The organism is Peribacillus butanolivorans, assembly GCF_001273755.1.
GTDB classification, from domain to species: Bacteria; Bacillota; Bacilli; order Bacillales; family DSM-1321; genus Peribacillus; species Peribacillus butanolivorans.
Window position 1 is genome coordinate 2,388,214 of sequence record NZ_LGYA01000001.1, and the last position, 57,671, is coordinate 2,445,884.

The window sequence follows — 57,671 nt, forward strand, 5'->3', positions numbered from 1 at the left end:
AAGGCCAATAACCTCTGCGGTGCCACCTTTTTAGCAAAAATCATCACTCCAGCACCGCCTAAAATCATACCAATACCATTCACCATAAATAACCATTGTAGATTTTCCTTAGGCAGACCTAATTGTTCGGTAACTAGGAAAATCGAGAGCGGCTGAATGAATCCAAGTCCGAGCCCGGCTGCCAGAAAACATAATCCTAATAGACTTAGTTCTTTTTTTCGCAACACGTAGCTCACTCCGCTTTTCATTTCCTGCCATAATGTCGTTTTTGCGGTTCCTTCATCCAGTTTGCGATCTTTTGGAAGGAAAGCGAGAGCACCCGCTGATAGTAAAAAAGCTAGGCCAGTAATCGCAATCGAGATGTTGATCCCGAATGATTGGAAGGCAAATGTACCCAGGATCGGGCCTAAAACCATAAATACGGCGAACACGGTCTGATATACAGACATCCCTGTTTGAATTTGACTCTCTGGCAAATGCATCTTAAATAGCTTCATGCCCGATGGCTGAGAGAATTGAGAAAGTATTGCAGAAATTAATGTTGCAAAAAATACCACTTTCCAACTTCCGAAGATAAGGGCGATAAGCACAGCAAATACCGATATTGCACTTAAAATATCACACCAAACCATCGTTTTTTTCGGGCTCCATCGGTCTGCAAACGTCCCACCAATAAATGAAAAAATAAAAATAGGTGCGAATTCAGCCACTGAAATCATTGAAATGGCAAAGGCATCACCGTTTGTTTGTTCCATGACGAATAACAAAACTGCAAAATTCCGTACCCATATCCCTATTTGTAGAAATAATCCTGAAAAGATAATGGCCCGAAATACACGATTTGTAAATAAGTTAGGTTCCTTATTATTTAATGTTACAGTTGCGTTTTTTCCCAATATAAAAACCTCCTGTCAAATATCTGGACAGGAGGCAGTACAATACAAATTAAAAAGGCAAAATATCCCTGATGATGGAAGGAACACAATGATCTTTGTTTGTATTTTAATGTACAGACTAATCCTATCCAGAAAAAAGATCGTATTTAACACGCATTTTTTCTTAAAGAATAGGATTATATTTCATTGTTTAAAGGTCACCCTTCCATTTAATGTTAATTATATAATAATCGAATCATTCTGATTAATCAAGTGCAAATTTCAAAAAATAATACTATTATAGAATAATTACCAAGTATTAAGTCATGAAAATAAAAAAACAGACTTTCTTTAAGAAAGCCCCAGTTTGTAGACAAAAGGGGTCCAGAATGTTTTAATTCCGGACCCCTTTTGATATTCCCTTTGAATTTTGCTCAAGATTAAGAGATTGGGCCTCTACGAGCCCACTTTATTAAGCCATTGGACCTTGCCATGTCCTATTGGTTATCTACTTTAAATTCATGGCAGCGAATGTAAGCATCGCCTGCATCGACAATTTTTTATGTCCCCTTAAAGTAGTCCTACGCATACCATGCTTTTCTTTTGCATCTGCGGCAACAGCTTCAGGTTTTCCAACTTTCTCAATCACTTGTTCAACAAGAGGCTCTAAGATATTACTATCATGCGTATTTCCTGGTGTTACAATCGTCCCTAGCACAAAACCGTTGCGGTCTGCAGCCGCATGAAATGAATAGGCACACTGTTTTGTTCGTTCATCCTTTACATAGTAGCCACTCCAGGGTCAGTTTTACTTTCTTTAATTTCTTTGGTTTCTTCTTTATCAAATTTATCCGGTGGAAAAGGCTTTTTTCCATTGTTTCACGATCTTGATTTATTTCTTCTTGAAGGCGTCCTTGATATGCTCGTGTTTCCTTACGAACGATTTTCTTTTCGAATTTTCGCTTATTCGCACTGGCTTTCACATGTGTTGAATCAACGAATACGTGCTCTGCACTTATTAACTTTCTTTCTGAAGCTGTCATTAAGATACGATAAAAAATCTGTTCAAACAGGTCTGTATCTTTAAAGCGACGCTCATAATTTTTCCCGAACGTTGAGAAGTGAGGTACTTTATCATGGAAACCGTAACCTAAAAACCAACGGTAAGCCATATTCGTTTCAACTTCTTCAATCGTTTTACGCATCGAACGAATACCGAAGGTATATTGAATGAATGTCAATTTAACTAAAATAACTGGATCAATACTTGGGCGGCCTATCTCTGAATACATCTCTTTCACCAAGTCATAAATGAAAGTGAAGTCAATGGCCCCCTCGATTTTACGAACCAAATGGTTCGCTGGCACCATTTGATCCAAAGTAATCATTTCAAGTTGATCTCGCTGAATAGAATTATGTTTCGAAAGCATCGTCATCCCCTCAAGTTTTAATACTCCTATATTAAAACAAAAAAGACTGTAGGCAAAAGTGTTTATTTCTTTCTAATTGTTAAAACAAAGTTGAGTGGAACGGAAGGTGCGAGACTCCTGCGGGAAAAGCGTGTCCAAGGGAGACCCCACAGGCGCAAAGGCGCCGAGGAGGCTCCCTGACCGCCCGCGGAAAGCGAGTGCCCTACGTTCCAATCAACGTTCGAATTTTTACAACCCTTCAAAAAAACTGTAGACAAACTCGATTTTCATCGAGTTTGTCTACAGTCTGAGACTTTCTTTAAAAAAGCCCGTTTATATTCTTCAACCTCATGAATAGTTGCTGAGTCTATTTTCCTACCTCAACAGTCCTAGTTAATAATGACTTCCCCACAATCCGTCATTTCATAAGAATCCAATATTATTTATAACCACTTTCGAAATAGCCCCAACAAAAATCCAAAAAGATGCTTCTTTTTTAGCTTTCCATCAAACTTCCATGATTCGGATTTGTCTGAACAAGTAAATTGGAAGATGGCATTTGAATTTGTTGCTCATGTAAAGCAGCCATCATCTCAAACCTCACATTTCTTGATGTTTCAAAATAATCTTCAGGTTTTACTAGTCCAACTATGCATAGCTCATATCCAACATATTTAAAATTCGGATTTAAATCCGTAATACCAAGATATCTAAAATCTTCTTCAGGTGTACCGTCCTCGAGCCTTAGAAGGCTTTCAGCAAACTTCTCATTACAGGTGAGGCATAATTCTTCCAACATCCGCTTCACCCTATCTGGTTTTTCTTGGTAACTCACCGTGATGCGTTCAATGATTCGCATTCTCCCTTTATTAAAATTTTGAATCGTCTTGATTTCACTGTGTGGGATAGTAAGCAGTTTTCCTGACCATTCCCGAATCTGCATGAACCGGATGCCAATTTCCTCAACCGTCCCGGAACTTGTCCCATTAAATGTAACAAAGTTCCCCACTCGAAATTCATTATCTGAAAATCTAACAAATCCCAATAAGATATCCTTAAGCATTTGTTGAGCGGCAAATCCGATAACGACCCCTACAATCCCAGCTCCAGCCAGTATTCCCTTTATGTCTATAAACTGTCCAATCAGATAAATGAGGAAAAGCCCGGAAATACCGTACCTTAGAGCAGAACGAGTAACACCCTGTATCGTTCTTTCGACTTCTTCCTCAAAAAAATTAGACCTTCTAAAGAACCATTCAACCATTTTATTCAATATATAATAACCGGCCAATAACAGTAGAGCTATTATAAAAAGCCTCAATAATAAGAATTCTTTCAAATAATCAAAAGCACGCTCTGTAAAATTCAAAATATCCATGTTCCCACCTCCGTTTCCACTCTTATTCAGAATCGATTAAAATCCAATCATCATCCTTGCCTATTATCCCTTTATCAAGAATAAGTCTCGTTTTTAGGCGATAGGAAACCCCGCGCTTATACGGTTCCTTTAATGTAGGCAGACGAAATTTAAAAGGAATTTCATTACTTTCCCCTGAATCAATCTCACTTGAAGATAAAATGGTGCTCGTTTTAAGGATATCTTCCATTCCCGTAGAATGAGTATCCATAATTAAATCACATTCAATCCTCCTTATTCTTTGCTCCTGGGTACCACCCTTAATCAAGAAATACCCATTTATTAATTCACCCGATTTATACGTACTTTTGGGAAGGATTAAATCTATCTGTGCAGACCCTATTCCTAAAAGTAACAAAGATTTTCTCAGTATCAAAGAATACACTCCATTTATATTTATTTGTTTTTCATTTATCATCCCACAAGCTTAGCTTAAACAATTCTCGAAGGGCTACATTATCCGGACTACAAAAAACCTTTACCATTTCGGTAAAGGCTTACTAACAGAAAATAGACCTTTACCACTAGGTAAGGTCTGGCTAACAACAAAATGTTGCCAACAAAGCCGAGAGCGAAGAACTCCGTATTGACGACATTGTTGTAAAAGCTACTCCCCTTAGGAGAATATATTCAAGTATATTATTTATCATACGGTAAGATTAGAAAGTTTGTCAAACCTTTTTAGTTTTATGGAATTCCGGGAATAACCCCAGGAAATCAATTAGCTTACCAATGTTTACTAAAATAGGAGTTTTCTTTTTAGATAAGCATGGTGTGATTAGTGGTACGTTATCCGTGGCTAAGAAGGGGTAAAAGAATTTAAAAGCAGAAAGTTCTCGGGAGCTAATGAAAGTAGGTATTCTTTATCAAATCTTATGGTGTAAACATATTTCCTTGAATTTAGGGGAATGTCAAGTACCAATCGGAAATACAATAAAACAAGGCAGCAGTATAAGATTTTAATCCAAACAGGCCAAATTTGTAGCATCTTGTCAACCATGTATTACTTGAATCAATGCGTTTACATGATTTAGGTATTGGAAGATGGATTTAATGCAAAAAATGGGTGAACGGTTATAAAAATAGCGACCAATATTCTTTGGAAAAGTGATAGTTAGGAGTGTTAGGATGGTTGGAAAGGATGATTTTGTTCAGGGATTTGTGCCAAACCATAATCATGGGTCCGTTGACTATACATCTGTTAATAATGGCCATGTTCATCTGTGTTTAGATGTAACTTCACCTCCAGTTATGATTAAGGATGATAACCATGTGCATTACACTGAGGGTTATGTTGTCTTTGAAGATGGTCATACTCATTATTACCAGGCATATTCGGGTCCTGCTATTCCTGTAGGAAATGGAATGCACGTTCATTATTACGATTTTTATACGACTGAAGCAAACGGACATCGCCATCTGGTAAAGGGTGTTGACCAGCCAGCGCCTGGAAATAAGTAAAGTCATTCAAGCTGTTCCAATAATTATACTTTTTTATTAAGATTACCTGTACAATAACGTGCAAAAGCAGTTAGAATATGCGAATCTTACTGCTTTTATTTTTATTTATATGTTTTAATTCCTACGGCTACCTATTAAGTCTATTCCGAATATTGTTAAATAACCAAGAATTCACGTGAAGTCTTTCATATCATTTATTGTGTTTTAAAATAGAGGAAGAATAATGTTGAATGCATAATTACAATAACAAGGTCTTTCAAATCATCCAAGAAGGCCAATAATTCCTTCATCAATGGATGTGAATACTCATATGGATATCTTTATAATTTGGATATGGGTATTGAGGAAGTTAGTTAATATAAAAATTAACGATTGTAACTTGATGATCCTGACTAAAAGAAAACTTTAGGGTAGCGTTTTTTCTTATAAAAATATTGTTTGTAGTCTAACTCATACATAAATAGCCCTTAAATGTTTATTTCCAAGGCTTTTCCCATTACTCCATATATATAAACTAGTTACAGATATGATTTACTCAAGGTATATCAAAAAAGAGAACTGATATCGATATATCAGTTCCCTAGTAAATATTCTTCTACATTTGTGAGGGATATGAGAGGAAATTTATACTGGAAACCAAAAAAGATCAGGCCCTATTGAACCTTCCCCTTATACTTGCTTCCATCATTATGCTCTTGGTTATTCTTTTCTGACATTTGTCTTTGATATGCTTTTGTCTCCGCATTCACATGGTTTGCATCATTTGGTTTATTCTTTTTAGAACGACCTGCACCATTACTCATATTTATTCACCTCCCGCAACAGCTTATCATACGTTTGTAGCTTACTCTTGTCCCCCAATTTTATACGCACGTCTGAATAGTACGAGTCACTGTTTTTTAAGGATACTGAACATGAAATTTCTAAAGAATCTATAGAAACGATGCAAATTCCTTCATTTGCAATTTAAATAGAGAAACAATCATAAAAAAACTTGCTTCTAAAGAAGAGCTGAGCATTTACCTCGACTCTTTTCTAAAATAATGTTACCGCTATCTATTTTGATACATTTATTAAGTAATGTGATTTCAGTAGATTAGAAGTAAGTTCCACTACATCCGCCTTTGATTTAATTTTTACCTTTTCGGTAATAAAGTATTTCGCATCAAATGTTTTATCACTGACAAAGTCCCTAATATCTCCTGCTTGTCCGCAATAAAGTAGCGTGCATCAAACGTTTTATCACTAACAAAATCCTTCGTATCTATCGCTTTGTCGACAATAAAGTTTTTGGTGTCACTCGCTTTATCCGTAACATAATATGCTGCATCCTCTACTAAGTCCTTCATATCACTTGCCTTATCAGCAATAATATATTTTGCATCGAGTACCTTATCCTTGACAAAGTCTTTCGCATCTTCGTCCTTGTCAACAACAAAATATTTTACATCATCTAATTTATAGCTTACTGAATCTTTCATATCGCGAAGTTTATTAAAAAATCCCATCGTCTCGCTCCTAACCGAAATGTAACGTTACAGATTTATCACGCATTATTGTCTTTAATCCGACGCGGTCTTCATAAGGAAGAGCAAGTTGCATTTCTTTAATGGCGCGCGTTACAACTGCATTTTTCTCGGCTGTTGTTGCCGCTTTAGTAAGACTAGACGACATGATGTGGACCATCATATGCTGTCATACTTCTTTATTTTTTGTTATAATATGTATTTTTTTAAAAAACATTACAAAAGTCTCATTGATAGCGCTTACATACTAGCCATATACTAAACTAGTATTCTATTTTTTGGGAGGCGAAGGAGTTTGAGAAAAGGGACGAAGATTTTAGGAGCTTCTTTATTGGCAGGGAGTTTACTATTTTCATCACATTCTGTTATGGCAATCCAGGGTGAAAACCCGCCCGAGCATGCATTTGACAATAAAGTGATCAAACGAATCGATGTTGAAAAAATCTACCAGAATCTTTCACATTTAGCTGTAAATATTGGACCACGGGTAGCCGGAACACAAAGTGAACAAACGACTGTAGATTACATAACTGGTAAATTTAAGGAGTATGGACTTAACGAAGTAGAGGTCCAGCCTTTTCAATTTATTAAGGACTATAAACACCCAAGCTCTGTTTCCTTAAAAGTAAATGGGCGTAATTATGAAACGGCCGCCTTCCGCTTTTCCAATAACACACCTTCCGGCGGAGTGTCAGCAGAGCTTGTGTACGCAGGTTTAGGAACGACGGCAGAGGTAGCTCATGCTTCGGTAGAAGGAAAAATCGCCTTAATTAAAAGAGGCACGATCCCATTTACAGAAAAAATGGATAATGCAAAAAAAGCCGGAGCGATCGGAGTCGTATTCATTAATACAGATAATTCCACGCCGCTATTTAGCTTGCCGGCAAATGAGAGTAATCTACCTGTACTATTTATGAAAAAGAGCGATGGTGATGAGTTAATTTCTTCTCTGCAAGGCAATAACCTGACAGCAAATATGTCTGTTGAAGGAGCAGAGTTTGTAAAAGCCACTTCTCACAATGTGATTGCCACGAAAAAACCGATGAAAAATAAGGATACGAATCAAATTATTATAGTTGGCGCGCATCATGACTCTGTTTCTGTTTCATCAGGAGCCAGTGATAATGCATCAGGTACATCCATTGTGCTGGAACTGGCAAGAGTCCTGGAAAATGCACCTTCTGATACAGAAATCAGGTTTATTACCTTTGGCGCAGAGGAGAACGGATTATTAGGCTCCAAGCATTATGCACAAAGCCTTACGAAAGATGAGATTAACAGAACGGTAGCGATGTTTAATATGGATATGGTGGGCAGCAAAAATGCCGGCGAATTTGCCATGTTTACGTACGATGGAAAACCAAATACAGTCACGACATTAGGAAATTCAGCAGGAACAAGGCTTTATGATGCCATTCCTTATAATCAAATTGGAAGAAGTGACCACCAGCCATTCACAGAAGTAGGTATTCCTGCCGCGGTGTTTACGTATGCTCCATTGGAGCCGGAATACCATACGGCAAAGGATACAATTGAGCTGATCAGTAAGGAAAAATTGTTAAAGACGGCTCAAGTGCTCGGTGCAGCAGTCTATCAAGCAGCCCGTCCGGACACACCGGCACTGGAAAGGTCCAATGTAGCACCTGTACCGGTTGAGGCAGAATATGATGAGGATTTACATTTATAATTCTTTTTTCTAATTTACTAGAACCACAGGATAGAATAGTTTTCCTAATAAAAAAGACAAGAGACATCCATATTAAACGATGTCTCTTGTCCTTCTATTTAGCTACTTTTTTAATTTACTGGACTCTCTCGTCAATCTCAAATCGCTTTAGCTATTTCGCATTAACAAGATAATATAAAAACCAAACGGCATGATTTTGTTCATCTGCTGCCGCTCGGCGAAAGGCCTCTTTAATACTTGGGTTCGTTACTTCATCTGCAATTCCCAAATAAAAAATCAACTGTTTCCTGTTCATCTTTTAAAAAGAATTCCCATCCGTCGATATACTATTCTCGACACTCTTCACTGACGACCTGTTAAATCGGCATAAATCTATAGCTGCTTTTATATAAGCGACTAATCCCTTCATTTAAGCGAAGAAGAATTGTTATATTTAGCGATAACACAAAATGATATAAGGTTTCCTCATCCTTTATTTAGGTAAAATAACAATCGCATCCCCAATCGGACGTTCACCGGCCGCATCGGATGTACGATTCACCAATTTGGAGCCTACTGTCATAGCCGTAGAACCTCCGCCATCCAAGTTTACTGCATCAACCGCCCCGAGAGCTTTCATGAGACGGGCACTCTCTTTAAAATTTGCTCCCACACTATAGAATGGCTGACGTCCATCAACCGTAACCAAGAGAATTTTCCCTTCTTCAGTGACCCCTGCAAGAGTTCGGGGATTTCTACGCTCTCCAAATTTATAGTAGAATTCTGGATTTTCGCTCCAATTGAACCCTTCTTTTAACGCATTAATCTTCTCTTTACCGTCATGCAGCAATTGCGGCCCACCATTGACAATACTAATTTTCGGTGCCGCCTTAAGTGGTTGTTTATCAGCAAGAATCCTGGTATTCACTTTCAGTTTTGCACCTAGCTTCGCATGGGCCAAAAGCCAATTAGCGGCATCGCCTGTACCTGCTAGGACGGAGCCTTTAAGCGGAATGAAGCTGCCTCTGCTTTTGCGTACTTCTGTAACTTCACCCTTTGAATTTAAATTAACTTCCACTCCATCCCCAGGCTCAGTTTTAGCACCAAAGGAGGATGTAAATTGAATAAGTTCCCCAGAATCCGTACAAGTGAAATCATGCTTTGCAAAGTTTAAATTATCACCAATGCCTCCACATCCACGGATCAGGCCAGGTTTGCGGTTAAGGCCATCCAATTCTCTCATTGCAGCATCAGATGCCGTAACTGAAAGTTTAGTTTCTACTGAAGCTATCTGTGCCCTATTTCCGGATAAAACCAGGCTTGTCCTGCCATTTACCGCTTCGCTAATGAGTTCGCCACTAATCATGGAAGCACCAGCAAGATCCCCTTCTGTACCATCACTCGGTCCCATTACAAAATATCCACCGTTTACAGTCGCTATCGCACCAGTACGGGCTGAAATGCTAGTTAATTTTTCCTTCCCGGGTACTATCTCAGTTCCCAGTTCAGGTAAAACTTTTCCTTTAAACTTCTTTGGATCGATTTCTAAAATATTCACAACCCAAGGGCCCGTAGATTTCCCTCCATCTTCAGCCGAAAAAACAACGCGTGAATTACCATATCCTTTTCCTTTTAACTCATCTCTTAATTTGTTGGCATCTCTCTCCGATTTAAATGATCCAACACGTACAAGGTATCCAAGCGGACCTTGTTCATGATCGTCAGCAGGCCGTTCTGAAATTTTCTTAACTTTGGACTCGTAACCTTTTGAATCCAGTTGAATTTTCACCTTATTAGCTTCTTCCTTGGTTTTGTAAAATCCCACATCAATGATAAAGACATCTTTTTCCGAACTGGCCCCACGGATGATATGCGTATAGGTTAAGCCATGCGTAATCTTTGTTTGATCCCGAGTTTCCGCAAGATTAGAATTCCCTAGAGGAAGAGCTTGTTCCTTCACAGACGCGGCTTGTACAACACTTGATGGCAAGTCAAGCGTTAAAACCGATCCAGCTGTTAATGCCATTGCTGAAAATAAACCTTTACTGACAAGCCTTTGAAAAGTTTTCATTGAATTTTTCTTCATTTTTACGACCCCTCCCCCTAATAAACACCTTGTGTTCCGTCGGGTTCATTATCCTAATCTAATGTGTAGAACCTGCTACAGACCAATGAATTTGTTGTAAAGAAATGGTATGAAATGATTAAATTTTTCAAGCTTTCAGGGTGTATTAGTAGTTATCAAATTGATTTAACAGAGTTTTTTTAGGTCGGTACTTTATTTTAGTGAATTTCAATGCATCCCTTGCACAAGGACTACAATGTTTTTTTGTGACTACGTGAAACTTTGCAGGCCCATTTCTTCTATAAATATAACAGGTTTTTTGAAACTTTAGAAATTGGAGAAGGATTACTGGGATTAGAATTGGGGAAAGACGTGTTATTGTCCTTCTTGCATTTTGTACAGTTTTAGTGACAGTATTATCACTAACCGTTGAAAGATGGGTATCGTATATTATTATGAGGCCAATCTCTAATATGATTAGCGAAATGAAATATACGAGATAGATACAAACATGGCCTATCGTTAGTTTTTAGGTTACGGCTTTCATGAAAAAGTACCTCACTTCTCTACCTTTTTGAAAAAACTATAGAGCATACTCATGTAAATTCCTCCCTAACCAGCTCAAGTTTTTCACCCTTGGTTATGTATTGTTATATAGAAAACATATATTTTAGGTACTTTACCTGAATTGAACCCGGTACTTCAGTTTCAATGATTTTCACATCGTAAATTCCTGCTTCCGGTCTTCTAAGTGACATACGACAGGCAATTTCATCTTCCAGCATATCAATTAAAAATTCATGCATCTTTTTTGTACTAATGGCCCAACATTCGTCTGTTCACGTCGTCTTTCAACCCAGCCACTAATTAAAAAATTGGCATATCCCAAATAGTCTAAATAAAAGGATAGAAAATCTCTTTAAAGTGAATAAGAAGTGGAATAATGAAAAATCAAGGTATGCTTCATTCTCTATTGAAGAAAATTCACAAAATTAGATACCCCTATTTTATTAAAACGCTTGTTTTTTCTGACTAGCCATAGATTTCTTGTTATATCTATTCTGGAAATACCCACTTCCCGCAAAAAACCTTGATCCAATTCCCTGGCCACTGTTAGCCTTGGCAGAATACTGATTCCAAGTCCAGATTCAACCGCACTTTTTATCGCTTGTGTACTCCCAATCTCCATGTAACTTTCTATTTTTTCTAAAACCCCGTGCTCTCTTAACATGTTTTCTACGATAAGTCGTGTCCCTGAAATGGATTCACGCCAGATCATCCTTTCATTTCCCAATTCCTCTACCTGGATTTCTTTTCTGTCTTTCCATGGGTGGTCTGATGGACAAACCAATATCAATTCGTCATCGGCGAACTTCTCCACAATAAAATCGGTATTTTCTACAAGTCCTTCCACCAAGGCCAAATCAATGACATCGTTTGATAAATCCTCTAGAACTCGGGGGGTATTTTTTATCGTTAATGTTACTTTTACTTCAGGCTGTTGTTTTTTAAATTTCCCAAGCAAGCTCGGCAACAAATACTCGCCGATAGTCAAGGATGCACCTACTATGAGGTTTGTATTGTACGCGCCCATTGATTGCTGAATCACTTCCCTTGATTGGTTGAAGTCATTCACAATGGCTTTTGCAAAAGGGTATAACAACTTTCCTGCTTCTGTCACTCTCAGCCTCCCTTCCTCACGGTCGAATAACAAAGTGCTATAAAAATTTTCCAATTGGTGAATCTCTCTTGTTACCGCGGGTTGTGATAAGAAGCTTAACCTCGCTGCCTGGCTTATACTTCCTTCATCCACTACTAAACAAAACATTCTTAGATTTTCTAGTTTCAAAAGAACCAACCTCCATGTCTTTAAATAGTTTAATAAAATGATAGCATCATATAGGTAAATGGTGAAATGGAAAAGCAGCGCTATATTCCCTGAACAGGTGAGCCTATACAATTATTGGTGAAATTCTATATAAAACGGATAAATCTTCTGGGTATAACGTTTTGTTATACCCAATGATTTAGTTGCAATTTACCCATTCCTTTTTCTTTGATATGTTAATTATAAGATTTATATAAAGCAGCAAAGGGGAGTGACTGATGACAATGACTGGACAATGGAAAACACTGTTCCAATTATTTTGGACCTTTTTTAAAATAGCACCTGTCACATTCGGAGGCGGGTTCGCGATGATCCCTTTAATCGAAAAAGAAGTAGTGGAGAAGAGAAAATGGCTGAAAAGCGAAGAAGTTACAGATGTTTTTGCGTTATCTCAGTCCGTACCGGGAGCTGTCGCTATTAACTCCGCCACCTTTATCGGCCATCGAATTGCCGGAATGAAGGGCGCAATGGCAGCCATGATTGGTGTATCATTTCCTACCTTTATTATTGTTCTACTCCTCGGCATTTTGTATTTTTTCATTCAGGATAATCCAAAGATAGAATCCGCATTTATATCAATTAGAGCTTCCATAGTAGCCATCATCGCCTATGCGGCTATCAAGATAGGAAAAACAGCTATTGTTGACAAATCAACATTCGGTATATTTATAGTAGGGATTCCAGTCCTTTTCTTCATTCACCCGGTTTTAGCTATATTATCAGGAGCGATAGTAGGGATTGTGACTATCTCTGTTAAGAGGAAATTAGGTTACAAAATCAACATGGACCGAAAAGAAAAGAAAGAAGAAGAAAATGATTTCGAATATTTCATGGGTGCAGGCATATAGGTCCATGAAAGGTGGACGATATTTTCCTGAAAGTTATCGGTATAAACTGTTAAACTAATTTTCAAGAAAGCGTGGGATATAGAATGATGGAATTATGGGAGTTGTTTAGCACCTTCTTTATTATCGGCTTTGTATCATTCGGAGGGGGATACGCCATGATTCCCGTAATAGGATCTGAAGTCTCACAGCATGGATGGATGACGACGCAACAATTTACCGATGTAATCGCTATTGCCGGCATGTCTCCAGGTCCTATCACCATCAATAGTACCATTCTCGTTGGCTATTCGACTGCTGGATTAGCAGGATCCATATCATCCGCTCTCGGAATCTTGCTTCCTGCTATTATACTCGTAATCGTTATAGCCACCTTCTTCAACAAATTGAATCATTATCAAGTTGTTCAAGCGATGTTTTATGGATTAAGACCCATTGTCACTAGTTTAATCCTCTTTGAGCAATCAGTTTTGCCATTTCCAATCATATGATTCCTCTAAACTTTTCGTGGCATTCGATAAGCTTATTACTCGTCTTTGGGTTATCGTTATTCTCCCTGTTGAAATTACGCTGGCATCCAGCCTATGTCATTATTCTTTCTGGTTTAGTTGGTGTTGTCCTCTATTCATAACTACTCATTCTATTTCTATAAGACTTGTACCAAAATCCAACCCTTTGTAAATCCGCATTTTCCTGACGCAACTCGGGTCCAATCAGGAAAATGGTTTATCTGTATTATAAGAATCGAGTGTATTAAAAGTAATCTAAGAAGAAAAATTGAGTACAAAGTTACTTTGAATACTTGATAAAACAATCTATTTAACCTATTAAATGTAGTGATGTCTTGACAATAAGAAGGCATCGAATAACCGTACCCCTCTATTCATCGTTCCGAAGTAGAATAAAAGCTTTTTCTACTTCTTGATCACGTCTTAAAGCGTATTAGTTTCCTACAAGGCAGCAACACACGGTTATTCCCAAGTATAGTTCACCGCATAATCATGGCGCTACCCCAAGTAGAACGAACAATGAGCTTGATTGTACGATTCGTACAAGGCAAAAGGGAGAAATAATAAAATATAAGCAGCCGAACGAGGCTGTTGACAAATTAACAGGAATTTTTGAAACCTATGTAGAATTTAATTCTATGTAGGTTTTTTATTGGGGGGAGTCTTATATGATGGGACGTAATGATAAGTACCAAAGTAAAATGGAATTAATTAATTTGGACGATAGATTGCAAAGATTTGTTTTATTGCACTAAACTGTTCTGATAGTTGAAGAAGGGTATTTTATTTTAATCTATGATAATAGTAAGGGTCGTATATTTAAATTTCTTAACCCTTTCCTAACCTCTTCGCACCCTTTTCATAAGGCTGTGCTTTTTTTTGTGAACTCTTTTTTATAGAAATTCAATATATTTTATCTAAACTTCTCCACATATTAATGATGTTGAGGAAAGATGATCTGTTCTTGAACGAACGTGTAAAAAATAGTTAAACAAATAATTAAAAAGAGCTAAAGTTAAAATTTTTATTCCAGTTAAGGATGTTTCCTGATAAACTAATGGCAATGATTAAATACGGAGTGATTTACTTGGAATTACAAATTGACTCAACAGACATTGACTTCCATCAATTGATCTCGTATTCCCTCAATTCAATTATGATTGTTGGAAAGGCAGGAAAAATCCTTTACTGTAATAGAGCTTGTTTGGAATTGCTAAAGTTAGCTTCTCCTGAGGACATATTGTATAAAAACTTGTACGTTTTTCTCCCTCCAGATAACCATGCTAGTTGTAATGACCGATTAAAAAGGGTGCTGGAAAAACAAGAGATATTAGAACTGGCGGAACAAAAAATGATTTGTAGTGATGGACAGGTTATTGATATTGAAGTAACAGCTGCCCCTTTTTATTTGAAAGACATGATCTTGGCTCAAGTCATTATTCGAGACATTACAGATCGTAAAAAAGCAGAAATTCTTTTGAAAGACAGAGAAAAATTAGCATCAATCGGCCAAATAGCTGCAGGGATTGTTCATGAAGTTAAAAATCCTCTTACTTCAGTAAAGGGATTTTTACAGCTATTAAAAGAATCCCAGCCTCATCCTTATCTCAATACGATGGAAGCAGAATTAGAAAAAGCATTAGAGACTCTGCAAAATCTATTACATGTTTCTAAACCTGATTTACACGAGGAGCCTTTTGTTCCCATTGATTTATGTAAGGAGTTAACTGCTCTTTTGTTTTTATTCCAAGAAAAACTTTATAACGTGGAAATAGAATGGGATTTAAGGGATTCAGAGAGAAAAGTAGTTGGAAAGAGAAATTTATTTCTAAAAGCCTTTTTTAATCTGGTGAAGAATGCAATTGAGGCAATTGAGGGGATTCAGGGTAAGGGAAAAATAAGAATTGAACATTATTATAAAAGTGGAAGGATTCATATAAAACTTAGTGATACAGGAGTAGGATTATCTAAAGATAAGTTAAAGATGCTAGGAACACCGTTCTTTTCCACCAAAAGCGAAGGAACAGGTTTAGGCCTAACTCAAGTATTTACAACGATACATAAACATGGAGGGGATATCTCAGTTAAAAGTGTAGTTGGTAAAGGAACTACCTTTCATGTTCAGCTTCCTGTTAAATAAAAAATGTCTTCTAAATCATTAATGGCGTTTGTCAGTGAAAGAAAGATCCCAAAGATAATCACCTTGATATGCCGTTTATCTTAGTATGAAATTGTAAATGATCGTACATACAAAAGGCTGTCAATTGGCAGCCCTCTTATTTTTTTAGCAATCACTAATAAGTAATCAATAAATACAGATTACCAAACCCAGCAATTATTGAAAAAACTTTATTATCGAACGAATTATCATTTTTTCCGCCCCCTTTATGTCGCAGTATTTGTCGACGGTGGAATAATAATGCCCTATAGATTCTAAAATAATCAAGGGCATCTGTCCTGTTACCCCCTCTAGTTCTAAAAAATCTATAAAATGACTTAATTCTCTCGTATGCTTTATCGCGTGGCTTATATAAAAAAAATACGATATTAAGATATTTAAGGTTAAAGGATTATTTATATATTCTATCGAGGTTAATGTTGCAATACGATATTTTGTTTAAATAATTTTAATTGCATCAGTTTTCACGTCTGACACTTCTTAAATAGATGTCCTGGTACCTTCTCAGAGTTTTCTAAACTCGTGTTTTTCTATTTCTTACTTTTCACTTTATAACTGGTCTTATTTCTTTTTAAAAGCCCTTCGTTTATTTCCTACTACTGTTGACCTACATCAAAACAGCATTCAAGATATCGTTGAGGAAGGAATCTGTGATGAAAAGACATGCCCCTGAAAAAGGGTGAGGAGAAGTCTCTCCGTTCCCTTCTGTACAGATGATAATAAAAATGTCATTGTCACCCCTAATAATGGCATGATACACAGTTTTTTGTTCCTATCTGAATAGTAGTTTCTAAAAAATACAGTCATTTCAAACAGGACCAATTGAACTACCCACCACTTATCGACCTTACGGTCTGATTGAAGTGGGGGATTCCTAAGAACATTAGCCTATCGGCCAATTTTTAATTAGGCTACTCCCGTAGTTCCTACGGTTAGAAGCCTTATGGCTTCATTCATTAGATTGAGTCCTGCGTTAATATCTCGATCGTGGTGAGTAGAACAAAAAGGACAATCCCATTCACGAAGATTCAGATGTTTAACGTCTTTATTTTGGTAACCGCAGCTAGAACACAATTGGCTAGAAGCAAACGTTTTAGATACGGTCACGATTTGTTTACCATACCATTTTGCTTTGTATTCCAACATTTTTTTGAATTGGTACCAAGATACTTCACTAATAGCCTTAGCTAGTTTGTGATTTTTCATCATATTCGACACTTGCAAGTCTTCCATTCCAATAACATCGTGGTTTTTGATGATTTCGGTAGAAACTTTATGTAAGTAATCCATTCGGGCATTTGAAATTTTTTCGTGTAGGATAGCCACTTTTCGTTTTTGTTTTTGATAGTTTTTGGCTTCAGCCAATGGTTTATTTTGATTCAAGGCTATTTCTTGTCGCCTTGAAAGAATCCGTTGTGCTTTGGCCAATTTCTTTTCGACCGTCCGGAAGAATTTTGGGTTTTGATAGACCGTACCATCTGAAAGAATAGCAAAGTTCTTCAAACCAACATCTACACCGCACGAACGATTCGTTTTAGGAAGTACTTGTACATTGGTTTCCGCTAAAACGGAAATGAAATATTTACCCGAAGGGTTCCGCCTGATTGTGGCATTGATGATTCGCCCTTCGACTTCACGGCTTTTAGCAAAACGAACTAGACCGAGTTTTGGCAATTTGATTTTGTTTCCAATCATTCCGATATTTCCATTCGTATGTTTAGTCGTGTAGGACTGGATAGGATTCTTTTTCGATTTGAAGCGTGGTGACTTGTTTTGTTTTTTATAATATCGACTATAGGAATCTGCTAAATTTTCCACCGATTTCTGTAAGGCAATACTATCTACTTCTTTCAGGAAAGAATACTCTTTCTTTAAAGCTGGAAGTTCTTTGATTGTTGCGTATTTATTCAGAAAAGAACCTTTCCATTTCTTAGAGGGTAATTGACCGTTCTGCTTCATTTCTTCACAAATATACCAGTAGGCATCATTCTTAATTTGTTTGTCTAAAAAGAAGTTATAGACAAAACGGGAGCAGCCGATCGTTTTATTGATTAGAACTAGTTGTTCTTTAGTTGGATAGATTCGAAATTTATAAGCTTTGTTTACGACCATTGGTTTCACCCCCTTATAGTTATTATTAACCATCGAACGTACGTTTATCAAAAGATTACTTTGGCTTATGCCAACCGCCATTCATCTCCCCCTTACCGTTGGGCTCTCGCCCTTCACTCGCTTGAAGAGGGAGTCTTCTGGCGGGAAATGATAAAAAAGAGACAGGAACGCATTCCTGTCTCTGATGTATCTTCATCAATCATGAAAATTTGTGCCGTCTGTCACTGCTTTGATGATGCCTGCGCGGACAGTGAAGTCACCGAAGTGCTCTTCTTCCTGCCGTTCTTTCGCGTAGCGGGAAAGAAGCACACGCAGCTCTCTCAAAATTTCTTCTTCACCGATGTTTTCACGATACATTTTGCTTAACCGGCTACCGTCAAAAGCTGCACCGAGATACATGTTGTATTTACCGGGAGCTTTGCCGATAAAGCCAATTTCTCCGAGTGCATGGCGGGCACATCCGTTCGGGCAACCAGTCATGCGAATCGTAATTTCTTCATTCCTTAGACCATTCTCATCGACAATGGTCTCGATCTTATCCAATAAAACCGGCAAATAACGTTCTGCTTCCGCCATCGCCAACCCGCATGTTGGAAGGGAAACGCACGCCATTGAGCTGCGGCGGAGTGCTGTATAATGACCGCCATCCGTCAAACCGTATTGTACGATCAGTTTGCTGATTTTTTCCTTTTCCTGGCTTGATACATTGGCAATGATCAGGTTTTGATTTGCAGTCAGACGGAAATCACCGGTATGGATTTTGGCTATCTCGCGTATACCAGTCATCAACTTGTAATCATCAATATCCGCAATACGGCCTCCTTCTACAAACAAAGTAAAATGCCATTTTCCTTGAATGCCTTTTACCCAACCATAGCGGTCACCGTTATTGTCAAAATGATACTTCTTCGCCTCCTCCAAGCTCCAGCCTAGACGGTTTTCCAGTTCAGCCTTGACCGTCTCTAACCCAAGTCGGTCAACTGTGTACTTGAATCGTGCATTTTTGCGGAGGGAACGGTTTCCGTAATCACGCTGTATCGTAATGACTTTTTCTGCTACATCAAGAATTTGGTCCGGCATACAGAAGCCAATTACTTTGGCAAGCTGTGGATAGGTTTTTTTGTCGCCGTGCGACATGCCCATGCCACCGCCTATCGCCACATTAAAACCGACAAGCTTGTCATCTTCAACAATCGCAATGAATCCAAGATCCTGTGAAAAGACATCAATATCATTCGATGGCGGAACGGCGATACCAATTTTAAATTTCCGCGGTAAATAAAGCTTTCCGTACATTGGTTCGACTTCTTCCATTTCTGCCGTGCCAACAACTTTTTCTTCATCCAGCCAAATTTCGTGATACGCTCTGGTGCGTGGCAATAAGTAATCACTCAATTTTGTTGACCAATCATATACTTCGGAGTGGATTTCCGATTGAAATGGATTCGAGTTACACATGACGTTCCGGTTTACATCACCGCATGCCGCAATTGTATCCAACATAGACGCGTGGATTTCCTGAATCGTTTTTTTCATGTTCCATTTTAAAATGCCATGCATTTGAAACGTCTGGCGTGTTGTCAATTTTAAGGTATCATTGCCGTATTTTTGGGCCAGTTCGTCCATGACAAGCCATTGAGCAGGCAATGCCACGCCACCTGGCATACGGACACGCAGCATGAACTGATACGCAGGCTCAAGTTTTTGCTTTTGACGCTCATTGCGGAGATCCCGGTCATCCTGCAAATAGCTGCCGTGATGTTTCATTAATCGATTGTCATCATCTGGAATACCGGCGCTGATCCGATCCAGCATTACTTCACCCAATGTACCACGCAAATAATTGCTTTTATCTTTTATTTGTTCAACATCACTAGGCGGGCCTTCTGGTGCTTTTAATAGTTGGTTCACCATATTGATATCTCCTTTTCATCCATATTTCAGTACACATCACGTTGATAGCGTTTATTCTGTTGCATTTCTTCAAGGTAATCTTGTGCATCAGCATGGCTCATCTGACCTTCTTTTTCAATGATCTCAATAAGCGTATTATGGACGTCATGTGCCATGTTTTTCTCATCTCCGCAAATGTATACCGCCGCTCCTTCTTGAAGCCATTCGTATAATTTCCTACTGTGCTCAAGCATCCGGTGTTGAACATACACTTTTTCATCCGCGTCACGAGAAAAGGCTACATCCATTTTCGTAAGTACACTTGTTTTCAACCACTTTTGCCATTCAGTCTGATATAGGAAATCCGTTACGAAATGCTGATCGCCGAAAAAAAGCCACGTTTTCCCATTCGCTTCTGTTTCTTCGCGCTCTTGAATAAAGGATCTGAACGGAGCAATGCCTGTTCCCGGTCCAACCATGATGATTGGAGTGTCTGGGTTCTTCGGCTGCTTAAAGTTTTGGTTATGCTGAATGTAAACAGGAAGCGTATCCCCTGGCTGTAAACGTTCCGCGCATAAAATGGAGCAGACACCTTTTCTTTCTCGTCCGTGACTATCATACCGGACAGCTCCGACTGTCAGATGCACTTCATCTGGATACGCGGATAGACTGTTCGCAATCGAATATAGACGGGCTGGAATTTTTCGAAGGATGGAGACGAATTCTTGTGCCGATTCACCCCATGAGCCAAAATCACGGACAAAATCCAGCAAATCACGGCCTTCACGATATTCTTTTAGTTTTTCTTCATTACCAGCTGATAAAAGTGCCTTTAAATCCTCATTGCCTGAAAGTTGGGCCGCTTGCTCAAAGAGCGATTTTGTTAATACTGTTATTTCAAAATTGGAGATGAGCGATTCCCTAAGTTTTCGAAGGTCTCCCTGCTTGTTGACCTTCACGATTTCTTCAGGGTCCCAATTGAGTTCTTTAAGGAGCATATCCACTAAAATGGAATCATTTTGTGGATAAATACCAAGACTGTCACCAGGTTCAAATGTAAGTCCAGAGCCTTCAAGCGATAACTCGATATGGTGTGTCTCTTTATTGGAGCCACGGCCGTTCAAGTTAATATTTTCCATAACTTCCGCTTTAAAAGGGTTTGTCCTGGAATACGTGTGTTCACTTACTGGTGTTATTGTTGCGGGAACGTCAGAAACAGTACTTCCTTGCTCCTCACTTAAGCTCGAAATTACTCCTTCCAGCCATTCTGCAGCCGGCTCATCATAATCAAGATCACAGTCCATCCGCGGAAATAGCCGGGTCCCACCAAGTTCTTCCAAGCGCTTATCGAATTGTTTTCCCGTTTCACAGAAAAACTCATATGAGCTGTCCCCAAGCGCCAATACGGAGAAGCGGAGATCTCTAAGGCTTGGTGCCCTTCTGCCATGAAGAAACTCATGGAAGGACAACGTATTATCCGGTGGATCCCCTTCTCCATGCGTACTAACTGCAATAAGAAGATTCTGGACTTTTTTCAAATTGTTCACTTTAAAGTCACTCATGGATGAAGTGGTTACCTGAAAGCCATTATCCTCAAGCTTTCTTGCTGCATTCTCTGCCAACCCTTGAGCATTTCCCGTCTGTGAACCATAAAGGATGGTAACCTCTTTTGATATTGTCTTCCCACTGGGTTGAGCTACCGATACGTCAGCTGTTTCTGCGTTGAAAACTGACAAAGACGCGGTCAGATAACCGCTCAGCCAAACCTTTTGTGTTTCTGTCAAGCTAGGCAGTAGATTGTTAAGAAGCTCTGTCTGTTCATGATTAAAAGGACTGTTACTTACCTGAAGTTGCACGTTTTCCACCTCACAAAGGAATATAAACTTATCTTAGTTGATTCTTATACGAGTTGTTTTAGACATTTTTTAGAACTATGAAATTAACTCGTTTACTCCTATAGACGAAGTCGGTTTTAACTGTAAAAAAATTTAGAAAGTTCAGTTCATATAGGGATAGGGAGGGAACACTTTTTCATAGCTCGCTATTAATAAAAAATAGCAGAATAAAGGGCGATTGCCTTCCCCATCCTAGATTCTTCCTAAAATAAGTTTCTCATTAACTTTACCGAAAGGCACATCATTAGTAAAATATATATAATTAATTGCAACTATTAAGAATATTAATAATAAGGTGGGATTCCTATGTACTATGATGCTTTAAAAACTTTTGTGACCCTTGTAGAAGTCAAGAATTTTACAAAAACAGCAGAAATGCTTCTTATGTCACAACCAAGTGTTAGTTTGCACATAAAAAAATTAGAAGAAGAGTTCCAAACTAAATTATTTCTCCGCTCTCCTAAATTCTTAAAAGTCACTTTAACAGGAGAAATTCTTTATGATCGCGCTAAGCAAATGATCACAATCTATGAACAGACCAGACAAGACATTCAAGAACATGATAAATCTATAAAAGGAGAATTAAAAATAGGAGCAAGTTTTACAATCGGCGAGTATATATTGCCTTCTTTACTTATTGACCTTCAAAAAGACTTTCCGGAACTTGAACTTCAAGTTGTAATTGGAAACACAGAAGAAATCGTACAATCAGTCAGGTTATATCAAGTAGATATAGGTTTAATAGAAGGTCAAACAAATGAAAAAGAACTTTCCGTACACGCTTTTTTGCAGGATGAGTTATTTATAGTTTCTTCAAACAATCATAAACTCGCTTGTAAAGATGAAGTTACGATTGCTGACCTTCAGAATCAAGCATGGATAACCAGAGAAGTGGGATCAGGTACACGAGAATATCTTAACCACTTCCTTCGTTCAAATGGTTTGAAAGTTAAATCGCTTCTTACCATAAGCAGTAATCAAGGGATTAAAGAAACACTTATAAAAAATAGTATGGGGCTAACTCTCTTATCCCGTAGTGTCATTGAAAGAGACATTCTGCATAAGACTCTTTCAATTATACAGTTGAAAAATGAGTCCTTTAACAGAACGCTTTCCTACGTGTATTCCCCCATTATGGTAGATAAAAAGAACGTGAAAACATTTATATGTGCATTAAACAAAAAATGGCCTGACAAAATCAAATCAATATAATGATTAATACAAAATTGGGTCATATGATCCCGACATATAGCAGGATCTCACTTTCGGCGTTGCCACGAAGCATATCCTTAGATAAAACGCTCATAATATCAAATACAACCGAGCTAGATTGTTGTTTATGTTTACCCCTCTAGTACGTACTTTTTGAATTAGGTAATGTTGTCGTGCTCTTTCTTCAATGATGCTTCTACGATACCGAACAAGCTTTCAATAGTTCTCGCTCATATCGACATGGACTATAACCAGATGTTAAAAGTCCATGTCCGAGGTGCTGAGCACTCAGATTATAATCGGTTTTTAAATCTAAAAATGTATAGGATCAAATTTGATGAACTGAAAACACAGGTGAGTCCGTTAAGATGCTTCACCTATTTACTCTCCATTTACATGAGTAGGTACACTATCTGCAAGTTCATCAATGTACTTAGCTACCTTTGCACTATATGAAAAGTCACCGTAGCAATATGGATATCGGAAATTTCCTTTGTCGCCTCCGCAATCATAAAGCGTAGGATTCTTTTCAACTTGGAGCATCGAGAACTGCTTCGCTAGCTCTTCAGTATGCTTCCCTCCTGCATTTGCAATGTAATCAATATAACCAATTCCCATATTATAAGATTGAATAATTGTAGAGAAATCCACGTTCTTTTCATTCCCATATTTGATAATCCGCTGGAAATGTTTCACTCCATACCTGATGCTTTCGGTAGGATCGGTAATTGTATTTGGATCGAGTCCCGCCGATTCAGACGCCTGCATTGGATCACCACCCCGCCCACGACTTTCCTGCTGCATAAGGGCTATCAATGTCGATGTGTGCTCCTCAAGCCCATATTTTGCTAACTCATCGTGCAGAACGTTGCTATACTTTTTCACATTCGCAAACGAATCAGGTGGATTCACTGGTGTGAAGACATTTCCCCCAATTGAAATTTCCATGACCTGCTTCATGAGCAAAAATACAAAAAGCAGGATAAAGATTACAAAAATAGCGTTTGATTTCTTCCGTTTCCGCTTCACATTCTCTCCCCGTTATCTCTAGTTTATTTATTTATATTTTAACAAATAGTAAGAGTAATAACTATTTAGAATACCAAAATCTATTATAACGATATAGTATCCATATACAATTGGTACACTTACTCCTAAATGTACCTGAGTCTACGATAGTATATTTACTTTGGTTATAAGACACCTAATAGTTGGAGGTGAGATGTATGAATAAGAAAAATAATAAAGAAGAAATTCTTGATAATAATAACAAAAAAATGATAACGACTTTTGGGCAGATCCCGATGAACAAGAGATGAATGGCATGTATGGTATGTTAGAAACTGAATATGAAGATAAACTTCACGATAAAGATAATTAGCGGTTCTAAGTATCTTATATATTATTTTGTTAAGCGCCTTAATTGGCGTTTTTCTTTATAATAAAAATCAATCTCACCTTATAAAGTGTTATTTGAAGCAATATTTAAAGTTTTTATTGAAAAATGTCGACTCCCTATTCCCTATTAGCCTATACTACTTGTCTCTTAAGTTCCTTAAAGGGGACAACCCTTCTTACTCTAATTAAATCTTTGTGAATGAGAATAACACACATGGAATATCTATTAATGAAAAATCTGGATGGTTAAGAAAATGTTGGCTTCTAATACAAATTGTCTAACATATCAATTCGCTTTGGTGCAGCCGTCCCTAGAGCTGTTGCTGGGGGTGAAAAGGTGCTTGTCATTTGATAGTAGGGGGCAGAAAAGGAATGAACGAAAATAAGAAGAAAAATCTTAATCCGAATGACATTGCATTGCCCAGAGGATACGAAATTGACGAATTCTGGCCGGAATTACATACACCTATTAATCTACTGATTCGGCTGAATAAGAAAGAGCAAAAACAAGGTTAATAAGTAACCAAGCAAACCATATCTTACTGGTAAAACCATACTAAGGATAGCGGGTGCCATTGCAAGGGGATTAATGAACAAACCAGCTGCCGGAATCAATCCGCCAGCTGCCTGGAGAGTAGCCACTATAGTACTTAACAGTGCAATGACCGTAATCTTTCTTGAAATAGAAGCTTTTTCATTAAAGGAATAGTGGACTATTTTCGCATGATCTGTAATTGGTTGAAGTAACAATTTATGCTCACCCCTTCAATCGTTCGTCATGCATACAATATTCGGCTTAAATTTCCTTTATTTATTAAAGTTTCGTGAGTCATCTAACGAGAGTCCTTTAAACGTTCACTCAACCTGAAACTTTCTTGGTAATCAACCTCACATTCAACAATTACCGGTCCATCTTCAGATATTGCTTTTTGTAAGACTGTTGTTAGCTCTGCCGCTTTTTTTACCTTATATCCTTTCGCACCATATGCTCTTGCAAAGGCAACAAAATCCGGGTTATTAAATTGGATATTAGATGAATGGCCTAACTTGTTTTTTTGTTCCCATTCAATCATTCCGTATCTTCCATCTCGCCAAATCATAATAACAATCGGTACCTTCAAACGAACCGCTGTTTCAAACTCTGCTATAGACATGATAAAAGCCCCGTCACCGCATACAGCCATTACTTTTTTATCAGGACACGCAAGTTTCGCACCAATTGCTCCCGGAAGTGCGATCCCCATTGAAGCAAGCCCATTTGATAGGATACATGTATTTGGCTTTAATGTCTCATATTGCCGGCCAATCCACAATTTATGGGCTCCAACATCTGATAGTAAAATATCATCATTTGATAGAACTTCCCGTATTTCCTTAATGATACGTTGAGGAGACATTGGGTATGAATTACTGGTTGAATGTAACAATTGATCTGACAATATCGTTTCCTTTACATTACGATAAAATGGATCGATTTCATTCCTTTGATCAATTTGGTCAATTAAACGCAAAAGATTTGCAGACAAGTCACCAACAAGGGATGCCTTTACCGGATAATAGTTATCTAACTCATGGTCTTGTACATCGATATGAATGATAGGTGATAGTAATGGGTTCCATTTTTTAGGTTCGTATTCGATAGGGTCATATCCGATAGCAATGACTAAATCTGCGCGACTAAAGGCTTTATTGACAATATCACCTTCTGGTAGTCCAATTGTCTGTAAATGCAGTGGGTGATTTTCTGGAACTACGCCTTTCGCCATAAATGTTTCTGTGAAAGGGGCTTGAAGCCTTTCGATTAAAGTTAAAATATCAGTAGATGCTCCACCTTTTGAAGCATTATTCCCTATCAAAAATAGGGGGAATTTTGCTTGATTGATAGCCATAGCCACTTCATTGATTGCTTGCTCAGATGACCGTACTTTTTTGTCATAAAGCTGAGTTTGTAAAGGTTCTCCATGCACAAGGGAGGAGGCGATATCATTCGGAAACTCGATATGAATGGCTCCAGTCAAATCCTTTGCAGCCAATGCAAAAGCTTTAGTTATAATTTTTGGAATAACGGAACCATCGTAAATAGTTGTACTCCATTTCGAAATCGGGTGATATAGCTCGAGAATATTTATGTATTGATGAGCCCCCTTAAACTGCATGTTGAGATCGGTCTGTGCCGTAATCGCGATTAGCGGCATTCGATCCAAAGTAGCACAGGCAACACCCGTCACCATATTGGTGGCCCCGGGTCCAAGTGTTGAAAGACAAACTCCGGGTTTTCCTGTCAACTTACCCATCATCCCAGCGATAAACGCTGCTCCAGTTTCATGCCGGCAAACGATAAACTGTATGCTCGACTTATTTATCGCGTCCAACAAATCTATGTTTTCTTCCCCCGGCACTCCAAATATGTATTCAACACCCTGACCCTCTAAACATTTTACAAAAAGCTCTGCTGCCTTCAAAAATACATCCCCTTCCCATAAAAGCCACTAGTTTTCCCTTATTAACTTACCTTTTATCTATCCCCTTTCAGAATGGATTTATTCGAGATCGAAAATAGTTTATTACTGAATTTATATCTGGGTAAACAAATTTGTTATCTCAAGTAATTTCTATGAGTCACTATCAAATCGTGTGAGTAAAAAATCGAAGTTGGCCCCCTCGTAATGGGGATGTTTTATTTTCCCATAATATTGTTTCTCACTTCGTTTATACAAATCCTAAACTATGGGATTTTTTGTTTGTATTTTGCAGTGCCTTCAATTGTTCTTAGTTTTTATTAGGACAGAGCTTTATTATGAAATAGTGAATTTAAACGAGGATAAGGAAGATTGGAGTTTATTATAAAAGGATTGTATTCTATAAGTGGCAAAATTTTTTTGGTGGATTCTACAATCTCTCTGATCTTATATTCCATTTGTATTCATATTTTCTAGTTTGTCGAAACCTTTTTTATGGAACTCATGGAAATATTTTTGATTTTGAACAGTTAAATGTTACAATATGTAAATAAATCATGTAGCATTGAAAAACAATATAATTCATAGGAGTGAAACAAATGTCAGTTGATGTTTATATTAATTTTAATGGGAACTGCCGTGAAGCAGTAGAGTTTTACGCACAGGTTTTTGGAACAGAAACACCACAAATTATGACCTTTGGAGAAACACCACCTAACCCTGAATTCCCTCTCCCAGATGAAGCAAAAAATTTAGTTATGCACACAAGGCTTAATATTGATGGAAGTAATGTAATGTTTTCTGATGTTTTTCCTGGTATGCCTTTTGTTGAAGGAAACAACATAAGCCTTGCAGTAGTTAATAAGAACATGGATGAAATTAAATCTATCTTTAATAAACTGAAAGAAGGCGGCACAGTAGTTATGGACCTTCAAGAAACATTCTGGAGCAAACTCTATGGTCAGGTAACAGATAAGTTCGGAATTATTTGGCAATTAAATTATGACACTGGAGAAATGTGAAAATACATTTTTGCTAGCAATTTCCAATATAGGATATAGGGCCTTTCTTCTAGAGAAAAGTTTCTATATCCTTTTTGTGTTTCTAATACTAAAAATACCCTGTTTATCAAGTTGTGGATGTTGTAGGGTTAGATTCTAAAAGAAGTAATGAGATTAAGACTAATAACTGGTTACATTTCACCAATGACAAGTATACATTACATCTTATTATCAACAAAAAGGTTACCTTTCGAAAAAAGTCAGTATGTTTAGACTTTAAGGTCTATATAGACCATCAGAATGTCTGATTTTGAAGTTAGGTTTGGATCAATTATTAACTTATAAATTCAGAGGTTCAATAAAAGTTACAATACGTATATCCTTCGTTTGATAGTGCATGTAATACAACTTGGATTGCTTGATGTTATTTAACAGTTTCATATTAGGTTGGTGCATTAAGATAAGTTTATAGTGCACTTTTTCGAACAGGTTAGCTGTTCAAATACCCTCATTTAGTCTAGGTTTGGCTGGATCGCAGTTAGGCTTTTCAGAATTTGTCGATTCAGCGAGCTTCATCAAATAATAACATTCTTCACGCGACATATGATCCGCCATTAATGGAGAAAATGTTCCTAGAGCTTGTGCACTAAGTTCTAGTTCCTCCAATTCATTTAGAAAGTGCTGAAAAAGTTTTATTTCTAATGTGACGTCTACATTCATCTTTTCTAATGCAGGAAAAGTGGATAAATTAGTCCGTAAATATCCCGCCAATTCGACTGCTTTTATATAATATTCATTAAAATGCTTCGTATATTGGTCACTTTTCTCTTTTAATCGTTTTTCAACATCATCCAATTTGGATGATATGGCACCCGCATGCCCAGCGGCATCTAACAGCCAAACCAAATGATGATGAAGTTCATGATAAACTGGTGGGGTTTGATTGGATTTAAAGTGTTTTAATAACCTTAAATATTCTTCTAATTCGTTCACCATATGATTAAGAAATGTAGGTGAAAGATGTATTTTGATTTTCCCTACTAAATGTTTTTTCATTAGGTTTAACTTAAACTCTCGAAGTTTTAAAGCCGCATCTTCTGCCGCAAAAATCAATTGTGAAATATCTTCCGAATTGACTTTACCAAGGAGAGTGTCAAATATTTGAATAAACTCCGATGCAATTTCAATATTTTCTAGTTCAACCGGTGCTAAAGACTCATGGATAAATCGGGAATGATCCCCTAAGATTTGCAGCCAAAACTGATGCTCGAATCTTGCTTTCTTTTCCCATACTTCGCTCATTTATTATCCTCCATATCTTAATAATCGAAAACATTTATGATTTTTTATTCCTTTACGGATATACTTATGAACAAAAAAATGAAAAAAGGTCAGCAAAGTGTGTTTGCCCGCAAGTTTTTTTATTTGATTATCATTTTTAACGGAAAGAGAAAGGTTCGCTGCAGTCCTCTTTGCTCTTCAACTTATACTACCAAGCAACTGTAGAATGTATATTCACTAGTTATTACATTTCCCAATAATCTTAACCTCACAATCGGTTTGTATAAGCCACAAGTGACGTATAACAATGTGTAGAGCTTATTTATCTTAGGTCGGATTAGAAAGAACATTTTCATTATTGCAGTTGGTTTTGATATCCCACTTGAACAGTAGAGTTTTACACTTTCATCACCATCTTCATAGAATTACTATATAGACTTTTATCGTCCCAAAATTTCGGAATACAAAAAACGAGCCACTGAATAATTGGCTCGCCTTCGTAAGAAAATTAATAATTTGAATCATCCACATCAGCTTCCATATCGATTTCCATATCCATTAAAGCCGAGCTCAAGCTTTTTCCATGTCGATCCAAAGTAAGTGATTTTGTGACGCCCCCTCCTAATGCGTTTTGCATGACAAAGTTCAATGCGCCAATTTTCGGCAGTTCATACCTAACCACATCACCCTTCACTATTTCGTGAAAGTAATCCTTAACCTTTTCTGCTGTTACCTGTTTTTTTACTTTTTCATAATCTTCCATACGATAGACGATGACGGAAACATTTGAAATATTTCCTTTATCCCCTGACCTAGAGTGAGTGACTTGCTTGAGTTTCAATCTTGCCGACCTCCTCGTACGTTACTTCGATTGTAATCTCTTCGCTAGGAATAAGAATGGATGCAATTGATACAACCTCTTGGACATTAACCCGAACACCACCGCCTCCAGCAGGCCCATTAGTATAGAGTGCTTCCACCTCTTGGCCGATCACATCAGCAGCTCCTTTATCAGCCGTCCTGGCAGCCACTCTTAATCGTACCTCGGATAGCCTTTCTCGGTCATACAACGGCTCTGAAATAGAAGATCCATACAGTGAATTAGAACCAATATGATCGATTCTCATTTCTTGAATCTCTATATTAGCCTGACTCAACCGGTGCCTCACTACTTCTTCCGCCTGTCTTGACCTTTCCAAACAACCCGAACCGCCGTAACTAATTTCTGCTTCAACTATGTATCCGTCCACGTAGCCGATGCTCGTTTTATAGAGACCACTCTTCTCTTTTCCAGACACCCCAGTAATATGCACTTGGTTTGTCACTTTTTCTATCACTTCTATTTGAGAGAAATCAGCAATAACATCAGGAGTAAGATATCGGGTTGGGTCGTGAATTTCATAAACAACTTGTTCCTTTACGGTCGCAGCCGTAACCATACCTCCCGAATCCTCAAGCTTGGTTAAAAAAAAGTCCCCATTTCCCTGTACTTCGGCGATCGGATAACCGACATTCCATAAGTCAGGAACATCCTTATACCCCGGATCGGCGAAATAACCACCTGTCACTTGGGCTGCACACTCGAGTAAATGACCAGCCGCTGTCCCCTTACCAAGAAGCTCATAGTCTGTATCCTGCCAACCAAATTCATGCTGAAGTGGTGCAACTACTAATGAGGGATCTGATACCCGGCCGGTAATTACAATATCTGCCCCTTCTTTCAACGCGGTAACAATTCCAGAAATTCCGATATATGCATTTGCAGAAATTATGGAAGACTTCACATCTTTCAATGGTACTCCGGTTTCTATAATTGAGCATTCCGAGTACTTCTCGATGTTTGGATACACATCATCTCCAATTACTGCTGCTATTTTTAAATCATGGATGCCTTTTTCCTCTGCTATATTCTTAACAATCTTAGCTGCAGCGAGTGGGTTTGCTGCTCCCATATTGGTAATTAATGTGACATTATTCTCGACACACAGTGATAAGACCTTATCCATACGATACTTCAATAAATGGTTATACCCCATATCAGGATTTTTCATTTTCTCTTGCTGAGCAAGGGCAATTGTTCTTTCTGCTAAGCATTCAAAAATGATGTAATCCAAATTTCCTTTTTGTATTAATTCCATCGCTGGTTCAATTCGATCGCCTGCATATCCCGCACCTGAACCAATTCTAATCTTCTTCATAAGATATTCCTCCCTTCAAGCTCCAGTAGGAACTGGAGTCGTCACGATTGATATAATTTAACTGATTGAAGGGTACGCTTTGCACGTTCTACAATAGGAAGGTCGATCATTTTCCCTTCAAGTAGTAATACACCTTCCCCTTTGGCTAATGCCTGTTCGAACGCTCTTACAATTCTTTCTGCTTCCTCGATTTCTTCAATATAAAGGTCTGCTCTTTTTTATTATTGGAATGATTCATAGCGATATAAGAATTCGATTTCCTATATTTTTATTTGTTATATTTTTCAAAAGTTTCAATAACTACCCTAGTTAATATCTCAATTCCTGTGAAAATGGCGTCCTGATTAAATACCATGTTGGGATGATGTAGACCAGGCTCTAAATCGCAGCCCACACCCAGCATTGTGGCCTTGATTGCAGGCCTTTCTTTTGTATAAAAATGAAAATCCTCTCCACCGGGGGTAATAATAGGCCCCACAAGCCCTTTAGCCCCTAAGGTGTTTTCGATTGCTTTCTCCATAAATTCTGCTGCTTCTTTATCAACAGATGCGGCATAAACTCTTTCTTTGTGTTTGAAGCTTATTTGGCATTGATAGAAGACAGACATTTTTTTCAGGACATCATCCACCTTTTCAATCAATTCATCCATCGCTTCATTTGTTTGCGCACGTAAATCAAGGCTGAACTTGGAGGATCCAGGTATAATATTCGCATTTTCCCCTCCCGCAGAAACCTGTGTCATTTTGACTGAATAAGATAGTTGCGGGTTTAGACGGATTCCTTTAATTTGTTCAACAATCGAACTAATCACTTCAATGGCATTTAAAGTTAAATGAGGTCTTGCGCCATGTCCGTCAAATCCGTGAATCTCACCAAATACTGTATCAGCTGAGCCATGAATGATGCCTGAAGAAGCTTGTCCATACTTAATTTCCTGTATAGGACGCAGATGAAGACCATATAGAAAGTCAACATCATCCAGTACCTGTTTTTCAATTATCTTTAAAGCACCTTCACCAACTTCTTCAGCTGGTTGAAAAATAAATTTTAATGTACCTGGAAGAATAATCTTCATTTTTCTTAATAAAAGCAAGACACCTAATACAATCGTCATATGAGCATCATGTCCACAGGAATGGTTAGCACGAAAAGTGCCGTCCACATCTTGAAGTAGAGCATCCATATCAGCTCGTAATCCAATCGTTAAATTACTTATACTGTCCTCTGGTGACCACTTACCTATAACTCCAGGCATATCCGAAAAACTGGTCACTTCAAGCCCGTTTTGTTGGATCACCTTTGAAATATAAGATGTAGTCTGAAACTCTTTCCAGCTCACTTCAGGATTCTCATGAAGATGGTGGAAAATCTCCAAAACTTGAGGTTTTATTTCCGTCAATAATTCCTTCATCAAACCGCTCCTTATTTTCTCAGGAGACACCGAGAGCGACTGCCGCTATTAATGCTAAACAAGCAATCAAAGTCCATCCGAGAATTAATTTCCAAATAAATTTAACCCATCTCTCATACGGAATTCCAGCAATAGCCAGGTATCCCATTAATGCTGAGGAAGTTGGAATAATTGAGTTCGTAACAGAATCCCCATATTGGAAGGCAAGAACGGCAAGCTGTCTTTCCAATCCCAAAATATCAGTAATAGGAACCATAATTGGCATTGTAGCCGCAGCCTGTCCACTGCCTGAAGAAATGAATAAATTAAGGAATGCTTGGGTGAAAAACATACCTACGACATTCAATGTTTGTGGTAGGTGACTTATCCCCGATGCTGCCATAAAGACTAACGAATCTATGATTTTACCTTCTTCTAAAACTACTGTAATAGCCCTTGCAAAGCCGACGATCAAGGCACCAAATGTGACTGCTCTGGCTCCTTCAATAAATGAATCAAAAAGTTTCCCCAGTTGTAAACCGCCAACCAGCCCGCTAACGATACCCATAATCAAAAAAGAAGCCGTGAGCTCTGTTAAAAACCAGCCCCATTTAAACACGCCATAAATGTTAAAAGCCAGACCAAAGATCATTGCTAGAAAAACTAGTTTATGGCGTCCGGTCAACTCAGGGAATTCAACTAACCCGGTCGTTTGTTTTTCTTTTTGTTCAATATCATAGATTACACTTTTTTCAGGATTCTGTTTTACCTTATTTGCATAACGGCTGACATACCAAATGGCAAATGCCAGCACAAAAATATAGACAACAAAACGGAATCCAATTCCAGAGAATAAAGGTACTTCAGCTAGTGATTGGGCAACCCCTACCGTGAACGGGTTGAGCATGCCTCCAAAAAATCCGCTAGCAGCACCAAGGGTAATCATAGCCGTTCCAGTAACCGCATCAAAGCCCATAGCCCTTGCTATCGCGATCCCTATAGGCACGAAGATAATGGTTTCTTCTGCCATCCCCATGCTAAAGCCGCCTATGGAAAAAAGCAACATACTCAACGGAATTAATAATTTTTCTCGCCCTTCAAGAGATCGTACCCCTTTATAGACCCCTGCTTCAATCGCACCAGTAGTTCGAATAATACCAAATACACCACTTACAAGAAAAATATAAAAAATAATCTGGGCTCCCTTTTCTAAGCCCAATGGAATGGACGTGAAAAGGTCAAAGAAGCTCACAGGATCACGATCAATAGCATGATAGCTTCCGTCGACAACAAGCATTCTACCCGATTTCTCATCTTCAACACGATCGAATTCACCGGCTGGAATTACATATGAAGCAAGCCCTGCCATGATGATTATGATAAATATGAGCGTATATGTATGTGGCACTTTTAACCATGCCTTTTTCTTAACTGTCACATTATTTTTTTCAGTTTCCATTATTTCACCTCATCCTAAATGATTTGCTACATCCGGTTTCAATAAAAATATTAAACTTGCTCTTTTTTTATGGTTAATTGCCCAAGAACTTCCTCGTTGATATTAATTCCAAGCCCCGGTTCTCTTGTAAGATGTACATAGGGAATTTCATAATCAAGATTTCCAATGTCCTGACTGAATAGCAGTGGACCTGTCAGTTCTGTACTGGTAATATTTTTTCGTGAAATGGCCGTATGGTATCCTGCTGACGATCCGATTGAGGATTCTACCATGGACCCAATTTGGCAGCTGATACCTGCAATCTCAGCTGTCTTTGCCAATTGGATTGCCTGATAAATTCCACCGCACTTCATTAGTTTTATATTGATTTTATCTACGGCCTTCTTTTTAATTAGTTCCTGTAGATGGTACCCGTGATGGATGCTTTCATCAGCCATAATGGGAATGGTTGTTTTTTCTTTGAGTTCTGCAAGACCGTCAATGTCTCCCATTCTTATCGGCTGTTCTAACCATGAAAGGTGAAATGGTTCCAAGGCTTTTACTGCTGGAAGGGCATTGGCATAAGTTCCCCATCCCTGATTGGCATCTACCCGAATTGGAAACTTCTCCCCAACTTTTTCTCGAACCGCTGCTATACGCTCTACATCTGACTCAATATCCCAACCTACTTTAAGTTTTAACGAAGTATATCCTTGGTCGACAGCTTCCTGAGCTTTTTCAGCCATAATCTCTGGTTCGTCAATACTTAAAACTTTTGCAAACGTTAGGGATTCATGAAATTTCCCACCTAATAAATCATAAATCGGCAATTTTGTGTATTTTCCCATAAGGTCATAGCACGCAATATCAATGGCCGCTTTTGCTGAGGGATTTCCCATAATGGCCGAATTCATAATGTAGTGAATTTTTTCCAAATTAAATGGATTTTCTTGTTTCACTGCAGGCAAAAGGACATGCTTTAATACTTCGAATGTTGCATAAAACGTTTCCCCTGTTACATGTTCATCAGGTACTGCTTCACCATATCCTACTAGCCCGTTATCGGCTATCAATTTTACGATAACAGAAGGCATATACTTATATGTTTCATAGGAAATAACAAATGGTTCTTTTAAAGGCAAATGAGTGGCATAAATTTCACAACGTTCAATAATCAAAACTAAGCTCCCCTTTCATACTGTCGCTATATGTCGTTAATAAAAATAATATATACTAATCCCATTTTTCTGTAAAGTCTGAATTTTTAAAATCCAATTAGGGTCTTTAATTTTTCTGTAGCTAAATATAAATTTCGAGGTCTTCCTTGATCGTAAGGATGCTCCTCACCTCCTTTTAAAAGACAGCCTCCTTCAATGAGCCTTTTAATGAATCTTTCTGCCGATCGTCGGGTGCAATTCATGTATTCTTCTAGCTCTGCTGCAGAAAAAGCCCGAAAATTGTTTATGGAAATAAACTGATGAATTAACTTTATATTTTTTGCACTCATTTTAAGTTCACTAGCTAGTTTTTGAATAGTTTCATCCTCATTTTTCAATTCCACAAGGTGATTTTCTTCAAATAAAGGTCCTTGTAATTTTTGATCTTCATCCACCAAGCATGCAATCGTTTTACTCTTTAGAAATTTATTAGTAAAAAATAACGCTTGGGCTGAATGTTTTTCCGCCTCCTGAATTGTATACCCATACCCAATACCTATTTGGAATAAATTTTGAAATTCTCTTTCCATTTGTCCGATAATATCATTATAAAAATCGTTTTCGAACGCCTGCAATGCTCCACGTGTTGTATAAATCAAATATGGATTTAAGTATTCAAGAGAAACACGAGCTTGTAGCCTTTTACTCAACTTCTGTAAAAAATTCAAAAATGAATCACTCCCATTAAGATTTTGTTGATAATCTTGAATAGAAATAACTGCAATCTGAGATTCTTCCGTTTTCTTTAGTTTCAACAAAGATATAGCTCTTGTTAGGCTTTCAATTAAGGTATGTTTGGGCTGGACCATATATCTAGAAGGAATGGATAGCCCTTGAAGCTCCTGATAAACTGCATGAATACTCGTTAGTGCAAAAAGGGTTTTTCCTTCCTTATATTGTTTGCTGTGAAAGTGGACAAATTCAGCTATATTTAGTGCCTGGGTTTCTTCATCCCTCTTATATATCCAAGGGTAATCCTTAACATAAAGGGACTTTTCTACGATTTCTGATTCTTCCAGTACCTTCATTAACCGGCTTTGATCCGGTAAATCGATAGAAATTTCATTCAAAGTCACTTGTTCCCGATGAGAAATCGATAATAACGAGAGCGCTACAGTCAATTCATCAAAAGGGACATATATAGCTTCTATGAAATTTCTTTTAACTTGCTTGTACCCATAATAAAAAGGGATTGAACCTGAAAACAATACTAAATCAGTTTGTTTACCAGCTTCTTCTATTAACAGACTACTTTCTTCCGGCATCTCGTACTGAAAGGAAATAAATTGTACTTCAGGAAATAAGGGATAATGAACAGATAAGGATTCTAAAAAATACTTTGAGCCTATAACACCAATTTTCATTATGTTGTTTCACCTCTAAAATGAAATATAATTATATTATAACGACAGAATCGTATCAGTAACTATTTTAAATTAAATAATATACCAAAGTCCTGCACGCTCCCGAGGGTAAGTACCAATCGACATCCAGTTAAGAAATTTGTTGTTCCCATAACCTTTATTGGTCCAGTTAGAATAGTTTCAGCTACGCTGGTATTAGGGTTGTTGTTTTTTTACGTTGGAAAATCAATATGTCAAGAGCAAGAGTAATATAATATCAAATAGGTAAATCCGAAGGAAAATCAGTTGTTTCATCCCCAATTCGTTTTTTCATATTTCTTGTCTTTCGTTTTAAACCTCTTAACTTCTCATTACGCATGATTATCTCCTATCTAATATCCACTCAATTTTAACATTTTTCCCAATATATTATTGCTGCTTTTTTAGAGTTTCCTATTTTACGAAATTCAATATTCTCGATAGTTACATAACAGTTGGATGTATTACTTTTGCTATTATTTTTTTGTTTAAAAGTTTTACTTTGTTGCTTGTAATTATCAATTAAAAGTACACCACTTTAAGCGATGTACTTAATTTTGTTCTGATATAAGAGCATGTTCCATCAGGTAGTACAGTAATTTTAAATCCTTTCATTTAATAAATTTTCATTTAAAAAAATAAGTGCAGCAGTCCGATAGATTTCTGTAGTCTCCTCAAGTTCTTCCATATCAACATATTCATTAATTTGATTTTGACTTCCCTGTCTCCTGCTCCAGTCGTGACAATTGGGGTACCAGCCAAATGAAGGAATGTGTCATCTGTTGCTCCTGGGACTCCGTTATTTACCGCTTCTTTTCCAGCCTTTTCATTTTTTTCTACTCAAATACTTTCAAGTGAAAAAAATCCCCTTTAAGTACCTTTTTTCATCTAGATTATTTCCATATGACATTCCGCGAAACAAAATAAAAAAACCTGAGTCTATTTTTCAGGTTTTTTAGTGTTCTATTTTATTTTACTACCAAAGAAATGCAAGAAAGATTAAGGACGCAATTGCCCCAAAGGCAAATCCATTAGCAGCCCCCCGACCAAATCCTGAATTAAAACCAAAACCAAATCCAAATCCTCCAATGTTATCACCATCATCAATTGGACGAATATAAACGCGGTTACGAGTAACCCGATGTATGATTCCACGATGAACCGTCCCTCTATTTGTACGAATTTCTACTGGTCTTCCAACACCTTGCCTGCACTTGTGATAATAATTGTGGTTTCCCATTTTAACACTCCCCTTGTGTAATCGTTCTACATCGTATGCATCCGGGGACTAGCCTGCATAGATTAAACACCTAATACAAATTAAAAGTCTGTTTCAGATTTACCTTTTTGTTGATTTCAATCACGCATTGATTCAGCTGCATAAAATAAATGAATTACTTTTTTAAAGGAGACAATGCAATGAATCATTCATACCAAGACGCCTTAGCATTCTTAGGAATTGAAGGGGCTCATCCTGGAGGATTTGAACTAACTAAACAACTCTTAAAGAATGAAAAAATAGACCAATCCACAAAAATCCTTGATGCTGGATGCGGAACAGGGCAAACATCTCAATTCTTGGCTCAACACTTTCTTTGCCAAGTTTTCGCATTGGATAATCACCCTGAGATGGTAAAACATGCAAACCAACGATTTCAACAAGCTAACATACCCAGTAATGTTTATATGAATTCCATAGAAGATTTACCTTTTACTAATAATTATTTTGATTTTATCATGGCTGAATCCACAACAGCATTCACTAATATTCAACAATCGCTTTGTGAATATTACAGAGTCCTAAAACCTGGTGGTACTTTGCTTTCTATTGATATGACGGCAGAGACTGAACTTAACCTTAATCAAAAAAAGGAAATAATGAAATTCTATAATTTAACGAATGTCTTGACACAATCGGAATGGTTAAAAGCATTCAAAAAGGAGGGATTTAAAAATCTAAAAATTCTAAAGTCGAATACAGTTTTAGAAGAATTAAAAAATTCATCAGCTGTCGATAACCTCATTCTTCCTTTAAATGAATCTTTGGAACAAATCATAGAGGAGCATTATCGGCTTGTCCTAACTTGTGGAAACAGTTTGGGATATAGAGTATTTAGGGCAAATAAGGAATAGCCCAATAAAACTCTAATATATATATAAATATTTTTATGGAACAAATCTGATAAGGTGGTTGTTTTCTCCATTCATCTCTATCAATTATACATTCCACTTGAATTCGTAACTAACAAACTGTGCAAAGTATACAATCTCCAAGGGAATGAAATTATCGTTAAATCAGCTTCATATTTTCATCTTTAAATTAATTAATAAAAAAATTTAAAGAGGCTGTCCGAATTTTGAAACAACCTCTTTTTCACTTTATATTTCTTAATTTTCTTATTACATCTAATGACTCCGTTTTATTTACAAAGAAATAGCTTAAATAAAATTTGTGTCAGCTAAATTAGTGTTTTTGTCCTGTTGAAGAATTATTCCCTTCAAAATCCTATTTAGGTTATACAATTATTATTTGGTAATTTCTAACAGTTTCATAAACTTTGTAGCTTCGGAGGAGTCCCAAACAGGAATCTTAGATTATGCTTTCTCTTTTGAACGAACGAATTGATTAAAGAATGAAAGTATCTTTTGATAGACGGCAATTTCATTTTCCTTCTTTGAAAAGCCATGTCCTTCATCTTCTAACAACATATATTCAACATCTCTTCCTTTATCCTTTAATGCTTGCACAATTTGGTCTGATTCTTCTTTGACAACACGAGGATCGTTTGCACCTTGAATAACAAGCATTGGCTTTGTCATAGAGTCTAAATAAGTGATTGGAGAATACTCAATGAGCTTTTCTTTATCTTTTTCCGGATTTCCTACCCATTGATCCATAACTGGCTTCCAATCTTCAGGAACCGAATTGATAAAAGAGAATAGATTTGATGGACCGAAAATATCAACAACCGCTTTAAAGTAATCAGCATGGCGACCGTGAAGAAGAAGAGCCATATAACCACCATAGCTTCCACCCATTAATAGTATATTTCCTTTTTGTGCATATCCATTTTTTATCAACCAATCTAGACCAGCTACATTATCTAAGCGTGGCCCATATCCCCAGTCTCCTTCTACCATTTTCATAAATTCCAAACCATAACCAGAAGAACCACGAAAGTTTGGAGCGAAAATACTGTACCCATGATTTAAAAAGAACTGAAATGAAGCTCTAAAAAATTTCCGTTCTGCCGCTTGTGGACCTCCGTGAGGCCAGAAAATAACTTCACCATTATCATTTTCCTTTTTTGCCCTAAAAAATAATGCTTCAATCTCCAGGCCATCAAAAGATGGGTATGTTATGACATCCGGTTCAACTAAGTCATTTGAATCTACTCCAGGAACAGAATACTGGGTTAATGATATCCACTCATTTCCCAATCGTTTATAAATATTATGAGGCTTAGTTGCACTCCTTCCTAATAAGTACAGAGTGCCTGATTTAGCGACTTCAAGCTTTTCAATGACACTGCAAGGGGACGAAAGCTTCTTCCAATCAGTACTTTGGAGATTGTATTCATATAAATGATCCTCTACACCCTTTTGACTAGTTACATATAATAATTGATGCTCTTTACTATATTTTAAGCCATCAAAACTCTCATTTTCCAATTCTTTAACTTTACTGAATTGGTCTGTTTCAAGGTTGTATGAAGCCAAATAGGTAAAATCTGAATCATAATCAGTCAGTAAATATACCATTGAATCTGAAACAAAAACACCATCATTAACTGTGTGTTGTTTCTCAGTAGGAGGCGTAAGCAGGATATTTTCATGGCCGCGTTTCGCATATAGAAGAGTATATGTATTAGCAAAGTGTTTATAGTATAGTAAGGTTTCTTCATCTGGGCTTAAGCCATATAAATACGTTGCTGCATCCTTTCCTTCTAGAACCTTTGTTTCACGCCCTGATTCTAAATCTAAACAATAGGCATTCAAATAGGACGGATTTCCTTTCGATGAAGTGTAATAAAGTTTATTGCTGTCTTCCGATAACATCGGCATAAAATTACGAGTATCTTCATGATAGACAATTTCCTTCATCGCCCCACCTTGCAAGGGAATCCCGTAAAATTGAGTATTTTCATTGCCGTCTTGGTCAAATCCAGCAATAATAAACCTGCTTTGCTTATCATATAAAAGACCTTGGCAGCTTTGATCCACAAATGTGAGCGGATAAGGGAAGGTGTTTGGCAGATTCATCCCCCATAAATTATACTTACCACTCAAATTCGTACTAAAAACCAGCTTCTTTTCATCTGGACTAAGTGCAAAATCACCAATAGAAAAAGTTCGCAAAAACTGCTCAACATCAGGCTTAGGAAATGAAATCATCGTTTGCAACTCCTTATATTTTTAATATAATGAAAAATCTGTAATTATTATACCATATTTTACCTTATATTTAAAAATAAAACTACTACTCTTGCGATCATTGCCCCGACCTAAAGTACCATTCATTTTAACAGGATCAAATGGTAATTATATAATCACCATTACAAGATAAAATACTTCTCAACAAATCACTATAATTGAATTAGTTAATATATATAGATTTCATAGTACTCTTTGTACACATCCCAATAACGAATCAATTACAAGACAAAAAAGCGACACTTGTTATCATTGGGTATTAAGCCAGATCCAGATGGAAAGGGACGGCATTCAGAAAAAGTAAAAAGAGAGCCACTCCGCAATGGAATGGCTCTCGGTTGACAAATCCACACACAAAAAAGAGCTAGGCTTGTTCTGAAGAAATATTTATCATCTAATCATTATATGATGATCAAAGACCACTACTAATACCAAATAGTTACCGCTTTCTTATAGGCGTCACTATTAGGGATAGCATGTATCCCCTGGGCCTGTGCCTTGCGCGGGTCTAAGTCATATACCATTGGTGTATAACATGAGGTCTGCCCTTTATTTACAACACCATTTCCTCCTGTGCTGTTACACGTATAAGCTTTACCATCTGTGCTTCTAACGATTCTAGCATCCGCTTCATGATTGTATACAGCCGGACGCGTAACAGTAACTTTCGCCCAGGCAGTTTTACAGGTAGTGCTGAATTTCAATTCTACATACGAAACGGAATCAATCCATTTTGTATCCTTCGTAACAGCCGAGTTTGCACAACTATTATAGGTAGGGCTTTTTCCATCATAATTATGATTTTCGGCTAGTGCTTGATTATTCCCAAATATAAAAAAATCAATAACGAACATCGACAACATCATTACTAACGATAAACCTATCATTTTAAGTTTATGATTCAAGTCATTCATCCTTTCTTTACATAAAAGTAGAAGAAGGCTTTTGCTTTATCATTAATACCAGCCGGTTTCACCTGCCGTATATGGCCAAAATGCAACTGCTTTCGCTTTTCGCGGATCTAAATCATATACCATAGGTGTATAACATGTTGTTTGACCTTTATTAATCTCCCCATTTCCTCCAGGAGATGCACAACTAAATTGTTTATTATCAGTGTTCCGGACGACTAATGCCGTTGCCTCTCCGTCAGTTTTAGCTGGCCTGCTTAGAGTAATCTTTGCCCAAGCGGTTTTGCAAGTTGTACTGAATTTCAACTCTAAATTTGCAGAAGCACCGTTTGCATAAATTTTCAAATTCTTCTTCGTAACCGCACTAGCCGCACAACTATTGTAGTAAGGGCTTTTTCCATCATAGGCGTGGGTTTCTGCAGATGCCTTGTTGGTAAAGAAATCAAGGGAGCCAAAAAGGACAAAAAAAGCTACAAAAGTCAATGAAATACATAAAACCATTCTTTTCATTGCATCAATCATTCCCTTCATGAAATTCATTCACCCTTTATATTACAATTATGGGATATTTCTGTAAGTGTAAAATTCCCTAAATTTATGAAATACTTTACGGACGGTTTTTGTTACTGCTCTTACAGTCTGATATGTCTCGTCTTTTCATCTGTAAAACAGACGTAAAACTAACTGTCCTCATGAGCTTTTGATTATAAAAAGTTGTAAAACTAAGAAAATATACACGGACCTTTCGTATGAAGTTATCCATCTGGTTACCGTTAGTGGGGTATTTGGCACGGACCCAAAGACATAATGGTTTTGGGTCGTTCTTTGTTTGTTGAAAACGGGACAGGAACCAATTGAATGTAGGCAAGCTCATGAAAGAAAAACGAGCATTTGTAAGCATTCTTTTCCGTTTTTTTATAGATACCGATTATTAAATGAACCAAAGCAAAATGAATAAAAACACCTGGAGGTAGTAAAAGTGAAGGTTGTTGCACTAGTAGGAAGTATTCGGTAGGATTCTTATAACCTAAGGCTATCTAAGTTTATCAAAAACTATATCTAGAACATTTTTATAGAAGGGATTTTTTGATAAAATAATCATCTGTCATTTAATCAGCTACCACCAGAACATCGAGATGTCTAGCCTCTCTTAGTAGACGTGCAACAATGGAACCTTGTTTAATTTCTTGCCATCTCGATCTTGCTGAATGTCCTATGATAACTTGTGTCGCTTTTTTATCTTGTAAATGTTTAGTTATTTCACCAACCACTAATCGTCTGTCTGCAGTGGAATATAATTCGAAATTACCACCTAATCGATTCGTAAGACTTATGATTTTATCGAGTATATTCTGCTCATCATTTGACAGAGGTGGTTGATCTTTAACGTACACAACAAACCACTTAGCTTTAAGACGATAGGCAATACGAAATCCTCTTCTAATTAGGCGCTCAGAATCTGGTCTAAGATTTACACAGACAAAGATTACTTCTTCTTTTCTCCACGGACCTCTTACTCCCTCTTTTCGTTTTAATGACTCTAATCTGTCATCCACATCATCTGCTAATTCACGGAGCGTAAGTTCTCTCAATGCTATAAGGTTTCGTGTCTTAAAGAAATTGCTAAGTGACTGTTCTACTTTATCTCTAGCATATATATATCCTTCCTGCATCCGTTGTCTGAGTGCCTTTGGGGAGATATCAATTAACTCTAGTTCGTCTGCTAAATGAAGAAAACTGTCTGGAACAGTTTCTCTTACACACACTCCTGTTATTTGCTTTACACTATCATTTAAACTTTCTACATGTTGAATATTCATTGTAGAAATAACCGAAATTCCGGCATCCAGAATGGCAATTACATCTTGATAACGTTTTTGGTTGTTACTTCCAGGTACATTCGTATGTGCTAATTCATCTACCAGCACTACTTCAGGATTGCGAATAATTATGGCCTTAAGGTCCATTTCCTCCAGTACTACGTTTTTATATGTAATATGTTTTCGAGGTATGATTTCTAAAGTTCCAATTTGCGCTGCTGTCTCTTTACGCCCGTGTGTTTCCAATAATCCAATCACAACATCAATTTCGTTTTGATTCAATTGATTTGCTTCCCTCAGCATGGTAAATGTTTTTCCTACACCGGGTGCAGCCCCAATATAAATTTTTAACGTACCTCTTTTTACCCCTTGTATTTTTTCTTTTATTTCATCAGGAGAAAGTCTTTGATATGGATTTTTCTTCCTTACTTTTGACTGAATAGCGGGTATTACTCTTTCTCCATGTACTTCTGCACGGTCTGCTACAATAAACACATCAATATTTTTCGTTTTTCTCAATATTCTATTGACTATTGAACCGTGAATAATCTCTTCCCATCTTGTCCTTTTAGAATGACCAAGGATTATTCGAGTTACATAATGTTGCATGGCATATTCAACTATTTCTTCAGCGATTTCTTCCCCTTTTATTGTCAATTCCTCAAATTTTCCATTTAATTTATTTATGAGTTTTTGCATGGATCTTTTAAACATTTCTTCTTCTTTAGATAATTTTCTTTGAGTTGGAACAAAGCTAACAATCAATAGCTCCCCACCTAAACGTTTGGCTATTTGATCCCCTCTTCGTATTAAGATGGATCCATTCCAATGATATTGTACACATACCAAAATCCGTTCAGAAGCACCTGAAGGTCCCAATAACCCTTCCTCTTCTCGATATTCAGTTAGATCCTCTTCCACTTCTCCAGCCAAAAACCGGAGTGACAGTTCCCTAAGTACCGCTAGGTTATCCTTATTGTATAATTGCACAAGTCCTTTGGCTTGTTCGTCTTTTTCTTCTATTTCCCCTTCCTGGAGACGTTTTAAAATTGCTTCAGGAGTAACATCTAAAAGACGTACTTCATCTGCCTGCGTCAATGTATCTTCGGGTACAGTATCATTTACATGAAGTGGCAGTTGTAGTAATTGCTCTGCAACTTTTTTCACTCCTTTCAACTCGTAAATATTTATTGTTGTTATGACACTAATCTCATTGTTTATTAACTCCTTAACATCTTCTAATCTAGTTGGGTTTTTAGCAGATGAATGATTTTTATGAGCTAATTGGTCAACTAAAATTACTTCCGGGTTTCGTTTGAAAATTTCCTTCATATTCAAATCTTGTCTTACATGACCGTTTTGCTCCCATTCGATAGAAGGTATAATTTCTAGGCAGCCTAATTGCTCAAGTGTTTTAGGACTACTCGATGTGCAAACTACCCCGACAACTACGTCAATCCCACGTTTTTTTAACTCATTTCCTTCAAGGAGCAAATGATAGGTTTTCCCTGAACCATATACAGCCCCAAGTATGATCTTCAGCCTCCCTTTTTTAATATTAGAGATCGACTGTAGAATTTCATCTGGTGTTTTTCTACGAAATTGATCTGGCATATTACTACCTCCAGTTTCATTCTAAGGTAAAAGGAGAGTGGAAAAACTCTCCTAATCAAAATTATTCTAGTTCGTCCAATGCTATATTTAACTTCAAAACATTAATTCGAGGTTCACCAAAAAGTCCAAATGAACGACTTTCCGTGTATTCGTCAACAAGATTATATAAACTTTTTTCAGATAATCCTCTCTCATTTGCAATACGGGGAACCTGAACAATCGCTCCTTGAGGAGAAACATTTGGATCAAGTCCTGAAGCCGAATTTGTCATTAAGTCAGAAGGTACATCTGCTTTATCTACTGTAGGGTTTTCATTTGAAAATTCTTCAATATCATTTAATGTCCGTTCAATCATTTCCTTATTTGATGGAGAATAGTTTGGCGTACCTGAGCCAGCTGCGTCGTAATTAATGGAAGAAATACGACCGTGGAAGTATCCCGGATCTTTAAAAGATTGGCCAATCATTTCGGAGCCTATAATTTCACCCGATTCATTTTTAATTAAGCTACCCTCTGCTTTTACAGGCAATATCACCTGAGCTAGCATTGTCATCAGTAACGGATACGCAATTCCACAAATAAATAGTAGTACGAAAACTGTACGTATATTCTTTAACATGAATTCTCACCCTTATTTTTAATTTTAAGCTACTCTAAACATCACAAGAATTAAATCAATACATTTAATTCCGATAAATGGAACTAACACGCCTCCTAATCCATATAGAGACAAATTCTTTGTTAACAATCTTGTGGCGCTCATAGGAACATATTTAACACCCTTCATTGCTAATGGTATTAGCAATGGAATGATAATGGCGTTAAATATCAAAGCTGATAATATAGCACTTTGAGGTGTTGCTAATCCCATAATATTTAGAGCTTTCATTTGAGGAATAGCCAACATGAACATAGCAGGGATTATCGCAAAATATTTAGCCACATCATTCGCAATGCTAAAGGTTGTTAAAGCACCTCGGGTCATAAGCAATTGTTTTCCAATGGCTACTACTTCAATGATTTTTGTAGGATCTGAATCCAAATCCACCATATTAGCAGCTTCCTTCGCTGCATTTGTCCCTGTATTCATAGCCAATCCTACATCAGCCTGTGCCAACGCAGGCGCATCGTTTGTGCCATCTCCGGTCATTGCTACAAGTTTACCTTCCGCTTGTTCCCTCTTAATAACAGAAATTTTATCTTCAGGCTTTGCCTCGGCAATAAAATCATCTACTCCGGCTTCTTTAGCAATAGTCGCAGCAGTTAAAGGGTTATCACCAGTACACATCACGCTTTTAATGCCCATTTTTCGTAATTCATCAAAACGTTCCTTCATACCTGGTTTTACTGTATCTTTCAAGTAAATAACACCTAGTACACGATTTCCTTCTATAACAACCAGTGGCGTTCCGCCTTGCATGGCCACTTTATCACTAATGTCTTTTAAATCACTTGGGACTCTTCCCCCCTGATACAGGATGTACTCGATTATTGCATCCACTGCACCTTTTCTGACCTTTTTCCCATCAGAAAAGTCTGTTCCGCTCATCCTGGTTTCAGCAGTAAACTCTATCCCTTCTGTACCATATTTATCTAATTCTTTTTCAGACAAGTCGGATTTTTTTGCAAATTCTATGACAGAACGGCCTTCTGGAGTTTCATCATGTAAAGATGAATATACCGCAAATTTGTTAAGCTCTTCTTGACTTATACCATTAACCGGTAAAAGGGCAGCAGCCATGCGGTTACCATGTGTGATGGTTCCCGTTTTATCAAGGATGATCGTGTTAATATCACCAGCTGCTTCTACCGATTTTCCAGACTTCGCAATTACATTATATTGTGTTACTCTGTCCATTCCTGCTATTCCAATAGCAGAGAGTAGACCTCCGATTGTTGTAGGAATCAAGCATACCAGTAATGCTATTAAGGTAGCGATTGGCAATGTCACTTTGATATATGAAGCAATAGGTACTAGCGAAGTACATACAAGCAAAAAGATAAGTGTCAAACTAACAAGCAGAGTACTTAGGGCAATTTCATTTGGTGTTTTTTGTCTTTTAGCTCCTTCTACCAAGTTAATCATACGATCAAGGAAAGATTCCCCAGGATCAGTACTTACTTTGACTTTGATATAGTCACTAATAACTTTTGTTCCACCTGTTACCGAACTAAAATCCCCACCAGACTCTTTTATTACAGCAGCTGATTCACCAGTAATTGCTGATTCGTCTACAGCAGCCACTCCTTCGATTACATCACCATCCGTTGGAATTAAATCATTGGCTTTCACTAAAACTGTATCGCCCTTGCGTAGTTCTGTGGCATCGACTATTTTTATGCTGCCATCTTTCAGGATTAACCTTGCTTTAGTATCCTGCTTTGTCTTTTTAAGACTATTAGCTTGTGCTTTTCCGCGTCCTTCTGCCAGAGCTTCAGCAAAATTAGCAAAAATAATGGTCATAAATAAAATGATGGTCACTGCAATGTTATATCCTCTTTCTGATATTCCACCAAAAAGTGCAGGGAATATTGAAAGGAGAAGGGTAATAACAAACCCTATTTCAACTACAAACATAACTGGATTACGAGCCATTACTTTTGGATTTAATTTTTTGAACGCATCTTTAATCGCCTCTAAAACAATTTTCTTACTTACGTTTGCTTTACGCTTTGTACTCATTTGGAATACTCCTTTTCAACATTTATCTAATCGTTAGCCACTCAGCGACTGGCCCAAGTGCAATTACTGGGAAGAAAGTCAATGCTCCAATAATTAAAACAGTAGCTAAAAGAATAACAAGGAACGTACTATTATCTGTTTTAAATGTTCCGTTTGTTTCTGGAACACGTTTCTTAGCGAGTAATGATCCAGCGACAGCAATCATTGCAATCATTGAGAAGTAACGGCCAAACAACATGACTAAACCAGTCGAAATATTCCAAAATGGTGTATTGTCACCTAAACCTTCAAAACCAGAACCATTATTGGCTGCAGAAGAAGTAAACTCATAGACTACTTGAGAAATACCATGAAAACCAGGGTTTGAAATAGCCGATGAACCCAACTGTGTTGCTAAAGCTATAGCAGAGGGTACTAAGATGATTAATGGATGCAGAAGAATCGCTATTGCTATTAATTTCATCTCCTTTCCTTCAATTTTCTTACCTAAAAACTCAGGTGTACGGCCAACCATAAGTCCGGCAAGAAATACAGCCATTACTGAATACATAAGGATATTTACCGTCCCTACTCCATCACCGCCAAACACACAGTTCAACATCATCATTGCCAGTGGTGCCATGCCTCCGAGTGGAGTAAGGGTATCATGCATATTATTAACAGAGCCTGTAGTAGCAGCTGTTGTCACACTTGTAAATAATGCACTCTGAGCAATACCAAAACGAACCTCTTTTCCTTCCATACTCCCATTCTCTTGTGAAAGACCTATTTTCTCTAATGCTGGATTACCATTTTTTTCATTGATAAAAGTAATACTTAAGAAGACAAGCAACATTAATCCCATCGCTGAAAAAAGGATCCAGCCTTGTTTCTTATTTCTCGCCATATATCCAAAAGTCAATGGAAGAGCGGCAGGTATAAGAAACATAGATAATATTTCCAAGACATTTGTAAAACCGTTAGGATTTTCAAATGGATGGGCTGAGTTGACCCCAAAGAATCCTCCTCCATTTGTACCAATGTGCTTGATAGACTCTAATGCAGCTACAGGACCTCTTGCAATATTTTGCGTGGCTCCTTCTAATGTGTTAGCAATTGCTGTAGGATTAAGTGTTTGCGGCACCCCCTGTGACACTAGAACTAAACCAATCAAAATAGATAATGGAAGTAGCACCCGAGTAATCGAACGGATTAAATCCACATAAAAGTTTCCTATACTCCGCTGATTCGTTAACCCTCTAAAAAATGCCATACATAATGAAAGACCAGTAGCGGGTGTCGTAAACATCAAGAATATAATTACTGCCATTTGAGATAAATAAGAAAGACCCGATTCTCCACTATAGTGCTGTAAATTGGTATTTGTAAGAAAACTTGCAGCAGTATTAAATGCCAATAATGGCTCCATGCTGTCTATCTTACTAGGGTTACCTGGTAAAACACCTTGAAAGCGAATGATAATGTACGAGATAATAAACATTACTAAGTTACTCAATAGCAGTGCCTTGGCATACTGCTGCCATCTCATATCATTTGTATCAATGCCAGATAGTTTGAAAATAACTCGTTCTATTTTTCCAAACATGCTATCTTGTTTTGTTATTTCAAGAGAATAAACATTCGTTAAATATTTGGCCATTGGTATGGCTAATATAACGACAAGTGCCAATACCACGCCGATTTGTAATAAATCCATTTACTTTTCCTCCGTTAGTAACTATTAATATTTTTCTGGATAAATTAGAGCATGAATTAAATACAATGTAATCGCTCCGACGATAAGAAATAAAAACATTATCTACTCTCCCTCTTTTTCTATAACTTTGTTACAAAAAAGAATAAATCCTAAAAAGAGAAAAAAAGTTATAGCTATAAGTAATATCGATACAAAATCCATGTGAATTTCTCCCTTCTCATTCCAAACAATCATTAAGAATAAATTTCTTTTTTTCACCGCTTAATAATTACTGGCAATTAAACTAGAGAACATTGTTTGTTAAAATCCGATAACACAATCAGCTCCCATTCTTTTACACATGCTAATATATTGGTTATGACAAGTGACTACTATTAGTCTGTAAGGTTTGAACTCTGAAAAAATTCTAACAATGTTAATTCCATCAATAAGAGAATTAGGAAAGAGATACAGTTATAAAAAGCTCGTGCATTCGGGAAAATTGATAGTGATCTTAAACCACTTTTTGTCATAGTAAAATATTTACAGATTATTTGTGTGCATATGGCTAGCCAAGATGCTATTCTTTACTAAATTTGAATAATTTCTAATCAGTACTTTTCCCATACAATCGCTCCACTTACTTTTTTTGTTTTCCACGCTTAATTTTTTCTTGGTTAGATAATCCTGACTACTAAAACATAAAAAAATAGACCAATGCTTACTCTCTCTCCAGTATGCAGCCATGCAAATTCTATTCAGATTCCAGCAGCGTAAAAAACATTCACGCAGCGGAAAAAAGAATGACTTGCACAAGCAAACATATTGTTGGAGAAAAAGTACTCATTGGTCTACTTAACGCCTAGCAAGCTATACAGCTCTCTCTGCGATCAGTCTTCCAAGAAACCTTTTCATTTATAGGCATAATAAAAAGACCTACTGAAATGACAGGTTGCTTTTTTGCTTTAATCACAACAAAAAAAGCCTCCTGAATTAAGGTGGTCTAATGACCTCCTTCGCTTTAGCCGACGAAGTTAGCTGACGGGTAGGATGGCGAAAGAGTGTCTCATCCCTTCTGCAAATGCAGAATTAACCCCAATAATAGTGGGTCCTCCGTTCTCAATTACTTGAGATTTGGCCGATATCAAATTGTTATTTATGAGGATTATTCTACGCTCACCATTAAAGGTTTGTAAACCTCATTAAATCTCGAAAAAACTTCATATTCGTTCATATAAGTCCATTTCAATCAAATTTATCCATAAAAACCTTTATTTACTCTAAAATCCTATATATTACGGATTTTTCTAAAGTTTTACAAACTCATATTGACAAGAACTTAGATGGGGCATTATGATAAACCCCATAAAATTCCTGAGATAAAATGGAGGCAATATGTTAAATTCTAAAAAGAAACTTGAGGCTGAAATAAGTGAAGCATTTATTAAATTCCAGCGTGATCTTATTGGCAGAGGACCACAGGAAGCCAAAACATATATAATCAATGACATGTTAATTACTCGTTTTAAAGGTGTCCTGACAGTGGAAGAAAAGCACCTTGTCAGTCACAATTCCGGCAAAAAACTTGTAAAAAAAATGCGTTCGCTTCTTCGTGAAATGTACACCAAGGATTACGAAAAAATAGTTGAAGATCATACTGGATGCAAGGTTCTTTCCTCCCATAGTGATATTAGCACTAAAACAGGTGAAAGAATCGAAGTTTTTATTATGGATAAGGATTTAGAGAGGTACTTAGAAACTATCAAATAGGTAATAGTACTTGATTTGAAATTATGAAGATAAAAAGTATTGAAGTTTTTGAACGAACTTGTTTAGTATTAATACAAAATATATCCTTAAAGGCTCAAGATACGATTAGAATAAATCACTATATTAAGATTATTTTTATTTGAGAATTTGTCGGATGTTTATCCTATTCATCAATAACATCCTGTAACCGATATGGTCGAAAGCTGGATTATTTTATTGATCTTTTTTGATAAAAAACATCAGTAAGATGACTATGATTATTGTCATCTTAACCGATGTTTTTTCGTTTTCGTTAAATCTAAGACCGTAATTTGTACTTATTATGTTTCTGCATTTTAAATTCCAGCAATTTAATACTTTTTATAGGTGTAAGGATTGTCAGAATCTTCAATTGAATTACAATCTTGGGCTATGAGATACGAAATAGTTGCTTTGAATGGCTGGTAATAAATTGAGGATAATTTCCCACCTGAATCAGCGATACCGTATTACAGAAAGCAGTTTAGCACTCACTGCTTCTCCTTAAAATGTACTACCATCAACCTCAATGTCCATAAAGTTACCTGGGAAATTATATAGGGTATTTAATCCTTATAGGTAGTTTTTATCATTTAAAACAATACTCTTTTTTTGTGGAGAGTGCCTTAAATTCTTCCTCCCTTAACTCTTTATAATCTTCATCTCCGTAATAACTACTGTTTTAGGTTGTCTTCGGCACCACTTTCCCAACCATTTCTTCACTAACAAACATCTTTATTTTTCCAGCCACAAAAACATCGATTAACACAAACGGAAATGCTTATATTAAGATACTGATAAATATTGTATTCAATTGTAAAATGGTTGACATAGCAAGTATCCTCACCTTAACTTTGTTTATAAATTGAGGAATGTATTATTACGATATTATAAGTCTTATGACATTGACTATAAAACTTAACAACATCAAATTACTATATCATTGTGAAAGCAGGTATATTTATTGCTGAGTAAGCCATTAATAAGCCACGTACTTCCATCATTTCAACTTCATTACGAGAGCTCAATTCGTACCGCGTGGGCGTGGGTATCATCTCACGGTTAGCAATCCATGTTTAGGTGATAATGTTACTATAAACAATTTTGGTTTTCCATACAGATCCAACACATTTTGAACAGTAGTAGTATCATTATGTCCAAGATTTAGAGAATACTTGCATTTGTCCTGAATTTTTTGCATCAGAACTCATTAGAGTATATAATTACATCATATACAAAATATGTAAAAAATAAGAGTTATACCTGTGTTATGTTTACCATTTTAATATTTCAGGAGGAAATGGGTATGAGCATGAAAAAATCCTTAATAGGAGTGTCTACAGCTGGATTCATAGTGCTTCAAATTTTACTCCCTACAATGACTGAAGCCTCAACGACCGTCAAATCCAATATCATCACTCATTATGTAAATGCAAGTGATCCTTACCCGGGTCATGTCATAAAATACGGGGATCGAGGACCTGAAGTGAGGAAAGTACAGAACCAATTAAACAAGAACAACGTCCCAATATCAGTGGATGGCATTTTTGGTTCGATAACGCTTAAGAAGGTCAAAGAATTTCAAATGCGAAGACATTTGAACACAGATGGGATAGTTGGACCGTCCACTTGGACTGCACTTTATCAAACCGAGTTTCCTTATCCAGGTCATGTTATTAAAATGGGAGATCGAGGTATGAATGTGACCAGAATTCAAGCGCGGCTTAATGACGCAGGGGGATCAATTAAAGTGGATGGTATTTTCGGACTAAAAACTCAAGTCAAAGTAAAGGAATTTCAGAAAAAATTCGGATTACAAGTAGACGGAATTGTTGGTCCAGAAACCTGGGACATTCTCTTTAATTATCAAGAATAGGCATAGTGAATAAATAAGCCATCATGTGAATCAACTAAGACAAATAGGTAAGGCTGTCGAGGGTTTCTCGACAGCCTTACCTTACCATAACAATAGAGTCTATTTAACAAGTTGTACATTATTTCAGCAGCATATAGGGCTCATACTTTGTATAAACATCTTTACGGCGCTTTCTATCCTTAAATGTTGTTGCTGCACCACTTTTCCGATTCTCATAGAGTTCGTCAATATCCACTGTACCGGTAATTACTGTATGTTTATTACCTTCTGCTTCAGCTACTACCCCATTGGCTAGCCAAGCTTTGTCACAAGGACTTAATATGCTTGCACGCCCATATCCATTAGGTAGGGGGTCTCCTGGTTCACCAACAGTAGGACAATGAACAAAGTATACTTGGTTTTCAATCGCACGTGCATGAGCACAATGGCGTACTCTCCAAAAACCAGCCTCAGTAAAAGTGTATGATGGACAGAAAATAATGTCTGCTCCGTTTACACTTAGGATTCTTGATATTTCTGGTATCTCAGCTTCATAACACACAGCTATGCCAATCTTAACAGGACCTATAGAATACACTTCAAGTGTATTCCCTTCAGAGGTTTGCCAATTTGCTTCAGCAGGAAAGATATGGGTTTTTTTATGTTCAACATAAGATCCATCTTTATCAAAAATGTATGCAATATTAAAGTACTCATCTTCACGACATTCAAGATGTGAGCCTGCAATGATAACCTGCTTTCTTTTTCTTGAAATCGAACTAAAAAGTTCTTTATATTGAGTGGTATATTCGTCGATCTTGATTAATGACGAAGCATTCTGATCCGGAAAAGTCGCTAATAACCCGATAGTTAACAGTTCAGGAAAAATAATATAATCTGAGTTTTCGGGAACTTGATTGATTAAGTCTTCTACTTGTTTCTGGAATTCATTAAACGATGCTACTTTTTCTACACGAAATTGACAAGCAGTTATTTGGACTTTCACAGAACCCCTCCCAATTTATTTCTTTTTGTAGCAATGATATAATCATTAATTTCATTTATACGCCCAAAGCCCTCCCTGGTCTAGTTAGCCATTCCAACGAATAGTGAATGACATGACTGCTACAAACTAGAGTAGGAATTAGGAAATATTACTTTTATTCATATTATTCATTTGCTTACCATGAATAGTGATATTTTTAGTTAGTCCACTTACAATAAACGTTACTATTATATTTATTAACAACGCTATAACACCTGTACTGATGTCATTAATTACGTGTGGTATATTCGGCAAAAATGTAGCTATTTTCACACCTGAAATTGTCGCATATAAAACAATAAGCACTCCAGCAAATATCCCAGCTATTGCTCCATATTTATTAATTATATTGCTTTTTGGTAAACTGCAAAATAATGCAGGTGCTAATTGAGTAATTAAACTATATGACATGATATTCAAGATGGCTAGCGCTTCGCCACCTGTTACCGTTACGATTAAGGCAATGATTGAGATACCAATTATTATTAATCTTGAGACAATTAATTGTTGTTTCTCATTAGCTGCTGGAACTAAAACTTTGTAAAAACTATTTGTTAGCCCTACCGATGCAGCCATTAGCATAACGGAAGCCGGAACTAGAGCGGTCAATAAGCCTGCAGCTCCGATTAATCCGATTACCCATGGATCAAATGTTTGTATCGCTAATCTTAAAAGCGAAAGATCTCCATCAGCCCCTTGCAAACCCGGGATTTCCATAATAGCTGCAAAACCTATGAAAAAGACAAAGAGCAATAACAAGGTGTATAGTGGTAAAGCAATTGCATTTTTACGAAGCGTTCTTTCTCCATTTGACGAAAGAACAACCATGAATGTTTGTGGTAATAAATAAAACCCTAAAGCATTTAACAAAACCGTGGAGATAAACCAGGATTGACTCAGCCCTTGATCAGCTAAGATTAGCATTTCAGGTTTAGCAGACTGAACCGTCTCAAACATTGGCTGAATTCCTCCAAAGTAATGGAACGGAATATAAATACCTAAAAATATTACAACTACCAATATCATAAAATCTTTAAGTATAGCGGTCCATGCTGAGCCATGAATACCTGATATCATTACATAAGTTGTTACAACGATCGCACCTATTATACTAGCTGCAACTGGTGAAATTGCTCCGTAAGAAGCTTCTGAAACAATTATCCCTAACCCTTTGAGTTGTATAACTATATAAGGTACAAGTGCCAAACTTCCCAAAACAGCCACTAACATCCCCATTGAACGACTGCTGTATTTTGATGCAAAATAATCTGGCTGAGAAATAATTGAATGTTGCTTTGAATATCTCCATATTTTGGGCACTAACCAATAAGATAGTACATAGGCTAAGAATATATATGCAGGAACGTAATAAGCCGCTGCTCCTTTTGAGTAAGCCCATCCACTTCCACCGAGAAACGTAAATGTTGTATAAATTTCACCTGCAATTAGTAGAAAAATAAAGAATGTACCGAAGCCCCTGCCGCCTACGGCAAATTGCTCCATATCCATATCCTTTCCTTTTCTTGCTTTTATCCCTAAATAAAGAGCTAGAACTAAGAAGATAGCAATAATAAATAATGAAATATTCATTCTAGATCACTCCCTTTATTATCAGGATCGAACTTATATACAATCATTAAAATAACCGAAGCCATCACCATCCAAAATGCAACCCAAAATAACAAAAAAGGCATTCCTAATATGTAAGGTTCTATTTTATTTGCATAGGGCAGAAAAACTAAAAACCCTATGAATGGTACCCAGAGTAATAGCTTAATAGCATTCAAATTATACCCTCCCTGTAATTCGTAGGTTCAATAGTTAATCTTTAGATTAAGTGAATCACCATCAGTAAGGATTCTTTTATCCATTACTGATGGTATGATGGATAAACATTTAGTCACCCTTTTATGTTCTTAAATCCATACAAACAAATTACAAATCAATTCTATTTTAATTATTCTTACTAAGAATTCTTATTTAGACTGTATGGCAAGTACAGTTTCTAAAATCACATTTACTCCTTTTTCACAATCTTCCCATGTGGTAAGCTCTTCTTCACAATGACTTTTACCGTTAATACTTGGGACAAAAACCATAGCAGTTGGAATGTAACTAGCTATGAACTGGGCGTCATGACCAGCTCCACTTACCATTCTTTTATATGAAAGACCTAATGAATTAGTAGATTGTTCTAACAAATCACAGATTGACTTATCGAACCAAACGGTATCCCGGTCCCATAATTTTGTTACTTGGATTTCACATCCATCTTTTGAGCCTGGTGTTGTAAGTCCTTCAATTATTTCCTCTACCTGTCTAATAGTTTTTGGATCCTTATGTCTAGCTTCTAACGAGAAAATAACTTTATTTGGAATAACCGTATGAATATTAGGAAACACATTTACCCTTCCCATCGTAAAAACTAAATCGTCGTCAAGCATACCCAGTTTTTGACGAGCCTCTGTGATTAAGCTATTCGTAGTAAAGAAAGCATCTTTTCTCATATTCATAGGAGTGGTTCCGGCATGATCAGATTCCCCTGTTACTTCGATTTCATAACAAACCATTCCAAGCACACATTCAACAACACCAATGGTTAGTGACTCACGTTCAAGAATAGGTCCTTGTTCAATATGCAACTCTAAAAATGCTGTGGCTTCTTTTAAACGAGACTCTACTTCACCTGCATACCCACTAGCATTTAATGCTTCTTCAAAAGTAGTTCCTTCACTATCTGTTTTTTGCAGCATAATAGATTTTTCGAATTTTCCTGAAAGGATTCCCGATGACATCATAGAAGGTTCAAACCTGGCTCCTTCTTCATTAGTAAAATTAACAATCATAACCGGGATTTTGGGTTTGATATTATTTTCTACTAGGGTTCGCACAACTTCTAAACCAGCAACTACTCCTAAGATGCCATCAAACCGTCCACCCTTTTTTACTGTATCCATATGTGAACCCATTACAATCGGCGGTTTGTCTTCAATTCCTGCTAAAGTTGCGTAAACATTCCCCAAATCATCAACTTTAATGGTCATTCCCAATTCTTCACAACAAGAGCAAAAGTAATCACGAACTAAACGATCTTCTTCAGTCAGTGATAGGCGAGTGACTCCATTGTTTA

45 protein-coding genes, 5 pseudogenes and 1 riboswitch (1 of these 51 running past the window's edge) are annotated in these 57,671 nt (G+C 37.1%); of the genes and pseudogenes, 12 read left to right on the forward strand and 38 right to left on the reverse strand.

The genetic code is table 11. From position 1 onward, the window contains the following. The 5 genes and pseudogenes from AKG34_RS11015 to AKG34_RS11030 all read right to left on the reverse strand — a co-directional run. Positions 1-824 (reverse strand): MFS transporter (locus AKG34_RS11015; RefSeq protein WP_236695010.1); only part of this gene is annotated, 824 nt, incomplete at its 3' end. Positions 825-1,383: 559 nt separating this feature from the next. Continuing rightward, positions 1,384-1,464: a hypothetical protein gene (locus AKG34_RS29630; RefSeq protein ID WP_407946284.1), complete on the reverse strand. Its 81-nt coding sequence runs from the start codon at positions 1,462-1,464 to the stop codon at positions 1,384-1,386. A gap of 6 nt (positions 1,465-1,470) precedes the next feature. Then, a pseudogene (locus AKG34_RS11020) lies at positions 1,471-2,305 on the reverse strand (transposase); the annotation flags it as partial. 475 nt (positions 2,306-2,780) lie between these two features. Beyond that, on the reverse strand, positions 2,781-3,662 hold the full coding sequence (locus AKG34_RS11025) for a mechanosensitive ion channel family protein (protein WP_053346120.1): 882 nt from the start codon (positions 3,660-3,662) through the stop codon (positions 2,781-2,783). 22 nt (positions 3,663-3,684) lie between these two features. Next, the gene (locus tag AKG34_RS11030) at positions 3,685-4,077 is read right to left on the reverse strand and encodes a sporulation protein (protein ID WP_053346121.1); all 393 of its coding nucleotides are present in this window, start codon (positions 4,075-4,077) and stop codon (positions 3,685-3,687) included. A 752-nt stretch (positions 4,078-4,829) separates the two neighbouring features. Here AKG34_RS11030 and AKG34_RS11035 point away from each other — a divergent pair. Further along, positions 4,830-5,162 carry a YmaF family protein gene (locus tag AKG34_RS11035; RefSeq protein ID WP_053346122.1) on the forward strand — a complete coding sequence of 111 codons (333 nt, stop codon included), beginning with the start codon at positions 4,830-4,832 and terminating at the stop codon, positions 5,160-5,162. Between the two features lie 653 nt (positions 5,163-5,815). On the opposite strand, the gene AKG34_RS28305 is transcribed toward AKG34_RS11035, so the two are convergent. The 3 genes from AKG34_RS28305 to AKG34_RS27965 form a co-directional block, all read right to left on the reverse strand. Further along, positions 5,816-5,965 carry a hypothetical protein gene (locus AKG34_RS28305; protein ID WP_169787516.1) on the reverse strand — a complete coding sequence of 50 codons (150 nt, stop codon included), beginning with the start codon at positions 5,963-5,965 and terminating at the stop codon, positions 5,816-5,818. A 333-nt stretch (positions 5,966-6,298) separates the two neighbouring features. Beyond that, a complete protein-coding gene (locus AKG34_RS11040) occupies positions 6,299-6,670 on the reverse strand; it encodes a hypothetical protein (RefSeq protein ID WP_053346123.1) in 372 nt (123 codons plus the stop codon). Between the two features lie 10 nt (positions 6,671-6,680). Next, positions 6,681-6,836, reverse strand: a complete 156-nt coding sequence (locus AKG34_RS27965) for a hypothetical protein (RefSeq protein WP_161804924.1) — start codon at positions 6,834-6,836, stop codon at positions 6,681-6,683. Between the two features lie 147 nt (positions 6,837-6,983). Here AKG34_RS27965 and AKG34_RS29450 point away from each other — a divergent pair, with 147 nt between their 5' ends. Continuing rightward, positions 6,984-8,375: a DUF4910 domain-containing protein gene (locus AKG34_RS29450; RefSeq protein ID WP_152952277.1), complete on the forward strand. Its 1,392-nt coding sequence runs from the start codon at positions 6,984-6,986 to the stop codon at positions 8,373-8,375. A 151-nt stretch (positions 8,376-8,526) separates the two neighbouring features. Here the strand turns inward: AKG34_RS29450 and AKG34_RS26880 are convergent. Further along, positions 8,527-8,701 (reverse strand): annotated as a pseudogene (locus tag AKG34_RS26880) (ferritin family protein); the annotation flags it as partial. A gap of 146 nt (positions 8,702-8,847) precedes the next feature. After that, positions 8,848-10,440: a phosphodiester glycosidase family protein gene (locus AKG34_RS11050; protein ID WP_053346124.1), complete on the reverse strand. Its 1,593-nt coding sequence runs from the start codon at positions 10,438-10,440 to the stop codon at positions 8,848-8,850. A 460-nt stretch (positions 10,441-10,900) separates the two neighbouring features. On the opposite strand from AKG34_RS11050, the pseudogene AKG34_RS29635 reads away from it, so the two are divergent. Continuing rightward, positions 10,901-10,999 (forward strand): annotated as a pseudogene (locus AKG34_RS29635) (transposase); the annotation flags it as partial. Positions 11,000-11,389: 390 nt separating this feature from the next. Here AKG34_RS29635 and AKG34_RS11055 read toward each other — a convergent pair. Further along, positions 11,390-12,268: a LysR substrate-binding domain-containing protein gene (locus tag AKG34_RS11055; RefSeq protein WP_053346125.1), complete on the reverse strand. Its 879-nt coding sequence runs from the start codon at positions 12,266-12,268 to the stop codon at positions 11,390-11,392. Positions 12,269-12,525: 257 nt separating this feature from the next. On the opposite strand from AKG34_RS11055, the gene AKG34_RS11060 reads away from it, so the two are divergent. The 3 genes from AKG34_RS11060 to AKG34_RS11070 all read left to right on the forward strand — a co-directional run bounded on the left by AKG34_RS11060 (position 12,526) and on the right by AKG34_RS11070 (position 15,801). Next, positions 12,526-13,155, forward strand: coding sequence for a chromate transporter (locus AKG34_RS11060; protein WP_236694931.1), 630 nt, complete (start codon positions 12,526-12,528; stop codon positions 13,153-13,155). Positions 13,156-13,238: 83 nt separating this feature from the next. Next, positions 13,239-13,643 carry a chromate transporter gene (locus AKG34_RS11065; RefSeq protein ID WP_236694932.1) on the forward strand — a complete coding sequence of 135 codons (405 nt, stop codon included), beginning with the start codon at positions 13,239-13,241 and terminating at the stop codon, positions 13,641-13,643. 1,105 nt (positions 13,644-14,748) lie between these two features. Beyond that, on the forward strand, positions 14,749-15,801 hold the full coding sequence (locus AKG34_RS11070; RefSeq protein WP_083450908.1) for an ATP-binding protein: 1,053 nt from the start codon (positions 14,749-14,751) through the stop codon (positions 15,799-15,801). A 945-nt stretch (positions 15,802-16,746) separates the two neighbouring features. Here AKG34_RS11070 and tnpB read toward each other — a convergent pair. The 3 genes from tnpB to AKG34_RS11085 all read right to left on the reverse strand — a co-directional run bounded on the left by tnpB (position 16,747) and on the right by AKG34_RS11085 (position 21,701). Then, a complete protein-coding gene (gene tnpB, locus AKG34_RS11075; protein WP_053348080.1) occupies positions 16,747-17,952 on the reverse strand; it encodes an IS200/IS605 family element RNA-guided endonuclease TnpB in 1,206 nt (401 codons plus the stop codon). Positions 17,953-18,147: 195 nt separating this feature from the next. Further along, positions 18,148-19,866 (reverse strand): assimilatory sulfite reductase (NADPH) hemoprotein subunit, encoded by a 1,719-nt coding sequence (cysI, locus tag AKG34_RS11080; protein ID WP_053346126.1) that lies wholly within the window; start codon positions 19,864-19,866, stop codon positions 18,148-18,150. 26 nt (positions 19,867-19,892) lie between these two features. Then, positions 19,893-21,701 (reverse strand): assimilatory sulfite reductase (NADPH) flavoprotein subunit, encoded by a 1,809-nt coding sequence (locus tag AKG34_RS11085; protein ID WP_053346127.1) that lies wholly within the window; start codon positions 21,699-21,701, stop codon positions 19,893-19,895. A 345-nt stretch (positions 21,702-22,046) separates the two neighbouring features. Between AKG34_RS11085 and AKG34_RS11090 the strand changes: the two genes are divergently transcribed. Then, the gene (locus AKG34_RS11090) at positions 22,047-22,952 is read left to right on the forward strand and encodes a LysR family transcriptional regulator (RefSeq protein ID WP_053346128.1); all 906 of its coding nucleotides are present in this window, start codon (positions 22,047-22,049) and stop codon (positions 22,950-22,952) included. Between the two features lie 381 nt (positions 22,953-23,333). On the opposite strand, the gene AKG34_RS11095 is transcribed toward AKG34_RS11090, so the two are convergent. Then, complete coding sequence (locus AKG34_RS11095; RefSeq protein WP_053346129.1) at positions 23,334-23,981, reverse strand: lysozyme family protein; 648 nt, start codon at positions 23,979-23,981, stop codon at positions 23,334-23,336. A 286-nt stretch (positions 23,982-24,267) separates the two neighbouring features. On the opposite strand from AKG34_RS11095, the gene AKG34_RS29455 reads away from it, so the two are divergent. Then, on the forward strand, positions 24,268-24,333 hold the full coding sequence (locus AKG34_RS29455) for a DUF4021 domain-containing protein (protein WP_083450910.1): 66 nt from the start codon (positions 24,268-24,270) through the stop codon (positions 24,331-24,333). A gap of 491 nt (positions 24,334-24,824) precedes the next feature. On the opposite strand, the gene AKG34_RS11100 is transcribed toward AKG34_RS29455, so the two are convergent. Together AKG34_RS11100 and AKG34_RS11105 are read right to left on the reverse strand one after the other, a co-directional pair. Then, positions 24,825-25,100 carry a hypothetical protein gene (locus AKG34_RS11100; protein WP_053346130.1) on the reverse strand — a complete coding sequence of 92 codons (276 nt, stop codon included), beginning with the start codon at positions 25,098-25,100 and terminating at the stop codon, positions 24,825-24,827. A gap of 83 nt (positions 25,101-25,183) precedes the next feature. Continuing rightward, the gene (locus tag AKG34_RS11105; RefSeq protein ID WP_053346131.1) at positions 25,184-26,812 is read right to left on the reverse strand and encodes an acetolactate synthase large subunit; all 1,629 of its coding nucleotides are present in this window, start codon (positions 26,810-26,812) and stop codon (positions 25,184-25,186) included. A 596-nt stretch (positions 26,813-27,408) separates the two neighbouring features. On the opposite strand from AKG34_RS11105, the gene AKG34_RS11110 reads away from it, so the two are divergent. After that, positions 27,409-27,831: a VOC family protein gene (locus AKG34_RS11110; protein ID WP_053346132.1), complete on the forward strand. Its 423-nt coding sequence runs from the start codon at positions 27,409-27,411 to the stop codon at positions 27,829-27,831. 477 nt (positions 27,832-28,308) lie between these two features. Here AKG34_RS11110 and AKG34_RS11115 read toward each other — a convergent pair whose 3' ends face one another. From AKG34_RS11115 to AKG34_RS11150, 9 genes and pseudogenes are all read right to left on the reverse strand, one after another. Next, positions 28,309-29,112: a DUF2935 domain-containing protein gene (locus tag AKG34_RS11115; protein ID WP_053346133.1), complete on the reverse strand. Its 804-nt coding sequence runs from the start codon at positions 29,110-29,112 to the stop codon at positions 28,309-28,311. Positions 29,113-29,599: 487 nt separating this feature from the next. After that, positions 29,600-29,932, reverse strand: a complete 333-nt coding sequence (locus AKG34_RS11120; RefSeq protein WP_053346134.1) for an AtuA-related protein — start codon at positions 29,930-29,932, stop codon at positions 29,600-29,602. Continuing rightward, entirely contained in the window at positions 29,904-31,289 is a 1,386-nt protein-coding gene (locus AKG34_RS11125) for an acyclic terpene utilization AtuA family protein (protein WP_053346135.1), read from the reverse strand. The genes AKG34_RS11120 and AKG34_RS11125 overlap by 29 nt, the downstream gene beginning before the upstream one ends. 268 nt (positions 31,290-31,557) lie before the next feature. Further along, the gene (locus tag AKG34_RS11130) at positions 31,558-32,700 is read right to left on the reverse strand and encodes a M20 peptidase aminoacylase family protein (protein WP_053346136.1); all 1,143 of its coding nucleotides are present in this window, start codon (positions 32,698-32,700) and stop codon (positions 31,558-31,560) included. A 19-nt stretch (positions 32,701-32,719) separates the two neighbouring features. After that, the gene (locus AKG34_RS11135; RefSeq protein WP_053346137.1) at positions 32,720-34,138 is read right to left on the reverse strand and encodes a YfcC family protein; all 1,419 of its coding nucleotides are present in this window, start codon (positions 34,136-34,138) and stop codon (positions 32,720-32,722) included. 50 nt (positions 34,139-34,188) lie between these two features. Next, positions 34,189-35,295, reverse strand: a complete 1,107-nt coding sequence (locus tag AKG34_RS11140; protein WP_053346138.1) for a mandelate racemase/muconate lactonizing enzyme family protein — start codon at positions 35,293-35,295, stop codon at positions 34,189-34,191. 86 nt (positions 35,296-35,381) lie between these two features. Then, entirely contained in the window at positions 35,382-36,698 is a 1,317-nt protein-coding gene (locus AKG34_RS11145) for a hypothetical protein (protein ID WP_053346139.1), read from the reverse strand. A 619-nt stretch (positions 36,699-37,317) separates the two neighbouring features. After that, positions 37,318-37,532, reverse strand: a pseudogene (locus tag AKG34_RS28850) (M20 family metallopeptidase); the annotation flags it as partial. A 160-nt stretch (positions 37,533-37,692) separates the two neighbouring features. Next, entirely contained in the window at positions 37,693-37,956 is a 264-nt protein-coding gene (locus tag AKG34_RS11150) for a hypothetical protein (protein ID WP_053346140.1), read from the reverse strand. 179 nt (positions 37,957-38,135) lie between these two features. Here AKG34_RS11150 and AKG34_RS11155 point away from each other — a divergent pair, with 179 nt between their 5' ends. Next, entirely contained in the window at positions 38,136-38,849 is a 714-nt protein-coding gene (locus AKG34_RS11155) for a class I SAM-dependent methyltransferase (protein ID WP_053346141.1), read from the forward strand. Positions 38,850-39,311: 462 nt separating this feature from the next. Here AKG34_RS11155 and AKG34_RS11160 read toward each other — a convergent pair whose 3' ends face one another. The 7 genes from AKG34_RS11160 to kdpA form a co-directional block, all read right to left on the reverse strand. Continuing rightward, positions 39,312-41,111, reverse strand: a complete 1,800-nt coding sequence (locus AKG34_RS11160) for a S9 family peptidase (RefSeq protein ID WP_053346142.1) — start codon at positions 41,109-41,111, stop codon at positions 39,312-39,314. Between the two features lie 464 nt (positions 41,112-41,575). Next, on the reverse strand, positions 41,576-42,016 hold the full coding sequence (locus AKG34_RS11165; protein ID WP_407946285.1) for a YjfA family protein: 441 nt from the start codon (positions 42,014-42,016) through the stop codon (positions 41,576-41,578). A 90-nt stretch (positions 42,017-42,106) separates the two neighbouring features. Continuing rightward, positions 42,107-42,571, reverse strand: coding sequence for a DUF2690 domain-containing protein (locus AKG34_RS11170; RefSeq protein WP_083450911.1), 465 nt, complete (start codon positions 42,569-42,571; stop codon positions 42,107-42,109). A 599-nt stretch (positions 42,572-43,170) separates the two neighbouring features. After that, entirely contained in the window at positions 43,171-45,495 is a 2,325-nt protein-coding gene (locus tag AKG34_RS11175; RefSeq protein ID WP_053346145.1) for a universal stress protein, read from the reverse strand. 61 nt (positions 45,496-45,556) lie between these two features. Further along, positions 45,557-46,114, reverse strand: a complete 558-nt coding sequence (gene kdpC, locus AKG34_RS11180; protein ID WP_053346146.1) for a potassium-transporting ATPase subunit KdpC — start codon at positions 46,112-46,114, stop codon at positions 45,557-45,559. Positions 46,115-46,138: 24 nt separating this feature from the next. Continuing rightward, complete coding sequence (gene kdpB / locus AKG34_RS11185) at positions 46,139-48,178, reverse strand: potassium-transporting ATPase subunit KdpB (protein WP_053346147.1); 2,040 nt, start codon at positions 48,176-48,178, stop codon at positions 46,139-46,141. Positions 48,179-48,200: 22 nt separating this feature from the next. Further along, positions 48,201-49,874, reverse strand: a complete 1,674-nt coding sequence (gene kdpA, locus AKG34_RS11190; protein WP_053346148.1) for a potassium-transporting ATPase subunit KdpA — start codon at positions 49,872-49,874, stop codon at positions 48,201-48,203. Positions 49,875-50,861: 987 nt separating this feature from the next. Then, positions 50,862-51,003, reverse strand: a riboswitch (cyclic di-AMP (ydaO/yuaA leader). A 245-nt stretch (positions 51,004-51,248) separates the two neighbouring features. Here kdpA and AKG34_RS11195 point away from each other — a divergent pair. Continuing rightward, positions 51,249-51,623: a Na-translocating system protein MpsC family protein gene (locus AKG34_RS11195; protein WP_053346149.1), complete on the forward strand. Its 375-nt coding sequence runs from the start codon at positions 51,249-51,251 to the stop codon at positions 51,621-51,623. A 709-nt stretch (positions 51,624-52,332) separates the two neighbouring features. Here the strand turns inward: AKG34_RS11195 and AKG34_RS28855 are convergent. Next, positions 52,333-52,473, reverse strand: a pseudogene (locus AKG34_RS28855) (permease); the annotation flags it as partial. Between the two features lie 474 nt (positions 52,474-52,947). Between AKG34_RS28855 and AKG34_RS11200 the strand changes: the two are divergent. After that, positions 52,948-53,517, forward strand: a complete 570-nt coding sequence (locus AKG34_RS11200) for a peptidoglycan-binding domain-containing protein (protein WP_053346150.1) — start codon at positions 52,948-52,950, stop codon at positions 53,515-53,517. 118 nt (positions 53,518-53,635) lie between these two features. On the opposite strand, the gene AKG34_RS11205 is transcribed toward AKG34_RS11200, so the two are convergent. The 4 genes from AKG34_RS11205 to AKG34_RS11220 all read right to left on the reverse strand — a co-directional run. Further along, positions 53,636-54,502, reverse strand: coding sequence for a nitrilase-related carbon-nitrogen hydrolase (locus AKG34_RS11205; protein ID WP_053346151.1), 867 nt, complete (start codon positions 54,500-54,502; stop codon positions 53,636-53,638). 138 nt (positions 54,503-54,640) lie between these two features. Beyond that, positions 54,641-56,131, reverse strand: coding sequence for a sodium:solute symporter family protein (locus tag AKG34_RS11210; protein ID WP_053346152.1), 1,491 nt, complete (start codon positions 56,129-56,131; stop codon positions 54,641-54,643). After that, positions 56,128-56,328: a DUF3311 domain-containing protein gene (locus AKG34_RS11215; protein ID WP_053346153.1), complete on the reverse strand. Its 201-nt coding sequence runs from the start codon at positions 56,326-56,328 to the stop codon at positions 56,128-56,130. The genes AKG34_RS11210 and AKG34_RS11215 overlap by 4 nt, the downstream gene beginning before the upstream one ends. A 189-nt stretch (positions 56,329-56,517) precedes the next feature. After that, positions 56,518-57,671 carry the 3' portion of a Zn-dependent hydrolase gene (locus AKG34_RS11220; RefSeq protein ID WP_053346154.1) on the reverse strand. It continues 79 nt past the right edge of the window, so only the last 1,154 of its 1,233 coding nucleotides appear in the window; its start codon lies beyond the right edge, outside the window; its stop codon occupies positions 56,518-56,520.

Bases quoted from the DNA above. Each gene is read 5' to 3' on its own strand.
- AKG34_RS29630 (WP_407946284.1), bottom strand. From the start codon at position 1,464: ATGCGTAGGACTACTTTAAGGGGACATAAAAAATTGTCGATGCAGGCG.
- AKG34_RS11025 (WP_053346120.1), bottom strand. From the start codon at position 3,662: ATGGATATTTTGAATTTTACAGAGCGTGCTTTTGATTATTTGAAAGAA.
- AKG34_RS11035 (WP_053346122.1), top strand. From the start codon at position 4,830: ATGGTTGGAAAGGATGATTTTGTTCAGGGATTTGTGCCAAACCATAAT.
- AKG34_RS28305 (WP_169787516.1), bottom strand. From the start codon at position 5,965: ATGAGTAATGGTGCAGGTCGTTCTAAAAAGAATAAACCAAATGATGCA.
- AKG34_RS11040 (WP_053346123.1), bottom strand. From the start codon at position 6,670: ATGGGATTTTTTAATAAACTTCGCGATATGAAAGATTCAGTAAGCTAT.
- AKG34_RS27965 (WP_161804924.1), bottom strand. From the start codon at position 6,836: ATGTCGTCTAGTCTTACTAAAGCGGCAACAACAGCCGAGAAAAATGCA.
- AKG34_RS11050 (WP_053346124.1), bottom strand. From the start codon at position 10,440: ATGAAGAAAAATTCAATGAAAACTTTTCAAAGGCTTGTCAGTAAAGGT.
- AKG34_RS11060 (WP_236694931.1), top strand. From the start codon at position 12,526: ATGACAATGACTGGACAATGGAAAACACTGTTCCAATTATTTTGGACC.
- AKG34_RS11065 (WP_236694932.1), top strand. From the start codon at position 13,239: ATGATGGAATTATGGGAGTTGTTTAGCACCTTCTTTATTATCGGCTTT.
- tnpB (WP_053348080.1), bottom strand. From the start codon at position 17,952: ATGGTCGTAAACAAAGCTTATAAATTTCGAATCTATCCAACTAAAGAA.
- cysI (WP_053346126.1), bottom strand. From the start codon at position 19,866: ATGGTGAACCAACTATTAAAAGCACCAGAAGGCCCGCCTAGTGATGTT.
- AKG34_RS11090 (WP_053346128.1), top strand. From the start codon at position 22,047: ATGTACTATGATGCTTTAAAAACTTTTGTGACCCTTGTAGAAGTCAAG.
- AKG34_RS11110 (WP_053346132.1), top strand. From the start codon at position 27,409: ATGTCAGTTGATGTTTATATTAATTTTAATGGGAACTGCCGTGAAGCA.
- AKG34_RS11115 (WP_053346133.1), bottom strand. From the start codon at position 29,112: ATGAGCGAAGTATGGGAAAAGAAAGCAAGATTCGAGCATCAGTTTTGG.
- AKG34_RS11125 (WP_053346135.1), bottom strand. From the start codon at position 31,289: ATGAAGAAGATTAGAATTGGTTCAGGTGCGGGATATGCAGGCGATCGA.
- AKG34_RS11130 (WP_053346136.1), bottom strand. From the start codon at position 32,700: ATGAAGGAATTATTGACGGAAATAAAACCTCAAGTTTTGGAGATTTTC.
- AKG34_RS11135 (WP_053346137.1), bottom strand. From the start codon at position 34,138: ATGGAAACTGAAAAAAATAATGTGACAGTTAAGAAAAAGGCATGGTTA.
- AKG34_RS11145 (WP_053346139.1), bottom strand. From the start codon at position 36,698: ATGAAAATTGGTGTTATAGGCTCAAAGTATTTTTTAGAATCCTTATCT.
- AKG34_RS11150 (WP_053346140.1), bottom strand. From the start codon at position 37,956: ATGGGAAACCACAATTATTATCACAAGTGCAGGCAAGGTGTTGGAAGA.
- AKG34_RS11155 (WP_053346141.1), top strand. From the start codon at position 38,136: ATGAATCATTCATACCAAGACGCCTTAGCATTCTTAGGAATTGAAGGG.
- AKG34_RS11160 (WP_053346142.1), bottom strand. From the start codon at position 41,111: ATGATTTCATTTCCTAAGCCTGATGTTGAGCAGTTTTTGCGAACTTTT.
- AKG34_RS11165 (WP_407946285.1), bottom strand. From the start codon at position 42,016: ATGATGTTGTCGATGTTCGTTATTGATTTTTTTATATTTGGGAATAAT.
- AKG34_RS11170 (WP_083450911.1), bottom strand. From the start codon at position 42,571: ATGAAAAGAATGGTTTTATGTATTTCATTGACTTTTGTAGCTTTTTTT.
- AKG34_RS11175 (WP_053346145.1), bottom strand. From the start codon at position 45,495: ATGCCAGATCAATTTCGTAGAAAAACACCAGATGAAATTCTACAGTCG.
- kdpC (WP_053346146.1), bottom strand. From the start codon at position 46,114: ATGTTAAAGAATATACGTACAGTTTTCGTACTACTATTTATTTGTGGA.
- kdpB (WP_053346147.1), bottom strand. From the start codon at position 48,178: ATGAGTACAAAGCGTAAAGCAAACGTAAGTAAGAAAATTGTTTTAGAG.
- kdpA (WP_053346148.1), bottom strand. From the start codon at position 49,874: ATGGATTTATTACAAATCGGCGTGGTATTGGCACTTGTCGTTATATTA.
- AKG34_RS11195 (WP_053346149.1), top strand. From the start codon at position 51,249: ATGTTAAATTCTAAAAAGAAACTTGAGGCTGAAATAAGTGAAGCATTT.
- AKG34_RS11200 (WP_053346150.1), top strand. From the start codon at position 52,948: ATGAGCATGAAAAAATCCTTAATAGGAGTGTCTACAGCTGGATTCATA.
- AKG34_RS11210 (WP_053346152.1), bottom strand. From the start codon at position 56,131: ATGAATATTTCATTATTTATTATTGCTATCTTCTTAGTTCTAGCTCTT.